The organism is Nocardia bovistercoris (assembly GCF_015674855.1).
GTDB classification, from domain to species: Bacteria; Actinomycetota; Actinomycetes; order Mycobacteriales; family Mycobacteriaceae; genus Nocardia; species Nocardia bovistercoris.
In genome coordinates this window covers 833,013-883,358 of the sequence record NZ_JADMLG010000001.1, presented here as the reverse complement: position 1 = coordinate 883,358, position 50,346 = coordinate 833,013, and the positions used below count along the sequence as shown (strand labels likewise).

The following is a 50,346-nucleotide window of genomic DNA, read 5'->3' as shown; positions in this document are numbered from 1 at the left end:
TTTGGGAAATTCTTGCGTGTTGTGGTGGGGGAAGTGGGGATGTTTCGGTGGGGGTGGGGTGGGGGATTTTGTTGGGGTGATCTTGGTTCGGGGGATTTGTTGGGGGTGCGTGGGGTTTGCTTTGTGGGGGAATCGTCTGATTTGTTGGGGATAAAAGTGAGTTCCGGTCGGTTTGTTTTGGCTGTCGGGGTGGGTTTCGGTGGGGGTAGCTGGGGTTGTGCTGGGGATGGTGGTTCGGGTGGGGACGGTGGTGGTCGTTTGGGTGGGGACGGGGTGTGTGTCAGGTGGGTGAAGGCTCCTGGAACGCGAGAAGCCTCCCGGGGGCGGGAGGCTTCTCTTGGTGGGGGAGCTAGCCGCTCTTGCGGCGGAACTCTCTCTTGTGGGAGGCGGGGGTGTGGGGGCCCGCTGCTTTCGAGGTGCCGTCCAGGTGGTCGTTCTTGCGGGTGGCCTGGGCGTTCTTGCGGTCCAGGGCCTCCTTGAACTTGCGTTTCACTTCGTCGGAGCCGTTGGGGGAATTTCGTGCCTTCGTCATCGACTGCTCCTCGCTTCGCGGCGCGGCTACCGCTCTTGGGGGTGGGGTGTCCGGCCGGACCTATGGATGGGTCGACGCTAGTGGTTCGGGTGGGTGGGTGTCATCGGGTTTTACGGTGCGCGTCGACAGAAGTTGTCATAGGCGTTTGTGCAGGGCGTCGGCGGCGGCGACGAGGTCGGCGGCCCAGCGGGCGCCCGGTCGGCGGCCCATGCGGTCTATGGGGCCGGAGACCGAGACCGCGGCGACCACGGCGCCTGCCGCGTCGCGGACGGGGGCCGAGACGCTGGCCACGCCCGCGGCGCGTTCGGCGGCGCTCTGGGCCCAGCCGCGCTTGCGGACCTCGGCGAGAGCGCGCTCGCCGAAGACGGCGTCGGCGAGAATGGTGCGTTGGAGTTCGGGGTCGGCCCAGGCCAGCAGGACCTTGGCGGCGGAGCCCGCGGTGAGTGGCAGGCGGGAGCCGACGGGGACGGTGTCGCGCAGGCCGACCGGTGGTTCCAACGCGGCGACGCAGACCCGCGCATTTCCGTCACGGCAGTAGAGCTGCACGCTCTCGCCGGTGATCTCGCGCAAGCGGGGCAGGATCGCGCCCGCGGCCTCCTGTAGCGGGTCGGCGGCGCCCGCGGCCAGTTCGGCCAGCGCAGGCCCGGGGCGCCACAGGCCGTTGCCGTCCCTGGCCAGCAGGCGGTGCACTTCCAGGCCGACCGCGAGGCGGTGCGCGGTGGCGCGCGGCAGGCCGGTGCGGGTGCAGAGTTCGTTGAGGCCGCACGGGTGCTCGGCGACGGCGTAGAGGACCGCCACTGCTTTGTCGAGGACGCCTATACCGCTATGCTGTCTCATAGAACGATACTAGCGTCTCGGATGCTGAGAACATCACCGATGAACGTCACCGATGCTCACACTGTCGGTCCGATGGTCGGAACCTTCCGTGCGCACGATCGCCGCACAGGCGAACCGGTGCGCGGAGTGCGAACTCCGGCTCGCGCCGAATCATCCGTGACATCGCATCATCCGTGACATCGCTGTCAATATCGCAGCTCGCGTCGCGCTCACAGCCCCGAGGGGTCGTCGCGGGCCGCCCTTCGAAAGGTGATCGAAAATGGCCGACCGCCCACGCACCCTGGCAGAGAAGGTGTGGGACGAACACGTGGTGGCCCGCGGCGCGGGCGAAGGCGACGCGCGCGAACCCGACCTCATCTACATCGACCTGCACCTCGTGCACGAGGTGACGAGCCCGCAGGCCTTCGACGGCCTGCGCGCCGCGGGCAGACCGGTCCGCAGGCCCGATCTGACCATCGCCACCGAGGACCACAACGTCCCCACCGTCGACATCGACAAGCCGATCGCGGACCCGGTCTCGCGCACCCAGGTGGAGACGCTGCGCCGCAACTGCGCCGAATTCGGCGTGCGGCTGCATCCGATGGGCGATATCGACCAGGGCATCGTGCACGTGGTCGGCCCGCAGCTCGGCCTGACCCAGCCCGGCACCACCGTGGTGTGCGGCGACAGCCACACCTCGACCCACGGCGCGTTCGGCGCGCTCGCCATGGGCATCGGCACCTCCGAGGTCGAACACGTGCTCGCCACCCAGACCTTGTCGCTGCGCCCCTTCAAGACCATGGCGGTGAACATCGACGGCGCGCTGCCCGAAGGCGTCACCGCCAAGGACGTGATCCTCGCGGTGATCGCGCAGATCGGCACGGGGGGCGGTCAGGGCTACGTCCTCGAGTACCGGGGCGATGCCGTGCGCGCCATGTCCATGGAGGCGCGGATGACCATGTGCAACATGTCCATCGAAGCGGGTGCGCGCGCAGGCATGGTGGCGCCGGACGAAACCACCTACGAATTCCTGCGCGACCGCCCGCACGCCCCGACCGGCGCGGACTGGGACGCCGCCGTGGAGGCGTGGGACGCCCTTCGCACCGACGATGGCGCGGTGTTCGACGCCGAGGTCCACATCGACGCGAGCGCGCTGAGCCCGTTCGTCACCTGGGGCACCAACCCCGGTCAGGGCGCCCCGCTCGGCGCCGCGGTGCCCGATCCCGCCGAGATCGCCGACCAGACGGCGCGCGAGTCCGCGGAGAAGGCGCTGCGGTACATGGATTTGACGCCGGGCACGCCGCTGCGCGAGGTCGGCGTCGACACCGTATTCGTCGGGTCGTGCACCAATGGCCGTATCGAGGATTTGCGTGCGGTGGCGAGCATTTTGCAGGGCCGCCGGGTGGCCGACGGGGTCCGAATGCTGGTTGTGCCGGGTTCGATGCGGGTGCGGGCGCAGGCGGAAAAAGAGGGTTTGGGCGAGATTTTCGACGCGGCGGGCGCCGAATGGCGGCAGGCCGGGTGCTCGATGTGCCTGGGAATGAACCCCGATCAGCTTTCCCCGGGGCAGCGCTGCGCATCGACATCGAATCGTAACTTCGAGGGCAGGCAGGGCAAGGGCGGTCGTACCCACCTGGTCTCGCCGCTGGTCGCGGCGGCCACCGCGGTCCGCGGAACGCTGTCCTCGCCTGCGGATCTGGACTGAGCCCGGCCCTGATCCCCGCGTCGCCGACCGCGATACCGGCGCCGGTCGCCGCGCTGATACCTTCACCGAATCGAGGAGAATTCCGATGCAACCCTTCACCCTGCACAAGGGAACCGGCGTCCCGCTGCGGCGTTCCAATGTGGATACCGATCAGATCATCCCCGCCGTCTATCTGAAGCGGGTCACGCGAACCGGATTCGAGGACGGCTTGTTCGCCGCGTGGCGCTCCGATCCCGACTTCATTCTGAACACCGAGCCGTACAAGCACGGCAGCGTCCTGGTCGCGGGGCCGGATTTCGGCACCGGGTCCTCGCGTGAGCACGCCGTTTGGGCGCTGTCGGACTACGGGTTTCGGGTGGTCATCTCCTCGCGCTTCGCCGACATCTTCCGCGGCAATGCCGGTAAGGGCGGCTTGTTGGCCGCGCAGATGTCACAGAACGATGTCGAATTGCTCTGGAAGATGATCGAGGAACAGCCCGGCATCGAATTGGTAGTAGACCTGCAAGCGCGAACCGTGACCGCCGGAACCGTCGTGTTGCCGTTCGATATTGATGACTACACGCGGTGGCGTCTGCTCGAAGGTTTGGACGATATCGGGCTTACGCTGCGGCGCAGCGACGTCATCACGGACTTCGAAAAGGCAAGGCCGAGTTGGAAGCCCACCACCCTCCCCGAGCGTATTTCGCGAGCGTAATCGCCGGATGTCGATAGCGGGACTCCATGGGGTGTGGTAGCTAGACGTGTGCTAAACCACCATGAATTTTGGCGTGGCACATAGACTCTTGCTCAAAGTGGGTTTACCGTGGTACCTAGTCGGTCCGACGACGGGCCATTAGTCTGCGGAGGATTCAATGAACAAGGCGGAACTGATCGACGTTCTGACCGAAAAGTTGGGTACGGACAGGCGCACGGCTACCGCGGCAGTCGAGCATGTGGTCGACACCATCGTGCGCGCGGTGCACAAAGGCCAGAGCGTCACGATCACCGGATTCGGTGTGTTCGAACAGCGTAAGCGTGCCGCCAGGGTGGCACGGAACCCGCGCACCGGCGAAACCGTCAAGGTGAAGCCGACTTCGGTGCCCGCGTTCCGTCCCGGCGCCCAATTCAAGGCCGTCATCGCGGGCAAGCAGAAGCTCGCCGCGACCGGTCCTGCGGTCAAGCGGGGTGTGAATGCCCCTGTGGCGGCTAAGAAGGCCGCCGCGAAGAAGACGGCGGCCAAGAAGACCGCCGCCAAGAAGGCGACCGCAACCAAGGCGCCCGCCAAGACGACGGCGCGTAAGGCCGCGGCCACCGCCCCGGCAAAGACGGCCGCTCGCAAGACGACTGCCACCAAGACGGCGGCCAAGAAGGCGCCCGCGAAGAAGACAACCGCCACCAAGGCCACAGCGGCCAAGACCGCGGCGGCCAAGAAGGCGACGGCGGCCAAGACCACAGCGGCCAAGGCCACCGCCGCCAAGAAGACCCCCGCGAAGAAGACCGCGGCCAAGAAGGCCCCGGCTCGTCGCGCTCGCTGATCCGCGTATCGGCGGTTCGACGCCGCCGGGTGATTCGTCCAAACGCAGCCGAATCACCCGCCGTACCGCGGAGAAACGGCCCCGGAAGCCTCCGGGGCCGTTTCTCGTATCCGCCTGTCGTGCGGCCGGATCAGGCTTTGACGATGTCGGTGGACAGCGACCGCTCCAGATGGTCGGCGGCCACGAGCCGCCCGTCGGCGAACGACAGCACCCACACGCTGCCCTTGCGGTTGCGCGCGGGCGGCAGCGTCAGGCCGTCCTTGCGGGCCCACCACGCCATCAGATCGGGAATCACCTTGCCCTGGCTGCACACAACCCGCACCGAGCCGGAGGCGACGAGGTCGACGGCGCGTTCGCGGGCCTTGTCGGTCTCGGCGGCGTAACCGCCCTCCGACAGCAACGGTTCGATCTCGATCTCGACGCCGAGCGCGCGTGCCAGCGGCCGCACGGTCTGCACGCAGCGCAGCGGATTCGCGGAAAACACCTCGCGCGCCCCGAACGCAAGTAGATTCGGAACCAGCGCCTCGGCGCGGGCCACACCCGCCCGCTCGAGCGGGCGTTCGTCGTCGGGACCGTCGAACCGGTCACGATGCCCGGCCTTCGCGTGCCTGACCACGAGCAGGGTGTCGAGCCGGGCGGGCAGCCGCGAGAATGCCCGCACCACCTGCCGGTCCATCGGATACGACAGCGTGTCCATCACCCGGTCCAGTCGGTGCCAGCTGAGGGCGTCGACCTCGGCATTGGCGTCGAATTCGCCGCCCAGCGCCTCGGCGGCCCAGTAGTCGACCCGTTTGAGCTTGCGGTGCCCGGTCACCGGGTAGGTGACATAGCCGAGGTAGCGGCCGAGCCGACAGCTCAGCCCGGTCTCCTCGCCGACCTCGCGCACCGCGGCCGCGATCGGCGTCTCGCCCGGGTCGAGTTTGCCCTTGGGCAGTGACCAGTCCCGGTATTTCGGCCGGTGCACGACGGCGATCTCGACGGTGCGCGGATCCTCGGCGCACCCGCGCCAGACGAGGGCTCCTGCGGCGTGGATGTTGGCGGTGATTCGGGGGTCGGAGAAATGTCCGGTGGTGTCGAAACCCGTCGTGCCGCTCACCGCTGATCCGGTCTCCGCAGTCGCATGAGGAAGTCCTGGTGATCTCTGACCTCGACGCCCTCGGCGCCCGCCTGTTCCGGCCACGCGGTCCAGCCGCCGTCGGCGTGCAGTTCCCAGCATCGGGTCGCGGGGTGCAGCGCCGAGTCGAAGACGTCGCCGAGTTGAGCGCTCAAGCGCGGATCCTTTACTTGCGCCATGACTTCCACGCGCCGGTCCAGATTCCGGTGCATCATGTCGGCGCTGCCGATCCAGTACTCGTCCTGCGCCTGGAAGTGCAGCACGCGGGAGTGTTCGAGGAAGCGGCCGAGAATGGAACGCACCGTGATGTTGTCGCTCATGCCAGGCACGCCGGGGCGCAGTCCGCAGATGCCGCGCACCACGATCTGCACCGACACGCCCGCCTGGGAAGCGCGGTAGAGGGCGTCGATGACCTGTTCGTCCACGATCGCGTTGGCCTTCAGGCGGATTCGCGCCTGCGTGCCCTGGCGGGCGAGTTCGATCTCGCGCTGGATGCGTTCGATGATGCCCGCGCGCACGCCCTGCGGCGCCACGAGCAGGTTGCGGTAGTTGGCTTTTCGGGAGTACCCGGTGAGCGAGTTGAACAGGTCGGTCAGGTCGGCGCCGATTTCCGGTGCGGCGGTGAGCAATCCGACATCCTCGTAGAGGCGCGCGGTCTTCGGGTTGTAGTTGCCGGTGCCGATGTGGCAGTAGCGGCGGATGGTGGAGCCCTCGCGGCGCACCACGAGGCAGGTCTTGCAGTGGGTCTTGAGGCCGATGAGGCCGTAGACCACGTGCACGCCCGCTTGTTCCAGCGCCCGTGCCCATTTGATGTTGGCCTGCTCGTCGAAACGCGCCTTGATCTCGACCAGCGCCACCACCTGCTTGCCCGCTTCGGCGGCGTCGATGAGGGCGTTGACGATCGGGGAGTCGCCGGAGGTGCGGTAGAGGGTCTGCTTGATCGCGAGTACCTGCGGGTCGGCGGCGGCCTGTTCGATGAAGCGCTGCACGCTCGTGGAGAACGAGTCGTAGGGGTGGTGCACCAGCACGTCGCCCTCGCGCAGCGCCTGGAAGACATTGCGCGGGGTCTCGCGTTCGCCGAAGGCGTGCGGGGTGGCCGGGACGTAGGGGGTGTCCTTCAGGTTCGGCCGGTCGACGCCGTACACCTGCCACAGGCAGGACAGGTCGAGCAGGCCGGGCGCCTGGATCACGTCGCCAGGGTCGACGTCGAGTTCGCGCAGCAGCAGATCGAGCATGTGCTCGGTCATGTCGTCGGAGACCTCGAGCCGCACCGGGGAGCCGAAGCGGCGGCGGGCGAGTTCGCGTTCGAGCGCTTGCAGCAGATCCTCGTCGCGATCCTCGTCGACCTCGAAGTCGGCGTTGCGGGTGATGCGGAAGGAATGGTGTTCGACCACTTCCATGCCGGGGAAAAGGAGATCGAGGTGGGCCGCGATGAGCGCTTCCATCGGAAGGAAGGCCGCGATGGGCGATTCGGCCTCGGTGCGCCGCACGCGCACGAACCGGTCGACGTTGTCGGGCACCTTGACCCTGGCGAAGTGTTCGCCGCCGGTGGCCGCGTCCTTGACCGTCACCGCGAGGTTGAGGCTGAGGCCGCTGATGTAGGGGAAGGGGTGGGCCGGATCCACCGCGAGCGGTGTCAGCACCGGGAAGACCTGGTCCTGGAAGTGCTCCGATAGTCGTCTGCGTTCGTGCTCTTGTAGGTCGGCCCAGTCGATGATCCTGATGCCCTCCGCGGTGAGCGCGGGCTGCACCGAGTCGAGGAACACCCGCGCGTGCCGATCGGCGATCTCCTGCGCGCGGGCGGCGATCAGGGCGAGCTGTTCGGTGGGCGAGCGGCCGTCCGCGGAACGAACCAACAGGCCGGTTTCGGCGCGACGTTTGAGTCCCGCGACCCGAACCATGTAGAACTCGTCGAGGTTGGACGCGAAGATCGCGAGGAATTTCGCGCGCTCCAGCAACGGCAGGGACTCGTCCTCCGCGAGCGCCAGTACCCGCGCATTGAAGTCGAGCCAACTGAGTTCGCGATTGAGGTAGCGATCTTTTGGCAACTGTTGCTCGGCCGTGGCGGCCGATACCGGTGTCACAGCAGGCGGCGGGGTGGGAAGCAGCTGTTGCTGCCTGACAATTTCGGTATCGCTCACATACCGATCATCCCCTACCGGCGGGTCGGATTGCACGCCGACAATGGGATTGGCCTGCTACCCCAACCGGGGGTGGCGACCCGCTAGCACACGCCGCGAACGACCTCGTGAACGGCATCGGACCAACCGATGTCGCGCAGGAGCGCGCCGGTCGTTTCGCCCGTGCCCAATGCTACCGCCCGGTCCAGGTCGGCGGCGGTGTCGACGTCGAGACGCAGGCCAGGCCACGCGCCGGTCAGGTCGACCGCGCCCGCGCCGATGTGGGCGCGCGCGGAACCGGCACCGAACCGCGGTTCGAGTTCGACGGCGGCGCCGCCCGCGAGCAGCGCCGCGGTGCCGGTGCCCGCGTGATCGACCACGAGGGACCGCCGGTCGCGCGGCGCGTCGGCGAGCATGGCCGCCAGCTCCGCCGGACGCAGGGCGGGCAGGTCGGCCTGCAGTGCCAGCAGTTCGACGGGTCCGTGCCTGCGCCGCAGCGTCGCCGCGGCGTCGGCGAGCGCGGCGTTCAGATCCGAGATCGTCGGCTCGGGATGGATGTCGGCGCCGAGCGAGCGCGCGAGTTCGGCGACCGTCGGATCGGGGGTGACCACGGTGACCGAATGGACGGCGTCGACCGCCGCGGCGGCGGTCATGGTGTCGGCGAGCATGGCGAGCACCAGCCGCGCCCGGTATTCGGGGCGTAGCCGGTCGGCCAGTCTGCTCTTGGCCAGATCGAGGTTCTTGACCGCGATCACGGCATGCACGGCGTGCGAGCGCATGTGGCCAATACTTCCACTACCCGCATTTCCCCCGTTCGTAGCCTGCCGGTCACCTGAGTCTTTCGGGGGTATCGGGCTGTACCGACCGTTTCGGATGGCATATTGAGCAGATGACGAGGGCTGCGGTACTTGGTGCGGGGTCATGGGGCACGGCGTTCGCGAAGGTGTTGGCCGACGCGGGCACCGAGGTGACGATCTGGGCGCGGCGCCCCGAGGTCGCCAAGGCGCTGGCCACCGAGCATCGCAACCCGTTCTACCTGCCCGATGTCGCGCTGCCCTCGGTCTCGGCCACCGACGATCACGTCGAAGCGCTCGACGGAGCGGGCATCGTGGTGCTCGCGGTGCCGTCGCAGTCGCTGCGCGGCAACCTCGAGCACTGGAAGGGCGCCATCGGCGCCGCGCTGGCCCGCGACGACGCCAGCCTGCTGAGCCTGGCCAAGGGCATCGAGACCGGGACGCTGCTGCGGATGAGTCAGGTGATCGGCGAGGTCACCGGCGCCGACGAAGGCAATATCGCGGTGCTGTCGGGGCCGAACCTGGCCAAGGAGATCGCGGCCGAACAGCCCGCCGCGACCGTCATCGCGTGTTCGGACGGCGCGCGTGCGGTCGCGCTGCAACAGGCGTGCGCCAACGGCTATTTCCGGCCCTACACCAATACCGACGTGATCGGCTGCGAGATCGGCGGCGCGTGCAAGAACGTGATCGCGCTGGCCTGCGGCATCGCGGCGGGCATGGGTCTCGGCGACAACTCCATCGCCAGCCTCATCACCCGTGGTCTCGCCGAGATCATCAGGCTCGGCGTCGCGCTCGGCGCCGAACCGGTGACGCTGGCGGGTCTGGCGGGCGTAGGCGACCTGGTCGCCACCTGCACTTCGCCGCTGTCGCGCAACCGCTCCTTCGGGCACGTGCTCGGCGCGGGCGGTTCCATGGAGGTCGCCCAGAATGCGACTCATGGGCAGGTCGCCGAAGGTGTGAAGTCCTGCACATCGGTGCGCGCGCTCGCGGCGGCCCATGATGTGGAGATGCCGCTGACCGAGGCGGTGCACCAGGTCTGCCACGAGGGCATGTCGGTGGCCGAGGCGGTCGGCAATCTGCTGGGCAGGCGCATCAAGCCGGAATGAGCACGGGCGCGGGCGCCCTCTCCGAATGCTGGCGCGGGCGCCCTCTCCGAATGCGGCGCGGGCGGCCCCTCCGAATGCGGGGCGCTCGCGGCCCCTCCGAACGCGTGCGCGCGAGTAGCCCCTCCGAACGCGTGCGAGCGGCGCGCGTGACCAACCGAAGGGGGTATTGTGCGCGCGATGCGGGTACGGTTCGGAGCATGACGAACCGGATCAGGGTGGCCGTGGTGTTCGGCGGACGCAGCAACGAGCACGCCGTATCGTGCGTCTCCGCGGGCAGTGTGCTGCGCAACCTCGATCCGGAGAAGTACGAGGCCGTCCCGATCGGCATCACTGCCGAGGGCGGCTGGGTGCTCGGCACCGCCGAGGTCGCCGCACTCGGGTTGCGCGGCAAGGAATTACCCGCGGTCGACGCCACCGGCACCGCGCTCACGCTCACCGCCGACCCGAGTCGGGCCGGCGCGCTGGTCGCGCTCGACGATCCAGGGGCCGCGCTCGGATCGGTCGACGTGGTCTTCCCCGTCCTGCACGGGCCCTTCGGCGAGGACGGCACCCTGCAGGGCATGCTCGAACTCGCGGGCGTCCCGTACGTCGGGCCGGGCGTGCTGGCCAGCGCGGCGGGTATGGACAAGGAATTCACCAAGAAACTGTTCGCGGCCGAAGGCCTGCCGGTCGGCACCCAGGTCGTGCTGCGGCCCGGCGACCACACCCTGACGGCGGCGCAGCGCGAGCGGCTCGGGCTGCCGGTCTTCGTCAAGCCCGCGCGCGCGGGATCCTCCATCGGCATCACCAAGGTCACCGACTGGGCCGCGCTGGACGCGGCGGTCGCCGTGGCGCGCGCCCACGATCCGAAGGTCATCGTCGAGGCGGGCATCGTCGGGCGCGAAGTCGAGTGCGGCGTACTGGAATTCCCGGACGGCCGGGTCGAGGCCAGCGTGGTCGCCGAGATCCGGGTGCCTGGCGGCTTCTACGACTACGACACCAAATACGTCGACGACGTCTGCGAATTCGATGTGCCCGCTGACCTCGACGACGAGACCTCCGAGCAGATCAGGGATCTCGCGGTGCGGGCCTTCCACGCGCTGGACTGCCAGGGCTTGGCGCGCGTCGACTTCTTCGTCACCGAGAACGGCCCGGTGCTCAACGAGATCAACACCATGCCCGGTTTCACCGCCATCTCGATGTACCCGCGCATGTGGGACGCCGTCGGGGTCGACTACGCGAAACTGATCTCGACGCTGATCGAGACGGCCGTGGCGCGCGGCACCGGCCTGCGCTGAGCGGCGCGCCCGCTCAATTCGGCAGCGGGCCCGGATCGAGCGGGCGCTGCGGCAGATTCGCGACGATGGTGTCGGAGACCTCCTGCAAGGGGGTCGGGCCGGAACCGTCGGGCACGGTGAGCGCGATGTAGGTCTCCCGGTCGACGGCGAACCAGGTGCTCGCCGTCGCCGCCGGATCGCGGACCTCGAACCACTGCACGGTGTCCACCAGTTGCAGCGGGGAAGCGCGGTGGAATTCCAGCGGGCGGTCGAGTCCGCAGCGCAGCACGATCGCGTCGCCGCCGTCGGGGCGCTGCCAGGCGCGGGTCGCCGGTGGCGCGGGTTCGACCAACTGGGACTTGGTGTAGTCGCCGAGGTCGCTCGGCAGGGCGGGCAGCAGTGTCGTGCAGGCCGGGCCGGCGGCGGCGGGTGCGGGCACCGGGCCGAGGGCCAGCGGTTCGCGTTCGGTGCGCAGGTCGCGGCCGACGAGCGCGGCGACGACGAGTCCGACGATCAGGACGACCGGGAGTGCGACGGCGGTGGCGATCAGGGCGGGCGGGTAGCTCGAAAGGCGGCTCGCGGGCTCGGCGTCGGCGGATTCGCCCGCATCGGGTTCGGCGTCCGAATCGGCGGCGTCGGTTTCGCCCGCGTCAGATTCGGCATTGCTCTCGCCCTCGGAGCCCGCGCGGTCTGTCGTGGGTTCGTCCTCGGATGTCGCGGCGGCGGAGGACGTGTTCGCGGGGCGGCCGGAATCCTCGGCTGGGGTCGGGTCGGTCGTCTTCGGGTCGCTGTCCGACGTGTCCGCCGCCATTGCCTACCGACCTTCCTTCCGCGTTCCTCGGGCGCGGTGCTACCGGCTCGATGGGCCTGGGCAGCCCCCGACAGGGTACCGTCGACCCGTTTCCGGCCCGCATCGCGCCTCGAGCGCAGACGGGTCTCGACCACGGACGAGGGAGGGATCATCGGCGAGAGCGCGGGGCCGAGGACGGTCGGGGAGTTGGGCGAGTTCGCGCTCATCGACCGCATCAACGCGGGTCGTTCGCAGGTGGCGGCGGTGCTGCTCGGCCCCGGTGACGACGGCGCTCTGGTGGCCGCGCCGGACGGGCGCTTCGTGGTGACCACCGACATGCTGGTGCAGGGTCGGCACTTCCGGCTCGACTGGTCGAGTCCGCGCGATATCGGGCGCAAGGCGATCGCGCAGAACGCGGCGGACGTGGTGGCGATGGGCGCGGCGCCGACCGCGTTCGTGGTGGCGCTCGGCTGCCCGGCGGATACGCCGCTGGAGCTGGTGGACGGTCTCGCGGACGGGTTGTGGGCCGAGGCGGGGCGGGTCGGCGCCTCGGTGGCGGGCGGTGATCTGGTGCGCAGCCGCGATCTCATCGTCTCGGTCACCGCGTTCGGCGATCTCGGTGGTCGGGCGCCGATCACCAGATCCGGTGCACGCGTAGGGGATACGGTCGCGGTGGCGGGACGGCTCGGCTGGTCGGCGGCCGGTCTCGCGGTGCTGGCCGCGGGCGCCGATCGGGAGCGTTACGCCGATGTGGTTGCCGCCCATCGTGTTCCGCGACCGCCGTACGCGGCGGTGCTCGACGCGCAGGTGAGCAGGCCGCACGCGCTCACGGACGTGTCCGACGGGCTGTTGGCGGATCTCGGTCATATCGCCGCGGCGTCGTCGGTGCGGATCGACCTGGATGCCACGGCGCTGCGCGACTCGCGTCTCGAGGCGATCGGAGCGGCGCTGGGGACCGATGCGGCGCAATGGATTCTGGCGGGCGGTGAGGAGCACGCGTTCGCCGCGTGTTGGCGGACAACCGCCGAACTGCCCGGGGGCTGGCGGCCAATCGGACAGGTGTGCGCAGGTCAGGGCGTCACGGTGGACGGCGCGACGCCCTCGGGTGCGCGCGGCTGGGAATCCTTCCATGGGGGAGACTCGGCGAACCGGGACGCGCCGTTATAGGTTGTGCGGTCATGAGCGTGAAACCACTCTCGGAAATCATCGATCCGGGCTGGGCGCGAGCACTCGAGCCGGTCGCCGATCAGATCACCGCCATGGGCGAATTCCTCCGCGCGGAGAATGCCGCGGGCCGCGGCTACCTGCCTGCGGGCGAGAATGTGTTACGCGCCTTCCAGCGTCCCTTCGACGCCGTTCGCGTGCTGATCGTCGGCCAGGACCCGTACCCCACTCCCGGACACGCCATGGGGCTGAGTTTCTCGGTCGCGCCGGATGTTTCGCCGGTGCCGCGCAGCCTCGTCAACATCTTCTCCGAACTCGCGAAGGATCTCGGCCACCCCACACCGTCCAACGGCGACCTGAGCCCGTGGTCGGATCAGGGTGTGCTGCTGCTGAACCGAGTGCTCACCGTGGCGCCCGGTCAACCCGCCTCCCATCGCGGCAAGGGCTGGGAGAAGGTCACCGAGCAGGCCATTCGCGCTCTGGTTGACCGTGACGAACCGCTGGTCGCCATTCTCTGGGGGCGCGACGCCTCGACGCTCAAGCCGACGCTGGCCGCCGCCGAGGTCCCCTACATCGAATCCGCGCATCCCTCGCCGCTGTCGGCCTCGCGCGGCTTCTTCGGATCCCGTCCCTTCTCCCGCGTCAACGAACTGCTCGACGAACTCGGCGCCGAACCTGTCGATTGGCGCCTGCCCTGAATCGCCGGTCGGGTTAGCCTGACCGACACGGATCTCGACCGCTCGGCGTCGCCGGGCACGCACGACCGCATCAGATGAGGAGTTCTTCCATGCACAACCGGACTGTCCGCGGCACTTTGCGCGGCGCAACCGTCACCCTTGCCCTGTGTGCCGCCGCCGTCGCGGGCGGCGCCGCGGGCGCGAGCGCCGCACCGCTGAAACTCGAGCCAGCCGCCGAGACCGCCACCGCTCCCGTGGCCGAAGAGTTCACCTCCACCGGGTCCTCGACCATCTCCTCCGGCGTGAACGCCAAGGTCACCTGCCTGTTCCAGAACACGTTCAGCGGGACCAAGCTGAACTGCTGAAAACGAGGCTCGCGCCGGGCCGGAATTCGAGCTGTGCGATCCTCGAATCGTGAGTAATGCGAACTACTTGCTCGAACCGGCCCGGCTGCGGCTGCGCGGTGCGGGCGGGATCGAACTGGCGGCCGACCATTTCGGCCCCGAGGACGGGCCGCTGGTGGTCTTCCTGCACGGCGGTGGTCAGACCCGCCATTCCTGGAAGCAGACCGGCGCGAAACTGGGCCTCGCGGGCATGCGCGTGGTCACCCTGGACGCCAGGGGACACGGCGACAGCGAGTGGGCGCCCGACGGCGACTACTCGCGTGCGACCATGGTCGCCGACCTCATGGCCGTCTTCGACCAGCTCGGCGTCACCCTGGACGCTCCGGCGGTGGTCGTCGGCGCGAGCATGGGCGGCATGACCGGGCTGGTCGCCACCGCGGGGCCCGGCGGCGACCGTATCGCCGCACTGGTGCTGGTCGACATCGTCACCCGCCCCGAAGCCGAGGGTGTGGAGCGGATCATCGACTTCCTGAGTCGCCACCGCGACGGCTTCGACACCGTCGCCGAGGCGGCCGACGCGGTCGCGGCCTACATGCCGCACCGCCCGCGCCCGAAATCCACAGACGGGCTGCTGCGCAACCTGCGCGAACGCGACGGCCGCTGGTACTGGCACTGGGATCCGGACATGCTTTCCGGCCGGGGCGGCGGCGACCCGGTCCAGATGGCCGAGACGATGGAGGCCGCCGCCCGCGAGCTCACCATTCCGCTGCTGCTGGTGCGCGGCATGCGCTCGGACGTGGTCAGCCCCGAGGGCGCGGCCGCGTTCCTGGAGTTGGTGCCGCACGCCGAACTCGTGGAGATCGGCGGCGCGGCACACACCGCGGCGGGCGACGACAACGACGCGTTCACCGATGCCGTCGCCGACTTCGTGCTCCGCACGAACACTCGATAAAGCGTTCCTCGAGGCGACCCGTCTGCGCAACGTGCCTGCGCACGCAGCGGCAGGCCGAGCGCACTCCGGACGATCGGAGCGGACACCGCGTCCCCGCGGACGCGCCCGGTCAGTTCGTCGCGCTGTAGTCCGGCTTGCGCTTCCCGACGAACGCGTCGACGCCTTCGCGTCCGGTCGGGGTCGACGCGGCGGTGGAGATGGATTCCCGTTCGCTGTCGAGTTGTTCGCTCAATGTCGCGGTGGGCGACTGGTTGAGCAGTTTCTTGATGCTCGCGTACGCCGAGCGCGGTCCGGCGGCGAGTGATTTCGCCAGCGCGTCGGCCTCGGCGCGGACTTCCTCGTCGGCGACGACGCGGCTGAGGATGCCGAGGCGGGCGGCTTCCTCGGCGTCGAGGACGGCGTCGGTGAGCAGGATCTCACGCGCGCGGCCCGCGCCGACGATGCGAGGTAGCGTCCAGGACATGCCGCCGTCGGGGGTGAGTCCGATGCCGGGATAGGCGGGGCGCAGTTTGGTGGAGTTGCCGCCGATCGCGATGTCGGCCGCGCAGACCAGGCTCATGCCCGCGCCCGCGGCCCAGCCCTGGACGGCGGCGATCACCGGCGCGGGACTCGCGGCCAGCGCGCGGACGAACTCGTGCAGGTCGGTGGCGATCTCGTGGATATGGACGGACCGGTCGGCGGCCGCGGCGAAGCCTCGGACATTGCCGCCCGCGCAGAAGTTCGGACCAGAGCCGGTGAGCAGGATCGCGCCGATCTCGTTCTTGCGCGCGCGCAACGCCGCGGTCCCCGCGTTGATGCCGCCGAAGTCCAACGATGTGCCGTTGGCCGCGGTGGCGATAATGATCTGGAGAACGCCGTCTACCTCGGTGACGTAGTCGGTCTGCTGGTCGGTGGAAGTCATGTTCTCGAACCTAGCGCCCGCGCGGACGCTGACCAATGCCCTCCGGCGGACGAATCGGCGGTCTCAGTCGGCGGAGCCCGGGTGCGGCAGCGCGGGACGGACGAGTCGGACCATGGGAACCCGGCTGAAATCCTCGGTCCGTGCGGCGCCGTCGGGTCGGAATCGGTGGCGCCGGTAGAAGGCTCGCGCGCGGGGGTTCTCCGCGAAAACCCACAGCGAGCAGGACGTGGCGGGGCCGATCGCGGCGTCGATGAGGGCGTCGGCGAGGCCGGTTCCGTACCACGGCGCGCGCACGTAGAGCGCGTGGAGTTCGCGCTCGGCGACGGGCGGGGCGTCGTGCGGGTCGCCCGCGCTCGCGAATCCGACGACAGTGTCATCTATCACAGCGACGTGGGTGCCGTGCGGATGGCGCGTGCGGATGCGCTCCCACTGCTCGGCTCTGCGGTCGACGTCGAAAGCGTCGAGGACGTGGCGCGGCACCAGGCTGTCGTACGCCTCGCGCCAGCAGGCGATGTGGCAGCGCGCCAGTCCGGGGACGTGCTCGGCCGCCAGCGGCAGGATTCGCCGGTCAGTGTCCATGGGGCGCGTACGCGCAGTGTCCATGGGGCGCGTACGCGCAGTGTCCATGGGGCGCGTACGCGCAGTGTCCATGGGGCGCGTACGCGCTCTCGGGTACGCGAACGAGCCCCGGCACTCCTGGCGAATGACGGGGCTCGGCGTCGATCTCAGGTGTCGGCCACCGGGCGGCCCGGGGCGCGACGACAGAAGTCCGACTCACCGGGTATATCCACCGATGAGTCGGACCCGAGACGGTCGATCGGACGGACTCAGCCGCGGACGACCTTGCCCGCCTTCAGGCAGGAGGTGCACACGTTCATCCGACGGGTGTTGCCCGGCGCGACCTGCGCGCGGACGGTCTGGATGTTCGGGTTCCAGCGACGGTTGGTGCGCCGGTGCGAGTGCGAGACCGACTTCCCGAAGCCGGGGCCCTTGGCGCAGACGTCGCAGACGGCAGCCATAGTCGCGAACTCCTTCGTGTTCGAGTGGGGACCGCCGCGTGGTGGCGGTCGTCCGAGAAACGATTGCGTGATGTGCCCGCCGAATATCGGCCAGCGCAAACCGGGAGGGCCGCGCGAGGCAACCCTGCAAGGGTAGCCAACTGCGCCCCGATCCACCAAACCGCGATCGTCGAGGACTGTCGAGGACCGCCGCCGGGTGACCGGTACGCGCTCAGCCTACTGGATCGGTGTCGCGGGTCCGATGTCGGGATATCCCGCTAACCTGGCGGGGTCCGATGGGGTTGTCGGTACGTGGGAAGTGAGGTGACGGTGAGCGAGGTGCGGGACTCGATCGACGGTGCGGCATTGCTGCGCTGGGGGTGGATCTGTCTCGCCGGTCTGGAACAGCGGCGCGAGGAGATCAACGCGCTCAACGTCTTCCCGATCGCCGACTCCGACACCGGCACCAACATGCTCGCCACCATGCGTGCGGCCGTGCGCGAAGCGGAGGCAGGCGGCGCACCGAACGCAGGCGGCGCACCGGATATCGAGCGCGCCGACACCGGCGGCGAATTGCTCGCCACCACGCGGGCTGTGTGTGCGGAAGCGGCGAACGGTCCGCAGGAGGTCGAGGAGGCCGAGCGCCCGACGGTGGACGGAGGCAGCCCACCTCGCCTTGCCGCGGCCGATTCTCGCACGGGGGGCGTCCGGGAGCGCCTTGCGCGCCACTCCGACGCGCACCGCGGACTGGAGGAGGCCGCGCTGAGGATCGCGAGCGGTCGTACCGCGCGCGAGATCGCCGCCGCCATGGCGCGTGGCGCCACCCGAGGCGCGCGCGGCAATTCCGGCATCATCCTGTCCCAGGTATTGCGCGGTATCGCCGAGGCCGCCCGGGGTGGGCCGCTCACCGCCGACACGGTGTGCGATGCCTTGTCCACCGCGGCCGCACTGGTGCGCGGTGCGCTCAGTGTCCCGGTCGAGGGCACCATCCTCACCGTCCTCGAATGCGCCGCCGCCAGCGCTGACGCCGTGCGCGGCGGCGATTTGGCGGCGGTGGCGCTCGCGGCGGCCGACGGAGCCGCCAAAGCGCTCGGCGAGACGCCGTCCCAACTCGGGGTGCTGCGCGACGCGGGTGTGGTGGACGCGGGCGCGCGCGGGCTGGTCGTCTTGCTCGACAGTCTTGTTTCGGTCGCGCGCGGCGAGGCGCCCGCGCGCCCGGACTACGTGCGCGGGGCCGCCGTCGCCGCTGGTGCGTCCGCGCCAGGCGATTTCGAAACCGCCACGCCCGAAGCGCATTTCGAAGTCATGTACCTACTCGCCGGCACCGACGAACGCCGCGTGTCCGCATTGCGGGATCAGCTGGGGGCACTGGGTGATTCGGTCGTTGTGGTCGGTGACGGCGCCGAAACCTGGTCGACGCACGTGCATTGCGCGGACGCGGGCGCGGCGATCGAGGCAGGCCTCGCCGCGGGGACGGTGAGCGCCATCAGGATCGAGAGTTTCGCGATCACAGCGGTCGCCCCGGATGACGTAGCCCTCTCGCGAGCCTCGACCGTCCGACACGGTGCGGCTTGCTCGCGCGATGCGGACCGCCCGCTCGGCGCGGGCTCCTCCCACGGCGCAGGCTTGTCGAGCGAGGCGACCGTGCCCGGCCCGGCCTCGGCGCGTGGGGGCGCGGTCACGTGCGCCGAGACAGCCGCTCGTCGCGGCGTGATCTCCCCGCGCGACAGTCTCGGCGGCTTGGCGGGGCGCGGCGCGGCGCGGCGCACGGAGGCGGTGGCGGATCGTGCGGTGCTGGCCGTCGCGGCTGGTGAGGGCGCCGCGGCGTTGTTCGAGGCGGCGGGGGCGGTGGTGCTCGGCGGTGACGATCCGGTGACTTCGGCCGCGCTGCTCACCGCGATACGGCGGATGCCCAATCGCGAGGTCCTGGTGCTGCCCAACGGGGCCTTGCCCGCGCACGAGTTGGTCGCGGTCGGTGTGGCGGCGCGTGACGCGCGGCGTGACGTGTTGATGTTGCCGAGCGGGTCGATGGTGCAGGGGATGGCCGCGCTGGCCGTGCACGATCGGGGCAGGATCGCGGTGGACGACGCGTTCGCGATGTCGGAGGCGGCCGCGGCGACCAGGTGGGGTTCACTGCGCGCGGCCACCGGGCGCGCGCTCACCATGGTCGGCACTTGCGAAGCCGGTGACGGACTCGCCCTGGTCGGCCACGATGTGGTGGTGATCGAACGCGGGGTGCTCGCGGCCGGGCGCACCTTGTTGGATCGGATGCTCGGGCTCGGTGGAGAATTGGTGACCCTGCTCATGGGCGTCGACGCGCCCGCGGAACTCGGCGCGGAACTGGCGGCGCATATCGCGCGCGGCTTTCCCGGTGTCGAGGTCGCCGTGTATTCCGGCGGGCAGCGGGGTGATCTGGTGCAGATCGGGGTGGAATGACCCGGGAGAAGGAATGAGTCATGGCTACGCTCGGTGACCGGCTCGACCACATCCTCGGCGCGAAGGCCGCCGACTCGCTGGCCGAATCCTTCGATATGACAACGGTCGAGGATCTGCTGCGACACTATCCGCTGCGCTACGCCACCCACGGTCAACCGCTGACCGAGGAGGCCCCGGAGGACGGCGCTCACATCACGGTGATCGGCCGGATCACCAAGACCGATCTCAAACCCATGCGCAATCGGCGCGGTTCCCTGCTGAAGGTACTGCTCGACACCGGTTCCGGGCGTCCCGTCGATGTCACCTTCTTCAATGGCGACAAGGTGAAATACGTTGTCAAACAGGGGGTTCGGGCGATGATGTCGGGCACGGTCAGCTACTGGCGGCCCGGCAGCTGGAATCTGTCCCATCCGGGCTATCTGATCCTGCCCGAGACCGAGGACGAATCGGTGAGTTCGTTCACCAAGGTGCGCGGCGGCGGCGATCTGCGCGGCCTGGCCGAGAGCGCGAAAGGCGCGGGCGGCGTGGACGTCTCGTTCATGGAACGCGAGTTCATCCCGGTCTATCCGGCGACCGCGAAGGTGCAGAGCTGGGATCTGCTCGCCTGCGTGCGCCAGGTGCTCGAACAATTGGATCCGATCGATGACCCGCTGCCGGAGCAGACCCGCGCGGAGCGTTCGCTGCTGAAGGTGTCCGACGCGCTGCGGTTGATCCACCTGCCTGAGCACAAATCCGATATCGATCAGGCCAGGGAACGACTGCGTTTCGATGAAGCGCTGGCTTTGCAGTTGGTGCTGGCCGAGCGTCGGCACGAGGTGTCGGGGCGCGCCGCGCGGCCGTGTCCGCCGCGCACCGACGGTATCGGCGCGGCGTTCGAGAAGAAGTTGCCCTTCGAGTTGACCGACGGGCAGCAGCAGGTGATATCGGAGATCTCCGCCGATCTGTCCCTGGCCAAGCCGATGCACCGGTTGCTGCAGGGCGAGGTGGGTTCCGGCAAGACGATCGTTGCCCTGCACGCGATGCTCCAAGTGGTCGATTCTGGACAGCAGTGCGCGCTGCTCGCGCCCACCGAAGTGCTTGCCGCCCAGCATCATCGCTCGCTGCGCGCCATGCTCGGCGAACTCGCGACGGCCGGTGAACTCGGCGCCGCGGACCAAGCGACCAAGATCGTCCTGGTGACCGGCTCGATGTCGGCCGCCGCCAAACGCGCGGCGTTGCTGGACGCGGTGACGGGCGAGGCGGGCATCGTCATCGGCACGCACGCGCTGATCCAGGACGCCGTCGAATTCTTCGATCTCGGCATGGTGATCGTGGACGAACAGCACCGCTTCGGCGTCGAACAGCGTGACGCGTTGCGCGCCAAGGCGAAATCCGGCGCGAACCCACATCTGCTCGTGATGACGGCGACCCCGATTCCGCGCACCATCGCCATGACCACGCTCGGTGACCTGGAGACCTCCACGCTGACCCAGCTGCCGCGCGGACGCTCGCCGATCACATCCAGAGTCGTTCCGCGCAAACAGCATCCGAACTGGGTCGACCGGGCGTGGGAGCGGATCGTCGAGGAGGTCGCCGCGGGCCGCCAAGCATATGTGGTCTGCTCGCGGATCGGCGAGGACGAGGAGAACGACAAGCCAGGCAAGGGGAAGGGCAAGGGGAAAGCCAAGACCGAGGAACGGGAGGCGCCGACGACGCAGGCGGTGCTCGACATGTTCGACGCGCTGCGCGCGGGTCCGCTCGCGGGGGTGCGGGTGGGTCTGCTGCACGGTCGGCTGCCCGCCGAGGAGAAGGATCAGGCGATGCGGGCCTTCAACGACGGCGATATCGACGTGCTGGTCTGCACCACCGTCGTCGAGGTCGGTGTCGACGTGCCCAACGCGACGGTGATGGTGATCGTCGATGCCGACCGGTTCGGCGTCAGCCAGTTGCATCAGCTGCGCGGCCGGATCGGGCGCGGCGCGCATCCCGGGCTGTGTCTGCTCGTCACCGATGCCTCGCCCGGCGGCTCGGCGATGGCCAGGCTCGAGGCCGTCGCCGCGACCACCGACGGTTTCGAACTGGCCGTGCTCGATCTGCGGCAGCGCCGCGAGGGTGACGTGCTCGGGTCGGCGCAGTCCGGCACGGCGCGTTCGCTGCGACTGCTCTCGCTGTTGGACGATCTGGAAACCATTACCGCCGCGCAGGATTTCGCGCGCGCGGTGGTACGCGCGGACCCGGGACTGCGCGAGCATCCCGGACTCGCCGCCATGATGCGCGCCGCCGTCGACGCCGAACGCTTGGAGTACCTGGCGAAGTCCTGAGCGCGCCGGTCAGCGGATGGCGCGCGGATAGGGCAGATCCGTGCTCGTGTGCTCCGAGACCGCGAGCGGGCTGCCGATCTGCGGGAAGGCCCGCTGCGGGCAGGCCGGGCGTTCGCACACCTTGCAGCCCGCGCCGATCTGCACCGCCGTGGTCGGGTCGTCGTATTGCAGGCCGGTGGAATACACCAGCCGATCCGCGTATTCGATGTCGCAGCCGACGCCGATGGCGAAATTCTTCGTCGCCGTGCCGAATCCCTGCGGCGCCGTCATGGAGGTGCGCGCGACCCACAGGTAGCGGCGGCCGTCGGGCATCGCGGCGACCTGGGTGAGTACCCGGCCGGGATGGGCGAACGCCTCGTGCACCACCCACAGCGGGCAGCTGCCGCCCACCCGCGAGAAGTGGAAGGCGGTGGCGGACTGGCGTTTCGAGATGTTGCCCGCCCGGTCGGTGCGGACCAGGAAGAACGGCACCCCGCGCTGGCCCTGGCGCTGCAAGGTACTGAGGCGGTGGCAGATGGTCTCGAAGCCGACCTCGAAACGCAGGCTGAGCAGGTCGATGTCGTAGCGCAGTTCCTCGGCCGAGCGCAGGAACCGGCCGTAGGGCAGCACCAGCGCGCCCGCGAAGTAGTTGGCCAGTCCGACGCGGGCCAGCGTGCGCGATTCCCCGACGAGGGAGGGGGTTTCGTCGAGTACCGCGTCGAGATCGGCGCCGTAGAGCAGGAATCCGAGGGTGGTCGCGATCTGGAAGGCCCGCTGTCCCGGGCGCAGCCTGCGGGCCAGGGTCAGTGTCCGGCTCTCGGCGTCGTAGTGCCGCTTGGGAATCGAGGGATCGGCGCCGTCGCCGCGGACCAGTACGGTGACGCCCGCGCGCTCGTCAGCGATCCTGGCCAGTTGGCGATCCAGTGAGCCGATGCTGAGCCCGCATTCGTCGAACAGTTGCTCGGCGGCCAGATCCAGTGCGGGGATGTGGTTGTGGTGGTCGTAGAAGAAGTCGCGCACGTCCTCGTAGGGCATCGGAACGCCGGGCGCGCCCGCGGGGGCGGCGACCCGCGAGGACAGCAGGTCGAGTTGGTCGGTGGCGGCGCGCAGACGCCGGTGCATCGCGACCAGGATGCGCGCCACCTCGGGCTGTCTGGTCGCCAGTTCCTCCACCTCGGTGAGCGGCGCGCTGTCGCCGCCCGCCGCGTCGACCAGGACTTCGTGCAGGTCGGAGACCAGTCGGGCGTCGGAGTCCGCGGCGAAGAACTGGACGTCGAGGTCGAAGGTCGAGTTCAGTTTCAGCAGCACCGGGATGGTGAGCGGTCGCTGGTCGCGCTCGAGCTGATTGAGATAGCTGGGCGATAGATCGAGGGATTTCGCCAGCGCCGCCTGGGTCATCCGTCGTTCCTCACGTAACCGCCGCAACCGGGCGCCCGCGTACATCTTGCGCACTCGGCGAATACTAGCGCCGCCGCTTTGCAAGCATCGCAGAATGCGTGGTAACTCCTCGCTGAAATCGCTGGACCGGGTATTCGCTCGGGGGCGTGACGTGCGTAGTGTGCGAAGAGCGTGGCAGGAATGCGGCGCGCAGCAGGCAGTGATGTGAGATAGATCATCCTACGCGGGTCCTCCGTGCGGTCCGAGTATTTCGGTCCGGGTGATCCGAAACAGGGATTTGCGGGGAGGACGCGAAGGCTCGGACACGCTGATTCGACGGCGTCGCTCGCGCCGCTGTGCGCCGATGTTTCGAATTCGTTTCGAGCGGGTACCAAATCATCCGGAAAGGTCCGTATCTCTACGCGGCGCAACGGATTCCGGGAGTCCGGGTGAATCGACCATCCGGAAGCCCCCGCCGGGCGCGGGGTGTGCGGTCGGGCGACGGAGGTTCGTGAGGGGATCTCCGCTGCCCGGCCACCCCCGCGCGCACGCCGTACTCGGCCGACTCGATCGTTCCCCCGGCGCGATGCTCCCACTACCGGAAATTCGGTGGAACCGGAAAGCGGAAAGGCGCGTCGAAGAAGGCGAACAGGTGTAGTCGACGTGCGAGGAGGGTGAGAGATGGATCGTTGTTCGGGGCACGCGTCGTGGCGGCGTGGAATCGACCCCAAGGCCCGATTGCGGCCCGCGTTGCGCGCCGGAGAGGCATGCGAGTCCTATCCGTCCGGACGGCGGAAGCGTGGTCGCCCCGAGGCGCGGCCGGAATGAGAGCCGGTGGGGTGAGCACCGAGCGAGGCGTTCTCCGTACGGAATCCGTACGGAGAACCCTCTCTCGGCGCGTTGTCGCAGCGCGCCGTAGGCTCAGATCACCCGGGAGGCGGGCCTACTCGGCCTGCGGTGCGCTCGTCCTCGCCCGCTCAGCGCACCGCGTGCGCGGCGGCGACCATATTGCGCAGCGACGCCTCGACCTCCGCCCGGCCCCTGGTCTTGAGGCCGCAGTCGGGGTTCACCCAGAGCCGCTCGGCCGGAACGGCTTTCAGGGCGGCGCGCAGCGCGGCCGTGATCTCCTCGACGCCTGGCACGCGCGGCGAGTGGATGTCGTAGACGCCGGGGCCGACACCGAGGGCGAATCCGGCGGCGTTCAGGTCGTCGAGCACCTCCATATGGGAGCGGGCGGCCTCGATCGAGGTCACGTCGGCGTCCAGGCCCGCGATGGCGTCGATCACCTCGCCGAATTCCGAATAGCACAGATGGGTGTGGATCTGGGTGGCGTCGGAGACCCCGGAGGTGGCCAGCCGGAACGCGTGCACCGACCACTCGAGGTAGGCGGGCTGGTCGGCGGCGCGCAGCGGCAGCAGTTCGCGCAGCGCGGGCTCGTCCACCTGCACCAGCCTGATGCCCGCCGACTGGAGGTCGACGGTCTCGTCGCGGATCGCCAGCGCCACCTGTGCCGCCGAATCCGCCTGCGGCTGGTCGTCGCGCACGAACGACCAGGCGAGAATGGTCACCGGGCCGGTCAGCATGCCCTTGACAGGTTTGTCGGTCAGCGACTGCGCGTAGGTGATCCAGTCCACCGTCATCGGCGCGCGCCGAGTGACGTCGCCGAACAGGATCGGCGGGCGCACGCAGCGGGTGCCGTAGGACTGCACCCAACCTTCCTCGGTGGCCGCGAACCCGTCGAGCTGTTCGGCGAAATACTGCACCATGTCGTTGCGTTCGGGTTCGCCGTGCACGAGCACATCGATGCCGAGCTGTTCCTGCAACGCGATCACGTCCGCGATCTCCGCGCGCATCCTGGCGTTGTAGGCGGCCTCGTCGATCTCGCCCTTGCGCAATGCCGCCCGCGCGAGCCGGATCGCGGGGGTCTGCGGGTAGGAACCGATCGTCGTGGTCGGCAGGACGGGCAGGCGCAGGCGTTCGGCTTGCAGCACCCTGCGCTCGTCGGCGGGCGCGCGGCGGGTGGCGTCCGGGCCGAGCGCGGCGAGGCGGGCGCGCACCTGCCCGTCGGACAGGCGAGGATCGGCGGCGCGCGAGCGGGCCGCCGCCCTCGCCTCGGCGAGTTCCTCGGCGATGGCTTCGGTGCCCGAGGTCAGCGCCGTCGCCAGCAGGCGCACCTCGGCGACCTTCTCCGCGCCGAAGGCCAGCCAGGTGCGCAGCGCCGGATCGAGTGCGGTCTCGGCGGCCAGCGTGTACGGAACGTGCAGCAGCGAGGCGGAACTCGACACGGCCACCGACGCGGCCGAGCCGAGCAGCGTGCCGAGTGTGCTCAGCGCGCGGTCCAGGTCGGCGCGCCACACGTTGCGGCCGTCGACCACACCGGCGACGAGCAGTTTCGACGCCAGCGCGGTCACGCCCGCCACCTCGGCGAGTTCGCCCGCGTCGGTGAAATCGAGCGCTATGCCGTCCACCGCGGTGCTCGCCAGCGCGGCGAGCGCCGCACCCGGCCGCCCGAAGTAGGTCGCGACCAGGACCGCCGGGCGATCGTCGGATTCGGTGAGTTCGGTGTAGACCGCGCGAACGCGCTCGATCTCCGCGTCGGTGAGATCGGTCACCAGGATCGGCTCGTCGATCTGCACCCAGCTCGCGCCCGCCGCCGCGAGCCGCCGCAGCAGTTCCCGGTACAGCGGGATCAGTTCGGCGAGCCGGTCCAGCGGCGCGCCGCCCTCGGATTTGGCCAGCTTCAGGAAGGTCACCGGGCCGATCACCACCGGACGCGCGGGCACGCCGAGGGCGAGCGCTTCGGCGAGTTGCTCGAGCAGCGTTTCGGGGTGCAGCGAGAACGCGGTGTCCGGGCCGAGTTCCGGCACCAGGTAGTGGTAGTTGGTGTCGAACCACTTGGTCATCTCGAGCGGTTCGACGCTGTCGTCACCGCGCGCGGCGGCGAAGTACCGGTCCAGCGGATCGGTGATGTGCGCCACCCTCTCGGGCAGCGCACCGAACAGTGCCGCGGTGTCGAGCATCTGGTCGTAGTAGGAGAACGTGCCGACCGGTATCGAGTCCAGGCCCGCCGCCAGCAATTGCGCGTACTGCGCCGCGCGCAGGTCGCGGGCGACGGCGCGCAGGTGGTCGGCGTCGTCGCGGCCCGCCCAGTAGGACTCGGTGGCGCGCTTCAGCTCCCGGTTCGGGCCTACTCGCGGCAGCCCGAGAACCGTTGCGGTGAACGGAGTGTGCGGAGAAACAGTCACGTCGGTGCTCCAGTGCTGTGGTGGTCGGCCACCGCCATGCGGGCAGCGAGCACCGGCCGACGCACCGGGCCGCGCGATGGGAGCCCGAGAGGTCGGTACGGATGGTCGCGCGCCCGGTCCACGAGGCGGTGGCCGCCGGATACGGCGTATCCGGCGCAGTGGCAGGTCTTCGGACTCGCGGGCACGGGCCTTCTGGCCGACCCCTGGACGGGGCTCACCTACTGGCCGTCGCTTCCCGTGCGCTCGGCGCACAGTGCTCATGACGGCGGTCGTTCCTGCTCACCGCTGCGGGACAGTCCCGGAATCCCACCGGGTTCCCTCTCATCCGCCCGACGGATGCGCTCCGGGGCGAATTCGACGCCGGGGGCGCGACGTAGGGGCTCCATCTCGTCTGCGCTCGGCGAACCAGCTGCGAGGGCAAGCATACGCGCAACCGCCGCGCGCCGGTGGGCTCGTACGCCCGGCATCCACCTCGCGATCGCGCTGCCGTCATCGCCGGTTAATGCCCAGCGCCGCGCCGGTGGCGCATCCTCGCAGCATGTGACCGTTCGATGAACACAACTTCGCAGCCCTGCTATTTTCTTTGTGAAGATTTCTGCGAAGGCCGCTTCCATGTCGGATGCCGCTGTCGGGGCAGGTACCTTAGGCCAATGTTCTCGAAAGTCTTGGTTGCCAATCGTGGTGAGATCGCAATCCGTGCCTTCCGCGCGGCCTACGAACTGGGGATCGGGACGGTCGCGGTCTTCCCCTACGAGGATCGCAACTCCCCCCATCGGTTGAAGGCGGCGGAGTCCTATCAGATCGGCGTCGAGGGTCACCCGGTACGCGCCTACCTCTCGATCGAGGCGATCATCGCGGCCGCCAAGTCCGCGGGCGCCGACGCGATCTATCCGGGCTACGGGTTCCTGTCGGAGAATCCGGACCTGGCGGCGGCCTGCGCGCGCGAGGGGATCACGTTCATCGGTCCCTCCGCCGAGGTGCTCGAGCTGGCCGGGAACAAGGCCCGCGCCATCGAGGCCGCGCGGGCGGCGGGGCTGCCGGTGCTGAAGTCCAGCGCGCCGTCGTCGGATGTGGCGGAATTGCTGGCCGCCTCGCGGGAGCTGGAGTTCCCGATCTTCGTGAAGGCGGTCGCGGGCGGCGGCGGTCGCGGTATGCGCCGGGTGGCCGAGGCCGGGCAGCTGCGGGAAGCGATCGAGGCGGCCTCGCGGGAGGCGGAGTCCGCGTTCGGCGATCCGACGGTGTTCCTCGAGCAGGCGGTGGTGAATCCGCGTCATATCGAGGTGCAGATCCTGGCGGATCAGCACGGGAATGTGATGCACCTGTTCGAGCGCGATTGTTCGGTGCAGCGTCGGCACCAGAAGGTGATCGAACTCGCGCCCGCGCCGAATCTGGACCCGGCGCTGCGCGACCGCATCTGCGCCGACGCGGTGGCCTTCGCGCGCCGCATCGGTTATTCGTGCGCGGGCACCGTGGAATTCCTGCTGGACGAGCGCGGCAATCACGTGTTCATCGAGATGAATCCGCGTATCCAGGTGGAGCACACGGTGACCGAGGAGATCACCGACGTCGACCTGGTGCAGTCGCAGCTGCGGATCGCGGCGGGGGAGTCGCTGTCGGACCTCGGGCTGAGCCAGGACACGGTGACGATTCGCGGCGCCGCCCTGCAGTGCCGGATCACCACCGAGGACCCCACCAAGGGTTTCCGTCCTGACACCGGCCGGATCACCGGATACCGCACGCCCGGCGGCGCGGGCATCCGCCTCGACGGCGGCGCGAACCTCGGCGCGGAGATCGGCGCGTACTTCGATTCGATGCTGGTGAAGCTCACCTGTCGCGGCCGTGACCTGCACGCGGCGGTGGCGAGGGCCGCGCGCGCGTTGGCCGAGTTCCGCATCCGCGGCGTGTCGACGAACATCCCGTTCCTGCAGGCGGTGCTCGAGGATCCGGATTTCAAGGCGGGCCGGGTCACCACGTCCTTCATCGAGGAACGTCCGCAGCTGCTCACCCTGCGCGAGTCGGCGGACCGCGGCACGAAGATCCTGGAGTACCTGGCGGATGTGACGGTGAACAAGCCGCACGGTCCGCGTCCGACGACGGTGTATCCGCACGACAAGCTGCCCGCGATCGATCTCGGCGCGCCGCCGCCGGACGGTTCGCGGCAGCGGCTGTCGGCGCTGGGGCCGGAAGGTTTCGCGCGGGCGTTGCGTGAGCAGAAGGCCGTCGGTGTGACCGATACGACATTCCGCGACGCACACCAGTCGCTGTTGGCCACGCGGGTGCGGACCAACGGCCTGCTCGGCGTGGCCGGTCACGTGGCGCGACTCACCCCGGAACTGCTCTCGATCGAGGCGTGGGGCGGGGCGACCTACGACGTGGGGCTGCGGTTCCTGTACGAGGACCCGTGGGAGCGGTTGGCGTTGTTGCGTGAGGCGGTGCCCAATATCTGCCTGCAGATGTTGCTGCGCGGCCGGAACACGGTGGGGTACACGCCGTATCCGGAGCGGGTGACGCGCGCGTTCGTGTCCGAGGCCGCCGACACGGGCATCGATATCTTCCGGATCTTCGACGCGCTCAACAACGTGGACCAGATGCGCCCCGCGATCGACGCGGTGCGCGAGACCGGCACCACCATCGCCGAGGTCGCGCTGTCCTACACCGGGGACCTGTCGGATCCGAACGAGACCCTCTACACCCTCGACTACTACCTGAAGCTGGCCGAGCAGATCGTGGACGCGGGCGCGCACGTGCTCGCGATCAAGGACATGGCCGGATTGTTGCGTGCGCCCGCCGCGGCGACGCTGGTGACGGCGTTGCGTCGGAATTTCGATCTGCCGGTGCACGTGCACACCCACGACACTCCCGGCGGCCAGTTGGCGACGTATCTGGCGGCGTGGCAGGCCGGTGCGGACGCGGTGGACGGGGCGAGCGCCGCCATGGCGGGCACCACGAGCCAGCCCGCGCTCTCGGCGATCGTGGCCGCGGCCGCGCACACGGAGTACGACACGGGTCTGAGCCTGTCGAATGTGTGTGACCTCGAGCCGTATTGGGAGGCGCTGCGCAAGGTGTACGCGCCGTTCGAGTCGGGTCTGCCCGCGCCGACGGGCCGGGTGTACACCCACGAGATCCCGGGTGGGCAGCTGTCGAATCTGCGGCAGCAGGCCATCGCGCTCGGCCTCGGCGACCGGTTCGAGGAGGTCGAGGCGAAGTACGCGGCCGCGGACCGGTTGTTGGGTCGGTTGGTGAAGGTGACGCCGTCCTCGAAGGTCGTCGGTGACCTGGCGTTGGCCCTGGTCGGGACCGGTGTCGGAATCGAGGAATTCGCGGCCGACCCCGGTCGCTACGACATTCCGGACTCGGTGATCGGGTTCCTGCGCGGGGAGTTGGGCACCCCGGCCGGTGGTTGGCCCGAGCCCTTCCGCACCAAAGCGCTCGCCGGTCGCACGGGCGCGAAACCGGAAGTGCCGCTGACCGAGGCCGACGAGGCGGGCCTGTCCGGTGACTCGGCGCGGCGTCGGGCGACCCTGAACCGGCTGCTGTTCCCCGGACCCACCGCCGAGTTCCTGGCGCATCGCGAGAAGTACGGCAACACGATTCGGCTCTCGGCCAACCAGTTCTTCTACGGCCTGCGGCACGGGGAGGAGCACCGGGTCGAGTTGGAGAAGGGTGTCACGTTGCTGATCGGGTTGGAGGCGATCTCCGATCCCGACGAGCGCGGCATGCGCACGGTGATGTGCATTCTCAACGGGCAGTTGCGTCCGGTCGCGGTGCGTGACCGGTCGGTGTCCTCGGAGGTGCCCGCCGCGGAGAAGGCCGACAAGACCAATCCGGCCCACGTGGCCGCGCCGTTCGCTGGTGTGGTCACCCTTTCGGTGTCCGAGGGCGACAGCATCGAATCCGGCGCGGTCATCGCCACCATCGAGGCCATGAAGATGGAGGCCGCCATCACCGCGCCGCGCGCGGGCACCGTCACCCGGATCGCGATCGGCGCGGTCCAGCAGGTCGAGGGCGGTGACCTGCTCATCGAGATCGCGGTGGGCGACCCCAAGACCGCGACGCTGTCCTCCGAATGACCCGAATCGTCGCGGGTGCGGCGGGCGGGCGGCGGCTGCGGGTGCCGCCCGCGGGCACGAGGCCGACCTCGGACCGGGTGCGCGAGGCGCTGTTCAGCGCACTCGACGCGCGCCTCGAGTTCACGGGCGTTCGCGTGCTCGACCTCTACGCGGGGTCGGGCGCGCTGGGCCTCGAGGCGCTCTCGCGCGGCGCGTCGGCGGCGCTGCTCGTCGAATCCGATCGCAAGGCGGCGGCGGTGGTGCGCGCCAACATCACCGAACTCGGGCTGCCGGGCGCGCGGCTGCGGGTCGGGCTGGTCGCGGCGGTGCTCGACCAGGGCGGCGAGTCACCGTTCGATCTGGTGTTCGCCGATCCGCCCTACGATCTCGACGCCGCCCGCGTCACCGCCGACCTGGAGCTGCTGGCGCGCCGCGGCTGGCTGGCCGATGACGCGGTCGTGGTCGTGGAGCGATCCACGCGCTCACCCGAAACCGACTGGCCCGCGGAGTATGTGGCGTCCAAGCCGCGCCGATACGGCGAGACCCGCCTCGAGTTCGCCGATTACACTCCCGATTCCCGACCGCCGGAATCTGTCGGTGGGGGGCGCTAGCGTGTGCGCGTGAACCGCACCGATCGGTTGTACGCAATCGTCGAGGAGTTGCGGGCCGTCGCCCCGCGTCTGCGCACCGCGCGTGAACTCGCGCAGCGCTACGGGGTGAGTGTCCGCACCATCGAACGCGATATCGCCGCGCTCCAGCAGGCCGCCATTCCCATCTACGCCGATGTCGGCAGGCGCGGCGGGTATGCGCTGGAGAAGAGCATGTCGCTGCCGCCGCTGAACTTCACGCCCGCCGAGGCCGTCGCGCTCGCCGTCGCGCTGGACAACAGTCGCGGCACGCCGTTCGAGGAGGCGGGGCAGAGCGCGCTGCGCAAGATCCTGGCCGCCATGTCGGATCGTAACGCCGCGGCGGCGCGCGATCTGGCGGCCCGCATCCACCGCATCGACCAGCCGGATGTGCCGCGCGCCCAACGGATTCCCGAGGTGATCGAGCGGGCCATCCAGATCGGGCGGGTATTGCGCGTCGACTACCGGGACCGATTCGACGCGGGCAGTGTCCGCGAGGTGGAGCCGACGGCGCTGATGAACGGCGCCAACGGCTGGTACCTGGTGGCCTGGTGCCGTCTGCGCGGCGACACCCGCTGTTTCCGGCTCGATCGCATCCGCGCGGTCGCGATCACCGACACGCCCGTCGCCCTGCGTCCGGTGCACGATCTGCCGCGCCCGCCGGACCGGGTGCTGCGCTCGGTGTCGCTGTGAGTGGTCGCGGACCGGAATTCGGATCGGGTCGAAAACACCGACAGGGGGTTGTCGCCGCGGCGGGTGATCGTGGTCGGGCAACACCGTGAACCACGAGAATTCCGGAGGACAATCCATGACGACACCGGCGATCAACACCGTGAGCTGGTTCCAGATCGGCAGCGACAAGCCCGACGAGGTCGCGAAATTCTACGGCGGGTTGTTCGGCTGGACCTTCGCCCCCGACCCGAACAGCGACGGTTACGACCTGATCAACTACGCGGGCGCCGACGGGGCGAGCGGCGGCATCGCGCACGTCCCCGCGGCCTCGGCCAATCACGCCACCTTCTTCGTGCTGGTCGGCGATGTCGCGGCCACGGTGGCCGCGTCCGAGAAGCTGGGCGGCACGGTGCTGGTACCGCCGACCACGAGCAAGGACGGTTTGGTCTTCGCGCACATCCTCGATACCTCGGGCAACAACTTCGGCGTCTTCACCCCGGCGCCGTAGGAACGCGCCCTCCGCGAAGTCCAGCCGCGCGACGGCAGATAGCCCACCCCGTGATGCGGTCGACCGATATTCGCGACGGTGCCGTGCGGCCGCGGTGGGTTGTCGTGCGGCGGCCGTCGATTCATCGCACGGCTGCGGTGAGTCTGCCGTGTCGTGTGGGTCGCCCGGCCATGCGACGGCGGTGGGTCCGTCCTGCGGCAGCAGTAGATCCGCGGTCGGTTGGCGGCGATGAACTGGGAATTCGCCGGGACGTCGGCGGCGCGCCGTCGTGCGGTGGGCTCGATCGCGGCGTCGGGATGCCTGTTACCGTCGGGCCATGGCAGGAGCACTGTGCCCCGGATCCTTCGATCCGGTGACCAACGGGCATATCGATGTATTCGCGAGGGCGGCGGCACAATTCGACGAGGTCGTGGTGACCGTCATGATCAACCCCAAGAAGCAGGGGATGTTCGACGTCGAGGAGCGCATGGAGATGTTGCGCGAGGCGACGTCGCATCTGCCGAACGTGCGCGTGGAGTCCTGGCAGGGATTGCTGGTGGATTTCGCGCGCACGCAGGGCATCGGGGCCATCATCAAGGGTCTGCGGGATGCGGGCGACTTCGGCTACGAACTGCAGATGGCTCAGATGAACAAGAAGTTGTCGGGTGTCGACACCTTCTTCATCGCGACCAATCCGTCGTTCAGCTATCTGTCGAGCTCGTTGGTGAAGGAAGTCGCCTCCTACGGCGGTGACGTCACCGACATGCTGCCGCCCTCGGTGCACAAGCGTCTGCTGTCCAGGCTGGCCGAACGCAAGGCGTAGCCCGAACACGAGGCCATGAACCCGAAGGCTTCGACACGACTCGGCCCCGGTCTCCGTGGCGGATTCCAGGGGAACCCGCCCGTACGGAGCCGGGGCCGAGTCGTCATGCCGATGTCAGACGGGTGCCGATCTCGATGTCGTGCCGATCTCGGGGGCACGCTGGTCTCAGCGTTGTCCCGATGTCGAGGACTCGGAGGTCAGAAAACCAGTCCGCGCAGGGCGAGGAAGCGCATGAGCCCCACCGCCGCGGTGATGGCGAGTACGGCCGCTGCCTGCGTGGCGTCGCCGAGCCCGGGCGCCCAGACCGCCAGCGCGGCGAGTCCGGCCGTGCTGATGCCGAGACCGACCAGCGCCAGACCGCCGCCCTCCCACTGCGCGGTGAACCAGCCGACCCGGTCCGCGGCGTGGAAGGTGAGCTGGCGGTGCAACTCGTTGGCGATGACGGTGCTGACCACCGAGCCGACGACATTGGCCATCAGCGGGCCGACGCCGTGCATGGCGAAGAACAGCAGGACATAGGCGATATTGCTGGAGCCGCCGACGAGCGCGAAGCGGATCAGCTGGGCGAGGGCGCGGTCACCGCGCAGGAATCCGAGCAGCTTGCCGAACAGTCCGGCGAGGCCGAGCAACTGGGCGGCGGAGATGCGTACGACAGGGTACGGTCCCGCCCAGGGGGTGTAGATACCGGCGGGCAACACGGGGGTCCGAGGTGCTTCCAGAACGGTCATGCGCTATCCGATCCAACATGTGCCTACGGTGGGAACAACTGCGATGGGTCATCGCATTCCTTCGATGAAGGGGTCGATCCGGCCGTCGGCCTCCTCTCGTTCCCACGGTTCCTCTCCGTGCCTGGAACTCGCTTATGAGGATCTTGTAATGATCCCCGTCGCGCAACAGCTTAGCATGAAGCGGAGGCCGTCTCTCCACTTGATTTTCTGTGGCGTGGCAGACACCGGGTGACGACACACCGGAGGGTGACTCGGCATGCGCGGTGATGCCGGGCACACTGGGCAGCGGCGGAAAGTTTCGCCGACATCTGTACGAGAGCGGGGTAGTGAGCATGTATCGCGTATTCGAAGCGCTCGACGAACTGGTGGCCATCGTCGAGGAGGCGCGTGGCATCCCGCCGACCCGCAGCTGCATCGTGCCCCGCGGTGACGTGCTCGAACTGCTCGACGACGTGCGCGACGCGCTACCCGGCGAACTCGACGACGCCCAGGACGTCCTCGACCACCGCGACAAGATCGTCACCGACGCCCGCACCGCCGCCGAGGCCACCGTCACCGGAGCCAACGACCAGGCCGAGCGGACGGTCGGCGAATCGCGCGCCGAGGCCGACCGCATCCTCGCCGAGGCCAAGGCGCACGCCGACCGCATGGTGGCCGAGGCCGCCGCGCACGCCGACAACCTGGTCAATTCGGCGCAGGCCGAGGCCGATCGCGTGGTGTCCGACGGCAATCTCGAATACGAGGAGCTCACCGCGCGCGCACGGGCCGAGGCCGATCGGGTGATCGAGGCGGGCAAGGCGTCCTTCGAGCGTTCGGTCGCCGACGGGCAGGCCGAACAGATGAGGTTGGTCACCCAGACCGAGGTTGTGCGCGCCGCGCACACCGAGTCGGCGCGGCTCATCGACGCCGCGCAGGCCGAGTCCGACCGGTTGCGCGAGGAATGCGACCACTACGTCGATTCCACTCTCGCCGACTTCGAGGAGACGCTGGCGAGCACGCTGCGCACCGTCGGGCGGGGTCGGCACCAGTTGCGCTCGGGCGCGGGCGCGCCCGATTACGCGGCCGACTACCGCCGCTGACCTGCGCCCGGAGCCGCCGCGAGCGTTTTGGCTCCGCGCCTGCTCTCGCGTACTGTGGTGTGGTTTCCCATTCCCTTTCGATCGTGAGTGAGTCCGTGATGTCCGCCGGTTCCGGTTCCACATCGCGTCCGCGCACGGCTTCGCGCCGTCGGCCGGACGCGGCTTTCGTGCTGGATGTCCGCAGCCTCGGTCGCCGTCCCGGCACCATGAAGGAGTTGCGCAGGGCGGTCCCGACGGCCGAGCGGATGGGTCTGGAGATGATCGCGGTGCCCTCGGGCGCCGAGTTCGATCTCGACCTGCGCCTGCAAGCGGTGTCGGAGGGTGTCCTCGTCACGGGCACCGCCACCGCGCCGACCTCGGGTGAGTGTTCGCGGTGCCTCGAGTCGTTCACCGGCACGGTGGAACTCTCGATCACCGAACTGTTCGCGTATCCGGACAGCGCCACCGAGCAGACCACCGAGGAGGACGAGGTCTACCGCCTGGTCGACGACCAGATCGACCTCGAACCGGTGGTCATCGACCAGCTCGGTCTGGAATTCCCGCTGCAGCCGCTGTGCACGCCGGACTGCCCCGGTCTGTGCGCGGAATGCGGCGTCAGGATGGCGATTGCGGGTTCGGATCACGGGCATGAGATACTTGATCCTCGCTGGGCCGGGCTGGCGAAATTCGCCACCGGATCGCCCGGCAACGGCGGCCCCAGTGCGGGCGACGCCGACCAGAACCACCAGTAGCCAGAACCAGTAGCCGCCGCGGCAGAACGACGCCGAGGTGCGCGAGGACAGAGGAGAGTAAGTCGTGGCCGTTCCCAAGCGCCGGATGTCCCGTTCCAACACCAGGTCGCGGCGCAGCCAGTGGAAGGCCACCGCGCCGACCCTGATCACCTGCCCGAACCGCGCCTGCGGCGAGAAGACCCTGCCGCATATCGCGTGCCCGTCCTGCGGCACCTACAAGGGCCGCCAGGTCACCTCCGCTGTCTGACGGTCCGAGATCCGCTATCGACGTGACCCTCAGCAAGGATGTCGCCGGCTCGACCGGTGAGCACACGAGCCTACTCGAGGCGCTCGGCGTCGCCGTCGGGCCGGAGCTGCTGCGCCTGGCGCTGACGCACCGGTCCTACGCCTACGAGAACGGCGGCCTGCCGACCAACGAGCGCCTGGAATTCCTCGGCGACTCGGTACTCGGCCTGAGCATCACCGAGCGGCTCTACCACGAGCATCCCGACAAGTCCGAGGGCGAGTTGGCGAAGCTGCGGGCGAGCGTGGTCAACATGCACGCGCTCGCCGAGGTCGCGCGCGGTCTCGGCGAGGGCGGTCTCGGCGTGCACCTGCTTCTCGGCAAGGGTGAGGAACTCACCGGCGGCCGCGACAAGCCGAGCATCCTCGCCGACGGCATGGAGTCGCTGCTCGGCGCGGTGCATCTCGAGCACGGCATCGAAGTCGCGCGCGAGGTGGTGCTGCGGCTGTTCGCGGATCTGCTGGAGCGCGGCCCGAGGATGGGCGCGGGCCTGGACTTCAAGACCAGCCTCCAGGAACTCACGGCCGAACGCGGTATCGGCGTGCCCACCTACGAGATCACCTCGACCGGGCCCGATCACGACAAGGAATTCACCGCGACCACGGTGATCGGCGGAGCGCCGTACGGAAAGGGCGTCGGTCGCTCGAAGAAGGAAGCCGAACAGAAGGCGGCGGGCGCGGCCTATCGTGCGTTGACGGCCGACGCCTGAGGTGCCCGAACTTCCCGAAGTCGAGGTGGTACGGCGCGGGCTGGCCGAACACGTGGTCGGCCGCACCGTGGAGTCGGTGACGATCACCCATCCGCGTTCGGTGCGCCGCCACCTCGAGGGCGCCACCGATCTCGCGGCCCGGCTGACCGGCCGCCGGGTGGAGTCGGCGCACCGCCGCGGCAAATTCCTGTGGCTGACCTTCGACGAGCCCGATACCGCGCTCGTCGTGCATCTCGGGATGAGCGGTCAGATGCTGGTACAGCCCGCCGCCGCCCCGGTGGAGAAGCACGCCCACATCCGCGCCGCGCTGCACGACGGCGCGGAACTGCGATTCGTCGATCAGCGCACCTTCGGCGGGTGGGCGTTGGCCCAGCTGGTCGAGGTGGCGGGTGCGCTGGTGCCCGAGCCGGTCGCGCACATCGCCCGCGACCCGCTCGATCCGCTGTTCGACGCCGAGGCAGCCGTGTCGGCGCTGCGGGCCAGGCAGTCCGAGATCAAGCGCGTCCTGCTCGATCAGACGGTGGTCTCCGGTATCGGCAACATCTACGCCGACGAGGCGCTGTGGCGGTCGGGCCTGCACGGCAACCGGCCCGCATCCGGGGCGAGCAGACCTGCGCTGCGCGCGCTGCTGACCGACGTGCGCGCGGTGATGGGTGAAGCGCTCGACGCGGGCGGCACCTCGTTCGACGCGCTGTATGTGAACGTCAACGGGCGATCCGGCTATTTCGAGCGGTCGCTCGCGGTCTACGGGCGCGAGGACGAGCCGTGTCGGCGCTGCGGCGCGCCCATCGTGCGTGAGCGGTTCATGAACCGATCTTCCTACTCGTGTCCGCGCTGTCAGCGTAAGCCCCGGCAACGCTGAGCCGAGCGAGCTACCGTTTCCTTAGGCGGTCGGTAATCCGGTCCGGCCGTTCGAGGAAGGACTTATGCGCAAGCTCACCTACTACGTCGCCTCGACGATCGACGGTTTCATCGCCACCGAGGACGGGTCGGTCGATTTCTTCCCCGTCGGCGGCGATCACGGTCCGGCGATCACCGCGCAATTTCCGGAGACCCTGCCGACCGAGGTCAGACAGGCGCGCGGGATCACCAAACGCAACGCGAGCTTCGACACCGTGCTGATGGGCCGCAAGACCCACGATTTCGGGGTCAAAACCGGCACGTCGAGTCCGTACGCGCATCTGCGGCAGTACGTGGTGTCGACGACATTGCCGGACAATCCCGACCCGGCGGTCGAGTTGATTCCCGGTGACCCGCTCCCGAAGGTGCGCGCGCTCAAGCGGGAGTCCGGGCTCGGGATCTGGCTGTGCGGCGGCGGCGAGCTGGCGCACACGCTGCTGCCGGAGATCGATCAGATCTTCCTGAAGCTGTATCCGATCGTGCTCGGCAACGGCACACCGCTGTTCGGCACCGGGCTGTTCGGCGCCGGGGCGCGGCTGCCCGACGCCGCGCGTTTCCGGGTGATCACGAGCCGGATCTTCGAGGACGGCGTGGCCTTCCTGAAATACAGCCGGATTCGATAGTGGTCGAGCGGGATCCGACCGCGGCGCCGGATCCGGCGGGAGCGCCGGGTCCGGTCGAGGCGTTGCGCGAGATCGGATTCTGGCTGGAACGCGCTCGCGCGCAGACCCATCGGGTCAAGGCGTACCGGCGGGCGGCCGATATCGTGGCGCGGCTGCCGGAGCGTGAGCGGGAGCGGCGCCGCGCCACCCGAGGTTGGCAGGAACTCGCGGGCATCGGCCCGAAGACGGCCGCCGTGATCGACCAGGCCTGTTCCGGTGCGGTGCCGGACTATCTGGTCGAGCTGCGCGGGCAGGCGCAACCGATCGGGCCGGAAGGCAAACCGGTGCGCGCCGCGTTGCGCGGGGATCTGCACACGCATTCGGACTGGTCCGACGGCGGCAGCCCGATCGAGGAGATGATGGCCGTCGCCGCCGCCCTCGGACACGAATACTGTGCGCTGACCGACCATTCGCCGCGGTTGACCGTCGCCAACGGGCTGTCCGCGGACCGGCTGCTGCGCCAACTCGACGTGGTGGCCGAACTGAACGAACGCGTGGCGCCGTTCCGCGTCCTGACCGGCATCGAGGTCGACATCCTCGACGACGGCACCCTCGATCAGCGCTCCGACCTGCTGGAACGGCTCGACATCGTGGTGGCGAGCGTGCATTCCGGGCTGCGCGCCGACGCCGAGGCGATGACCAAGCGGATGGTGTACGCGGTGGCCGACCCGAATGTGGATGTGCTCGGACACTGCACGGGCCGCCTGGTCGAGGGCAATCGGGGCACCCGCCCGGAATCGGCCTTCGACGCCGAGGTGGTCTTCGAGGCGTGCAGGCGATTCGGTACCGCCGTCGAGGTGAACAGCCGTCCCGAACGCCGGGATCCGCCGTCGCGGCTGATTCGTCTCGCCGTGGAAATGGGCTGTGTCTTCGCCATCGACACCGACGCGCACGCGCCGGGCCAATTGGACTGGCAGGGTTACGGATGCGAGCGGGCGCACGCCAATGGCATTGCGCCGGAACGAGTCGTGAACACCTGGCCGCTGGACCGATTGCTGGAGTGGACTCGCGCCATCGAGGCCGGTTGATCACACGTGAACACCCACTGAACATTCGTCCCCGCATCGGGTCGGCCGGAGTCGCGGGCCCAGAATGGTTGACACGCGCGGCGACTCGAATCGCCGCGCTCAATTCAGGGGAGGGCACGAGCCGGTGGGCGATATTCCGGTCGACACAATTCTGGCGCTTGTCGGTATCGCGATACCGATCGCCGCATTCCTGTGGGAATTCGTTTTCGTCGGGCGACATCGTCTCGGCTATCGCGTGCAGATGGATACGCCGGTCACCGGTGAGGTGGAGGCGGTATTTCCCGGTGTGCTGAGCCAATTGCGGGCCAACGACGCCGAATTGCGTGACCTGTCCATCGTTCTGGTGCGCATCGAGAACAGCGGCACCTCGACGATCGACGAATCGGACTATCTCGTGCCGGTTCCCGGGGTCGGACTGCATCTGCGCTTTCCGCAGCGGCGGGTGGTCGGCATGGCGGTGACCGAGCTCAGCGATCAGGATCTGGTGGATCGTCTCGGCCCGCTGTCCGGGATCAGCGTGCGACAGGACACCGGTGGTCGGATCGGGGTCATCGACCTGCCGAAGGTGCCGTTGAATCGCGGCGACCACTACAAGGTGCTGGCCATCCTGCAACGGTCCGAGGGATCGGGGGAGTATCCGGACCCGGAGTTGGTCGGCGCGATCCGGCGCGGACACGTCACCGAGACGAAGAGTCGTACCGGGGTCTCGCGCGTGATCTTCGCGCTCATCGCCTTCCTGGTCGCGGTCATCGTGGTGCAATTCGTGGTGGCCGCGGTCGAGCCGTCGCCGAATCCGCTGGATTGCGCGTCGGGCAAACTCACCGTGGTGGGTTCATCGGCGTTCGAATCGGTGCTCGAGAAGGCCGCGGAACAGTACAGCGAGCGCTGCGCGGGGGCGCGCATCACCTCCGAATTCTCCAGCACCGAAGCCGGACTCGACCGGGTGACCGCCGCGGGGCCGAATCCTGAGCTGCTCACGATCAGCGACGGACCGATGGGCAAGGCGTATCCCACACTGGTGCCGAGGCCGCTTGCGCTGTCGCTGTTCGCGGTGATCGTGAACAAGGATCTCGGGGTCGCCGATCTGAGTCCGGCGCAGATCAGCGGTCTGTTCCGGGGGGAGATCACGAACTGGAGCCAGGTCGGGGGACCGAATCTGCCGGTGGTGCTGGTCAATCGGCGGCCGGGTTCGGGTACCCGCAATATCTTCGAGAGCAGGTTGATGCCCGGCGGCCAGCCCGTGCGCGAGCATCAGAGTTGTATCGCCATCAGGAATACGCGGCAGACCTACTGCGAGGCCGACGCGACCAAGGAGATGCACAAAGCGGTCGCCGACCTGCCCGGCGCCATCGGCTACAGCGAATACGCGGCGGCGGTCGGGGCCGAAGTTCGGATCGTGACCATCGGCGGCGTCGCCGCGAGTCGGGAGCGGGCCATCGCCGAGGAGTATCCGCTGTGGGGCGTCGAGTATGCCTACAGCAACGGTGATCTGCCCGCGGGGTCGCTCGGCGCGAGTTTCCTGCATTATCTGACCGACAATGTCGGCGCGGAAGTGTTGCGGGCATTCGGCAACGAACCGTGCGGCAGTACCCTGCTGCCTCCGGATCGTTGTTTGAAGTGAGGTGACCGCTCGGTGACGCCGGCTGCTCGTTTCGATGCCGGTGGCGAGGTGGGCGGGTCAACCTTGGAACGGGAAGCGTCGGTCGAGTTCGAGATTGAGGGCGACCACGTCGACCGCGGGTTCGCCGAGGAAGCCGAGCGGTCGTCCGGCGGTGTGCGCATGCACCAGCGCGCGCACCTGTTCCGGTGTGATACCGCGCGCATCGGCGACCCGGCGCACCTGGATGTCGGCGTAGCGGGGCGAGATGTGCGGGTCGAGTCCGCTGCCGCTCGCGGTGACGGCGTCGGCGGGTACCGCGGGATCGGTCGGCGCGTCGCCCGGAATCGGGACGATCCTGCCCTCCGGGTACCCGCCGGGGTTCTCCGCGCAGCGCACCGGGACGCCGCGATAGCTCGCGAGGAACGGCACGGGATGTTCGGCGCACCGTTCGTTGACGCTGTAGACCGCGATCGGGCGGGTGACCTCACCGTCGGCGTCGCGCGGGCCGAGTACCGACAGGACGGCGCCGAGGCCATCCGGGGTGCAGAAGGGGCGGCGGCCGTCGACACCCTCGCGGTCGGCGATCTGCTTGCTCCTGGTGCAGACGGTGCTCAGCAGGCTCGGTTTCGTCGTCGCGCTCCCGGCGACGGTGGTGTCGATGATGTCCTCGGGGCCGAGGTTGGACGCCGAGGTGGACAGCGGGTCGTACCCGTCACCGGCTGCCGATGGCCTGCTCTGGAAGTACTGCCTCAGCGCGTGACCTTCCGCATCGATGAAGGGCTGCCCGATCAGGCTGCTGCCGACCACCTTCCCGTCGACCTCGAGCAGTGACCCGTCCGCCTTGTCACTGAGGCCGGGGAGCCTGCCAACCGCGAAAACGGCGACGGGATAGACGATTCCGGTGATGAGGGTCAGCACGAGCAGGGCGCGCAAGGCCGCCAGATGCTGTCGGGCCCATGTGGACGTGCGCATATCAGGACATCCCAGGAAGGAGGTGGACGACGAGGTCGATGATCTTGATGCCGAGGAACGGCGCGACGATGCCGCCGAGACCGTAGATCGTGAGGTTGCGGGTCAGCAGCGCCGAGGCGTTGTCGGGCCGGTAGCGCACCCCGCGCAGCGACAGCGGGATGAGCGCGACGATCACCAGCGCGTTGAACACCACCGCCGACAGGATCGCGGACTGCGGGCTCGCCAGTCGCATCACATTGAGCAGGTCGAGCCCGGGGAACAGGCTCACGAACAGCGCGGGAATGATCGCGAAGTATTTGGCGATGTCGTTGGCGATGGAGAAGGTGGTCAGCGCGCCCCGGGTGATGAGCAGCTGTTTGCCGATCGCCACGATCTCGATCAGCTTGGTCGGATCCGAGTCGAGGTCGACCATGTTGCCCGCTTCCTTGGCCGCCGCGGTGCCGGAGTTCATGGCCACGCCGACGTCGGCCTGCGCCAGCGCCGGTGCGTCGTTGGTGCCGTCGCCGGTCATCGCGACCAGGCGTCCGCCCGCCTGTTCCCGTTTGATGAGGTCGAGTTTGTCCTGCGGGGTCGCTTCGGAGAGGAAGTCGTCCACGCCCGCCTCCTCGGCGATCGCCGCGGCGGTCAACGGATTGTCGCCGGTGATCATCACCGTGCGGATGCCCATGCGTCGCATCTCGTCGAAGCGTTCTCGCATGCCCTGCTTCACCACATCCTTCAGGTGGATGACGCCGAGCACGCGTGCGTGATCGCCGACGGCCTCGCCGACGACCAGCGGGGTGCCGCCCGAAGCGGCTATGCCGTCCACGATCGCGTCGAGCCGATCCGGCGCCGAACCGCCTTGCGTGCGAACCCATTCGGTGACCGCGCTCGCCGCCCCCTTGCGCAGCAGGCGACCGTCGGGGTAGTCGACGCCCGACATGCGGGTCTGTGCGCTGAACGGCACCGGGTGCGCGCCGGTCGGCGCGCCGGGAGCTCCCGCGCCCGCGGGCCGTTGGGCGATGGCGACGATGGAACGACCCTCGGGCGTCTCGTCCGCGAGACTGGAAAGTCTTGCCGCGTCGATCAATTCGTCGTCGGTGATCCCGGGCACCGGCACGAACTCCGAAGCCCGGCGGTTGCCGAGGGTGATGGTGCCGGTCTTGTCGAGCAGCAAGGTGTTCACATCGCCCGCGGCCTCGACCGCGCGCCCCGACATGGCCAGCACATTGCGCCGCACCAACCGGTCCATGCCCGCGATGCCGATCGCCGAGAGCAGCGCGCCGATCGTGGTCGGGATCAGGCACACCAGCAGCGCCACCATCACGATGCCGGTCACGCCGTGCGCGTCGAGCGCCGGACTGTCCGGCACGCCGGGATTGTTCGACTTGGCGAAGATCGCCATCGGCTGCAGGGTGACCACCGCGAAGACGAAGATGACGGTCAGCGCCGCGAGCAGGATGTTCAGCGCGATCTCGTTCGGGGTCTTCTGCCGGTTCGCGCCCTCGACCAGCGCGATCATCCGGTCGATGAAGCTCGCGCCCGGTTCCTGGGTGATGCGCACCACGATGCGGTCCGAGAGCACGGTGGTGCCGCCGGTCACCGCCGAACGGTCGCCGCCGGATTCCCTGATGACCGGGGCGGATTCGCCGGTGATGGCGGATTCGTCCACCGCGGCGATGCCCTCGACGACATCGCCGTCGCCGGGGACGAGCTCGCCCGCTTCCACGATGACGTGATCGCCGCGGCGCAGTTCGGGCGCGAGCACTCGCTCCTCGACCACACGGGCGCCGGGCGACCAGTCCGTCAGTCGGCGTGCGACGGTGTCGGTTCTGGCCTTACGCAGTGTCTCGGCCTGCGCCTTGCCGCGTCCCTCGGCGACCGCCTCGGCCAGGTTCGCGAACAGGACGGTCAGCCACAGCCAAGTCACGACCGACCACGCGAAGAAGGTGGGATCGGCGACGGCGAGGACGGTCGACCACGCCGCGCCGACCTCGACCACAAGCATCACCGGATTGCGCCACAGGACGCGCGGATCGAGTTTGCGCAACGCCTCGGGCAGGCAGGTCAGCAGCATCGCGGGGTCGAGCGCCCCGCGTGCCACGTCGCGTCCGCGCGGTTCGGTACTCGCAGCTATGACGGCGGTTGACATGTCAGTGGATTCCTTCGGCGAGCGGCCCGAGCGCGAGCGCGGGCAGGAAGGTGAGTGCGACCAGGATCACCGCGACGCCCACGACCATGCCGACGAACTGCGGCCGGTGCGTGGGCAGGGTGCCTGCCGAGGTGGGGGTGTAGCCCTGCCGCGCCAGCGCGCCCGCGAGCGCGAGCACGAAGATCAGCGGCAGGAAACGGCCGAAGACCATGGCCAACCCGAGCGCGGTGTTGAACCATTCGGTATTGCCGGTCAGCCCCGCGAACGCGGAGCCGTTGTTGTTGGCGGCGGAGGTGAACGCGTAGAGCACTTCCGAGAGTCCGTGCGGTCCGCTGTTGAGCATGCTCGCGCGTTGGCCGGGCATCGCCATCGACACCGCGGTGCCGACCAACACGATCAGCGGGGTGACCAGGAAATACGCCGCGGCGAGCTTGATTTCGCGCGGCGTGATCTTCTTGCCGAGGTATTCCGGCGTCCGCCCCACCATCAGTCCCGCAACGAAGACCGTGATGATCGCGACCACGAGCATGCCGTACAGCCCGGAACCCGTTCCGCCGGGAGCGATCTCGCCGAGCTGCATATTGAACAGGGTCATCGCGCCGCCGAGGCTGGTGTACGAGTCGTGGAACGAGTCGACGGCGCCGGTGGAGGTCAGGGTGGTCGCCGCCGCGAAGGTCGCCGAATTCGCCACGCCGAAACGCTGTTCGACGCCTTCCATGGACGCGCCGACCGCGCTGGGAACGGTGCCGTGGTGCTGGAGCTGGAACAGGTTGGTGAGCGTCACGCTGACCAACGCGATGGCGCCCATGACCGCGACGATCGCGTACCCCTGTTTTCGGCTGCCGACCATGCGCCCGAAGGTGCGCGGCAGCGAGAAGGCGATCACCAGCAGCAGGAAGATCTGCACCCAGTTCGTCCACGCGGTCGGATTCTCGAACGGGTGCGCGGAGTTGGCGTTGTAGAAGCCGCCGCCGTTGGTGCCGAGCAGCTTGACGGCCTCCTGGCTCGCCACCGGACCGCCGGTGATCGTCTCGGCTCCGCCGCCGACAGTCTGCGCGAGCTGCTCGTTGAGCTGGAAGTTCTGGATCACGCCGCCCGCGATCAGCACGATCGCGAACACGAACGCGATCGGCAACAGGATGCGCACGGTGCCGCGCACCAGGTCCACCCAGAAATTGCCGAGCTCACCGGTGTGGCGGCGGACGAATCCGCGCACCAGCGCCACCGCCACCGCCATACCGACCGCCGCTGACACGAAATTCTGCACCGCCAGCCCCGCCATCTGCACCAGATGCCCCTGGGTTGATTCCCCGGAGTAGTTCTGCCAGTTGGTGTTCGTGACGAAACTGACCGCCGTGTTCCACGCCAGATCGGCCGTCATCTCGGTGCCCGGCTCCGACAACCGCAACGGCAGATGTCCCTGCGCGAGCTGGAAGAAGAACAGGAACAGCACGCCGACCGCCGAGAACGCCAGCACACTGCGCGCGTACACCGGCCAGGTCATCTCCACCTCGGGCCGCGCCCCGACGAGTCGATAGATCACCCGCTCCGCCCGCGTGTGCCGCTCACCGGTGTAGACGCGAAACATGTAGTCGCCCAACGGAACATGCACGAGAGCGAGCGCGAGAACCAACGAAGCGACGAACGCGACCGCCGCCGAAGTCGTATCCACCTAGAACCTCTCGGGAAACAGCAGCGCCGCGACCATGAACACCGCGACGAGCACGGCCAACCCCAGCCCGACCAGATTCGCGATCACAGCCGCTCCACCCCCCGAACCACCAACCCGAGCAGCGCGAACACCACCACGCTCACCCCCGCGAACACCACAACAGCCATCCCGGAATTCCCTCTCTCGCACCCACCCACCGGAGCGCGCCATCCCGAGTGAACTCCCCCGACCCCCAACCCGCCCCGCCCCTGACAACTCCTTAGCGCCCCGCACCTCGCCCTTGACGCTGCTTTGACACCAGGCCGATGGCTACCCAGTTGTCGGGGGAGGGCCGGCCTATTGTTCGGCCCAGAATTGGTCGAGCCGCGCCACGGCCTGCGCCTTGGTCATATGTTCGATCTCTTCCGGAGACAGCCGCACCAGCCGTATCAGTTTCTCGACTACGCCGAGTGGAATGGGTTCCTTGTCCGGGATCGTGACGGCACCCGACGTGCGTGCAGGCCGCTTCTTGTCATTGACGCATGACCAGAACTGCTCTTCGCTGACCTCGAGCTGTTCTTTGAGGATGTGACGCCACATACTGGCGCCGTAGTCGGTGTTGTCCACCGGACGGGAGATGCGAGTGCGTAGTACCCGGCCGTCCGTCAGCGACAATTCCCACGTGCGGTGATGACCGACCACACCTCCTGTCGCATTGCGCAGGAGTTTCCATTCGTCGTTGCAGCAGAACATTTCGTGGGTCTTCTTGCTGCCGGGCGCATACCGATTCACCGTTCGGCCGCCGTCAGCCACTCCCTCAGCTGTTCATCGGTGGATAGTTCCACGAACTGTACGAAGTCGACCTTGTCACGGTGATTGACTGCCGCGTGCAGATGGTCCTGCCAGTCGGCCGCGTACTCGCGCATCGCTTCGATGAGTGCCGCGATGGCGGTATCGAAGTCCGATTCCTCCACCGCGAGAGGCAGCCCCGGCAGGTAAGCGACCCATCGCCCGTCCTCGCGGACAACCTGAGCCTCGTGCGGCTCGATGATGTGCGCCAACAACAACCGCAGGCGCCCGACCTGCACCAACGCCGAATCCTTCCCTTTGCGGGAAACGACGGCGAGGTTGCCCTCCTCCGCGGCGGTGAGCATTTGACTGAAGTTGTTCCGAGCGTTGTGCATGGAGTCATACCGTGTGACCGAGGTGATACTGTCCACGATCGTCATCCGCGCCTCCAGCGTGCTGATGCGTACATGATGTACATGATGTACATGCGAGTCGAGGCGCGCCAAGTAAGACACACGGCGGAGACGCGGGTTATCCGCCGACGTAGTCGGCGAGGTGTTGGCCGGTGAGGGTGGAGCGGTCGGTGACCAGGTCGGTGGGGGTGCCTTCGAAGACGATCCGGCCGCCGTCGTGGCCCGCGCCGGGGCCGAGGTCGATGATCCAGTCGGCGTGGGCCATGACGGCTTGGTGGTGTTCGATCACGATGACGGACTTGCCGGAGTCGACCAGGCGGTCGAGGAGGGCGAGGAGTTGTTCGACGTCAGCGAGGTGCAGGCCGGTGGTCGGTTCGTCGAGGACGTAGATGCCGCCCTTCTCGGCCATGTGGGTGGCCAGTTTGAGGCGTTGGCGTTCGCCGCCGGACAAGGTGGTCAGGGGCTGGCCGAGGGTGAGGTAGCCGAGGCCGACGTCGGCGAGTCTGCCGAGGATGGTGTGCGCGGCGGGGGTGTTGGCTTCGCCGTCGCCGAAGAATTCGCGTGCCTCGTCCACCGACATCGCGAGCACTTCGCTGATATCGCGTCCGCCAAGGTGGTATTCGAGTACCGCCGCCTGGAATCGCTTGCCCTCGCACACTTCGCACGGGGTGGCGACGCCCGCCATCATCGCGAGGTCGGTGTAGATGACGCCCGCGCCGTTGCAGCCGGGGCACGCGCCTTCGGAATTCGCGCTGAACAGTGCGGGTTTGACGCCGTTGACCTTCGCGAACGCCTTGCGGATCGGGTCGAGCAGACCGGTGTAGGTGGCGGGATTGCTGCGGCGGGAACCGCGGATCGGGCTCTGGTCCACCGATACCACGCCCGCGTCGTCGTGGATGGACCCGTGCACCAGCGAACTCTTGCCCGAACCCGCGACACCGGTCACCACGACGAGCACCCCGAGCGGGATGTCGACGTCGACGTCGCGCAGATTGTGGGTGGACGCGCCGCGGATCTCGAGCGCGCCGGTGGATTCGCGCACCGAGTCCTTGAGTTTCGCGCGGTCGTCGAGGTGGCGGCCGGTGACGGTGTCGCTGGCCCGCAGTCCGTCGACGGTGCCTTCGTAGCAGACGGTGCCGCCGCCCGAACCCGCGCCGGGACCGAGGTCGACCACGTGTTCGGCGATCACGATCGTCTCCGGTTTGTGCTCGACCACCAGCACCGTGTTGCCCTTGTCACGCAGACGGAGCAGCAGGTCGTTCATGCGCTGGATGTCGTGCGGGTGCAGCCCGGCGGTGGGTTCGTCGAAGACGTAGGTGATGTCGGTGAGCGCGGATCCGAGATGGCGGATCATCTTGACGCGCTGCGCCTCACCGCCGGACAGCGTCCCCGACGGCCGTTCCAGCGACAGGTAACCGAGCCCGATCTCCACGAACGAGTCGAGGGTATGGGCGAGCGCGGTGAGCAGCGGCGCCACCGACGGTTCCCGCAGTCCGCGCACCCACTGCGCGAGGTCGCTGATCTGCATCGCGCAGGCCTTGGCGATATTGATGCCCGCGATCTTCGACGACCGCGCTTCCGGCGCGAGTCGGGTGCCCTCGCATTCGGGACAGGTGGTGAAGGTGACCGCGCGTTCCACGAAGGCGCGGATATGCGGCTGCAGCGCGTCGGGGTCCTTGGACAGGAACGACTTCTGCACCTTCGGGATCAAGCCTTCGTAGGTGAGGTTGACTCCGTCGACCTTGACTTTGGTCGGCTCCCGGTAGAGGAAGTCCTGCATTTCCTTCTTGGTGTATTTGCTGATGGGCTTGTTCGGGTCGACGAATCCGGATTCGGCGTACACGCGCACCGTCCAGAAGCTGTCGGATTTCCAGCCGGGAATGGTGAAGGCGCCCTCGGCCAGGGATTTGGAGTCGTCGTAGAGCTGGGTGAGGTCGATATCGGAGACATTGCCCCGGCCCTCGCAGCGCACGCACATGCCGCCGAGCCGGTTGAAGGTCGCCTTCTCGGCCTTGGTCTTGCCCGCTCCGCGCTGCACGGTGATCGCGCCGCTGGCCTTGACCGACGGCACGTTGAAGGCGAACGCCGACGGCGGGCCGATATGCGGAGCGCCGATCCGGCTGAACAGGATGCGCAGCATCGCGTTGGCGTCGGTGGCGGTGCCGACGGTGGAGCGCGGGTCGGCGCCCATGCGCTGCTGGTCGACGATGATCGCGGTGGTGAGCCCGTCGAGGACGTCGACCTCGGGACGCGCCAGCGAAGGCATGAAACCCTGCACGAAACTGCTGTAGGTCTCGTTGATGAGCCGCTGCGATTCCGCCGCGATGGTGCCGAACACCAGGGAGCTCTTCCCGGATCCCGACACGCCCGTGAACACGGTCAGCCTGCGTTTGGGCAGTTCGACGCTGACGTCTTTCAGGTTGTTCACGCGCGCCCCGACCACGCGGATCAGGTCGTGGCTGTCGGCGATCCGCGGCGCGGGCTTCGCGGCGCTCTTCCTGGTCGACGTGCTCATCGGTATCTCCCTCTGCTCGGGCGGGTCGGCGCTGCGGTGTTCGTTCGGTCGGCGTGTTCGTTCGGTCGGCGGCGCCGCTGTGTTCGTTAGGTCGGCGCCGCCGCAGTGGTCGTTAGGTCGGCGCCGCCGCAGTGTTCGTTCGGCTCGATCCGACCGGTGTCGAGCGAGATGTGAACGGTGGCGGCGCGGCGGCCGCCACCGTGGTCGGGCGCGGACTCCATCACCTGCCGTCCGCGCTGAACCGTGTCAGCCCTGTTGTTGGATGCGGATCAGGTTGCCCGCCGGGTCGCGTACCGCGAAGTCGCGCACCCCGTACGGCTGGTCGGTCGGTTCCTGGACGATATCGGTGTCGGCGGCCTGGACCTTCTCGAATACGCCGTCCAGATCCTTGGTTGCCAGCAGGATGCCGCCGTAGGTGCCCTTGGCCATCATCTCCACGATGGTCTTGCGCTCGTCGTCGGTGATGCCAGGGTCGACGGCGGGCGGGTGCAGGACGATGGAGGTGGCGGGCTGGTCGGGCGGTCCGACGGTGATCCAGCGCAACCCTTCGTACCCGACGTCTTTGCGTACCTCGAAGCCGAGGGTGTCGCGGTAGAAGGCGAGCGCCGCGTCGGGATCGTTGTGGGCGAGGAAACTCGAATGGATGGTGATGTTCATGATGGTCAGGCTAATTGCGGCTCGGTAACCACCGCTTCTCGATTCCTGATCGGTCTGGTCACCTGTTTCGACACGCACGACGGAATGCCCTCGGTGCCGAGTTCGGCGCTGCGGCGGTACGCGCTCGGCGGCATCCCGACCAGTTCGGCGAAACGCGTGCTGAATGTGCCGAGCGACTGGCAGCCCACCGCGAAGCACGCCTCGGTGACGCTCACGTCGCCGCGCCGCAGCAATGCCATCGCCCGCTCGATGCGCCGCGTCATCAGATACGAGTACGGCGACTCCCCGTAGGCGAGTTTGAACTGGCGGCTCAGGTGCCCCGCCGACATGTGCGCGTCCCGCGCGAGCCGCTCCACGTCGAGTGGTCGCGCGTATTCGCGATCGATCCGGTCGCGGACCCGGCGCAGCCGGGCCAGGTCACGCAGATGATCCTCGGTGCCGGGTTTGCTGGTCACCCGTACGATCGTGCCACGTGCGATCGGCCCGTGCCCAGCGGATGCCTTTCCGTCTTCGAGACATCGACGAGGGTAGAAGGTGAGGTGTCCGCGGAGTTCGGCGAGCGCATTCGACGCCGCGGCCCGTCGACCCGATCGACCGAACCGCTAGCGCGGCACGGCGATGAGCATGCGCAGGGCCTCGCGAACCATTTCGGGGAACGCGCCGAGCACATCGGCGGTCTGCTCCTCCGGCGTGCCTCGGGTGTGGGCGGCTACGGAGAATC

General features: G+C 68.8%; 45 protein-coding genes and 1 riboswitch (1 of these 46 cut by a window edge). Of the genes, 24 read left to right on the top strand and 21 right to left on the bottom strand.

The genetic code is table 11. From position 1 onward, the window contains the following. Window positions 1-349 precede the first annotated feature (349 nt). Entirely contained in the window at window positions 350-532 is a 183-nt protein-coding gene (locus IT779_RS04030) for a DUF5302 domain-containing protein (RefSeq protein ID WP_196147703.1), read from the bottom strand. 135 nt (window positions 533-667) lie between these two features. Beyond that, on the bottom strand, window positions 668-1,369 hold the full coding sequence (locus IT779_RS04025; RefSeq protein ID WP_196147702.1) for an IclR family transcriptional regulator: 702 nt from the start codon (window positions 1,367-1,369) through the stop codon (window positions 668-670). Between the two features lie 259 nt (window positions 1,370-1,628). Here IT779_RS04025 and leuC point away from each other — a divergent pair, with 259 nt between their 5' ends. The 3 genes from leuC to IT779_RS04010 all read left to right on the top strand — a co-directional run bounded on the left by leuC (window position 1,629) and on the right by IT779_RS04010 (window position 4,567). Then, window positions 1,629-3,053 (top strand): 3-isopropylmalate dehydratase large subunit, encoded by a 1,425-nt coding sequence (leuC, locus tag IT779_RS04020; protein ID WP_196147701.1) that lies wholly within the window; start codon window positions 1,629-1,631, stop codon window positions 3,051-3,053. Between the two features lie 85 nt (window positions 3,054-3,138). Next, window positions 3,139-3,747, top strand: coding sequence for a 3-isopropylmalate dehydratase small subunit (gene leuD / locus IT779_RS04015; RefSeq protein WP_196147700.1), 609 nt, complete (start codon window positions 3,139-3,141; stop codon window positions 3,745-3,747). Between the two features lie 157 nt (window positions 3,748-3,904). Further along, entirely contained in the window at window positions 3,905-4,567 is a 663-nt protein-coding gene (locus IT779_RS04010; RefSeq protein ID WP_196147699.1) for an HU family DNA-binding protein, read from the top strand. Between the two features lie 130 nt (window positions 4,568-4,697). Here IT779_RS04010 and IT779_RS04005 read toward each other — a convergent pair whose 3' ends face one another. From IT779_RS04005 to cofC, 3 genes are all read right to left on the bottom strand, one after another. Further along, window positions 4,698-5,663: an NUDIX hydrolase gene (locus IT779_RS04005; RefSeq protein WP_196147826.1), complete on the bottom strand. Its 966-nt coding sequence runs from the start codon at window positions 5,661-5,663 to the stop codon at window positions 4,698-4,700. Then, window positions 5,660-7,822, bottom strand: a complete 2,163-nt coding sequence (locus IT779_RS04000) for an RNA degradosome polyphosphate kinase (RefSeq protein WP_196147698.1) — start codon at window positions 7,820-7,822, stop codon at window positions 5,660-5,662. Before IT779_RS04000 ends, IT779_RS04005 begins: the two co-directional genes overlap by 4 nt. Window positions 7,823-7,905: 83 nt before the next feature. After that, window positions 7,906-8,580 (bottom strand): 2-phospho-L-lactate guanylyltransferase, encoded by a 675-nt coding sequence (cofC, locus tag IT779_RS03995; protein ID WP_196147697.1) that lies wholly within the window; start codon window positions 8,578-8,580, stop codon window positions 7,906-7,908. Window positions 8,581-8,690: 110 nt separating this feature from the next. Here cofC and IT779_RS03990 point away from each other — a divergent pair, with 110 nt between their 5' ends. Both IT779_RS03990 and IT779_RS03985 read left to right on the top strand, forming a co-directional pair. Further along, window positions 8,691-9,701, top strand: a complete 1,011-nt coding sequence (locus tag IT779_RS03990) for an NAD(P)H-dependent glycerol-3-phosphate dehydrogenase (RefSeq protein WP_196147696.1) — start codon at window positions 8,691-8,693, stop codon at window positions 9,699-9,701. A 197-nt stretch (window positions 9,702-9,898) separates the two neighbouring features. Next, window positions 9,899-10,978: a D-alanine--D-alanine ligase family protein gene (locus tag IT779_RS03985; protein WP_196147695.1), complete on the top strand. Its 1,080-nt coding sequence runs from the start codon at window positions 9,899-9,901 to the stop codon at window positions 10,976-10,978. 13 nt (window positions 10,979-10,991) lie between these two features. On the opposite strand, the gene IT779_RS03980 is transcribed toward IT779_RS03985, so the two are convergent. Further along, complete coding sequence (locus IT779_RS03980; protein ID WP_196147694.1) at window positions 10,992-11,768, bottom strand: DUF3515 domain-containing protein; 777 nt, start codon at window positions 11,766-11,768, stop codon at window positions 10,992-10,994. A gap of 147 nt (window positions 11,769-11,915) precedes the next feature. On the opposite strand from IT779_RS03980, the gene IT779_RS03975 reads away from it, so the two are divergent. The 4 genes from IT779_RS03975 to IT779_RS03960 all read left to right on the top strand — a co-directional run bounded on the left by IT779_RS03975 (window position 11,916) and on the right by IT779_RS03960 (window position 14,884). After that, window positions 11,916-12,914 (top strand): thiamine-phosphate kinase, encoded by a 999-nt coding sequence (locus IT779_RS03975; RefSeq protein WP_196147825.1) that lies wholly within the window; start codon window positions 11,916-11,918, stop codon window positions 12,912-12,914. An 11-nt stretch (window positions 12,915-12,925) separates the two neighbouring features. Further along, the gene (locus IT779_RS03970) at window positions 12,926-13,609 is read left to right on the top strand and encodes a uracil-DNA glycosylase (RefSeq protein WP_196147693.1); all 684 of its coding nucleotides are present in this window, start codon (window positions 12,926-12,928) and stop codon (window positions 13,607-13,609) included. An 89-nt stretch (window positions 13,610-13,698) separates the two neighbouring features. Further along, complete coding sequence (locus tag IT779_RS03965; RefSeq protein ID WP_196147692.1) at window positions 13,699-13,953, top strand: hypothetical protein; 255 nt, start codon at window positions 13,699-13,701, stop codon at window positions 13,951-13,953. A 49-nt stretch (window positions 13,954-14,002) separates the two neighbouring features. Next, entirely contained in the window at window positions 14,003-14,884 is an 882-nt protein-coding gene (locus tag IT779_RS03960; RefSeq protein WP_196147691.1) for an alpha/beta fold hydrolase, read from the top strand. A 109-nt stretch (window positions 14,885-14,993) separates the two neighbouring features. Here IT779_RS03960 and IT779_RS03955 read toward each other — a convergent pair whose 3' ends face one another. The 3 genes from IT779_RS03955 to rpmB all read right to left on the bottom strand — a co-directional run bounded on the left by IT779_RS03955 (window position 14,994) and on the right by rpmB (window position 16,804). Then, window positions 14,994-15,785, bottom strand: coding sequence for an enoyl-CoA hydratase/isomerase family protein (locus tag IT779_RS03955; RefSeq protein WP_196147690.1), 792 nt, complete (start codon window positions 15,783-15,785; stop codon window positions 14,994-14,996). A 63-nt stretch (window positions 15,786-15,848) separates the two neighbouring features. Then, window positions 15,849-16,364 carry a GNAT family N-acetyltransferase gene (locus IT779_RS03950; protein ID WP_196147689.1) on the bottom strand — a complete coding sequence of 172 codons (516 nt, stop codon included), beginning with the start codon at window positions 16,362-16,364 and terminating at the stop codon, window positions 15,849-15,851. A 248-nt stretch (window positions 16,365-16,612) separates the two neighbouring features. After that, the gene (gene rpmB / locus IT779_RS03945; RefSeq protein WP_011210730.1) at window positions 16,613-16,804 is read right to left on the bottom strand and encodes a 50S ribosomal protein L28; all 192 of its coding nucleotides are present in this window, start codon (window positions 16,802-16,804) and stop codon (window positions 16,613-16,615) included. Window positions 16,805-17,113: 309 nt separating this feature from the next. On the opposite strand from rpmB, the gene IT779_RS03940 reads away from it, so the two are divergent. After that, entirely contained in the window at window positions 17,114-19,219 is a 2,106-nt protein-coding gene (locus IT779_RS03940; protein ID WP_332838636.1) for a DAK2 domain-containing protein, read from the top strand. Window positions 19,220-19,239: 20 nt separating this feature from the next. Next, window positions 19,240-21,519, top strand: a complete 2,280-nt coding sequence (gene recG / locus IT779_RS03935; RefSeq protein ID WP_196147687.1) for an ATP-dependent DNA helicase RecG — start codon at window positions 19,240-19,242, stop codon at window positions 21,517-21,519. A 9-nt stretch (window positions 21,520-21,528) separates the two neighbouring features. Here recG and IT779_RS03930 read toward each other — a convergent pair whose 3' ends face one another. Continuing rightward, window positions 21,529-22,950: a short-chain fatty acyl-CoA regulator family protein gene (locus IT779_RS03930; RefSeq protein WP_196147686.1), complete on the bottom strand. Its 1,422-nt coding sequence runs from the start codon at window positions 22,948-22,950 to the stop codon at window positions 21,529-21,531. Window positions 22,951-23,852: 902 nt separating this feature from the next. After that, a complete protein-coding gene (gene metE / locus IT779_RS03925; RefSeq protein ID WP_196147685.1) occupies window positions 23,853-26,120 on the bottom strand; it encodes a 5-methyltetrahydropteroyltriglutamate--homocysteine S-methyltransferase in 2,268 nt (755 codons plus the stop codon). A gap of 143 nt (window positions 26,121-26,263) precedes the next feature. Beyond that, window positions 26,264-26,475, bottom strand: a riboswitch (cobalamin riboswitch). A gap of 295 nt (window positions 26,476-26,770) precedes the next feature. On the opposite strand from metE, the gene IT779_RS03920 reads away from it, so the two are divergent. The 5 genes from IT779_RS03920 (at window position 26,771) to coaD (ending at window position 32,777) form a co-directional block, all read left to right on the top strand. Further along, the gene (locus IT779_RS03920; protein ID WP_196147824.1) at window positions 26,771-30,190 is read left to right on the top strand and encodes a pyruvate carboxylase; all 3,420 of its coding nucleotides are present in this window, start codon (window positions 26,771-26,773) and stop codon (window positions 30,188-30,190) included. Continuing rightward, the gene (gene rsmD / locus IT779_RS03915; protein WP_196147684.1) at window positions 30,187-30,780 is read left to right on the top strand and encodes a 16S rRNA (guanine(966)-N(2))-methyltransferase RsmD; all 594 of its coding nucleotides are present in this window, start codon (window positions 30,187-30,189) and stop codon (window positions 30,778-30,780) included. The genes IT779_RS03920 and rsmD overlap by 4 nt, the downstream gene beginning before the upstream one ends. Window positions 30,781-30,789: 9 nt before the next feature. After that, the gene (locus IT779_RS03910; RefSeq protein ID WP_196147683.1) at window positions 30,790-31,488 is read left to right on the top strand and encodes a helix-turn-helix transcriptional regulator; all 699 of its coding nucleotides are present in this window, start codon (window positions 30,790-30,792) and stop codon (window positions 31,486-31,488) included. 115 nt (window positions 31,489-31,603) lie between these two features. Beyond that, window positions 31,604-31,975 carry a VOC family protein gene (locus IT779_RS03905; RefSeq protein ID WP_196147682.1) on the top strand — a complete coding sequence of 124 codons (372 nt, stop codon included), beginning with the start codon at window positions 31,604-31,606 and terminating at the stop codon, window positions 31,973-31,975. A gap of 316 nt (window positions 31,976-32,291) precedes the next feature. After that, on the top strand, window positions 32,292-32,777 hold the full coding sequence (coaD, locus tag IT779_RS03900) for a pantetheine-phosphate adenylyltransferase (protein ID WP_196147681.1): 486 nt from the start codon (window positions 32,292-32,294) through the stop codon (window positions 32,775-32,777). Between the two features lie 197 nt (window positions 32,778-32,974). Here the strand turns inward: coaD and IT779_RS03895 are convergent, their stop codons facing one another. After that, window positions 32,975-33,505, bottom strand: a complete 531-nt coding sequence (locus tag IT779_RS03895) for a GtrA family protein (protein WP_196147680.1) — start codon at window positions 33,503-33,505, stop codon at window positions 32,975-32,977. A gap of 332 nt (window positions 33,506-33,837) precedes the next feature. Here IT779_RS03895 and IT779_RS03890 point away from each other — a divergent pair, with 332 nt between their 5' ends. The 8 genes from IT779_RS03890 to IT779_RS03855 all read left to right on the top strand — a co-directional run bounded on the left by IT779_RS03890 (window position 33,838) and on the right by IT779_RS03855 (window position 40,518). Further along, a complete protein-coding gene (locus tag IT779_RS03890; RefSeq protein WP_196147823.1) occupies window positions 33,838-34,584 on the top strand; it encodes a DivIVA domain-containing protein in 747 nt (248 codons plus the stop codon). Between the two features lie 98 nt (window positions 34,585-34,682). After that, window positions 34,683-35,315 carry a YceD family protein gene (locus tag IT779_RS03885; RefSeq protein ID WP_196147822.1) on the top strand — a complete coding sequence of 211 codons (633 nt, stop codon included), beginning with the start codon at window positions 34,683-34,685 and terminating at the stop codon, window positions 35,313-35,315. Window positions 35,316-35,379: 64 nt separating this feature from the next. Then, a complete protein-coding gene (gene rpmF, locus IT779_RS03880) occupies window positions 35,380-35,562 on the top strand; it encodes a 50S ribosomal protein L32 (RefSeq protein WP_109529679.1) in 183 nt (60 codons plus the stop codon). A 22-nt stretch (window positions 35,563-35,584) separates the two neighbouring features. Further along, complete coding sequence (gene rnc, locus IT779_RS03875) at window positions 35,585-36,307, top strand: ribonuclease III (protein ID WP_196147679.1); 723 nt, start codon at window positions 35,585-35,587, stop codon at window positions 36,305-36,307. A gap of 1 nt (window position 36,308) precedes the next feature. After that, complete coding sequence (gene mutM / locus IT779_RS03870; RefSeq protein ID WP_196147678.1) at window positions 36,309-37,169, top strand: bifunctional DNA-formamidopyrimidine glycosylase/DNA-(apurinic or apyrimidinic site) lyase; 861 nt, start codon at window positions 36,309-36,311, stop codon at window positions 37,167-37,169. Window positions 37,170-37,233: 64 nt separating this feature from the next. After that, on the top strand, window positions 37,234-37,830 hold the full coding sequence (locus tag IT779_RS03865; protein ID WP_196147677.1) for a dihydrofolate reductase family protein: 597 nt from the start codon (window positions 37,234-37,236) through the stop codon (window positions 37,828-37,830). Continuing rightward, window positions 37,830-38,897 carry a PHP domain-containing protein gene (locus IT779_RS03860; RefSeq protein WP_196147676.1) on the top strand — a complete coding sequence of 356 codons (1,068 nt, stop codon included), beginning with the start codon at window positions 37,830-37,832 and terminating at the stop codon, window positions 38,895-38,897. Before IT779_RS03865 ends, IT779_RS03860 begins: the two co-directional genes overlap by 1 nt. Window positions 38,898-39,021: 124 nt before the next feature. Next, window positions 39,022-40,518 (top strand): PstS family phosphate ABC transporter substrate-binding protein, encoded by a 1,497-nt coding sequence (locus tag IT779_RS03855; RefSeq protein ID WP_196147675.1) that lies wholly within the window; start codon window positions 39,022-39,024, stop codon window positions 40,516-40,518. Between the two features lie 57 nt (window positions 40,519-40,575). Here the strand turns inward: IT779_RS03855 and IT779_RS03850 are convergent, their stop codons facing one another. The 9 genes from IT779_RS03850 to IT779_RS03810 all read right to left on the bottom strand — a co-directional run. Next, window positions 40,576-41,469, bottom strand: coding sequence for a potassium-transporting ATPase subunit C (locus tag IT779_RS03850; RefSeq protein WP_196147674.1), 894 nt, complete (start codon window positions 41,467-41,469; stop codon window positions 40,576-40,578). A gap of 1 nt (window position 41,470) precedes the next feature. Then, a complete protein-coding gene (kdpB, locus tag IT779_RS03845; protein ID WP_196147673.1) occupies window positions 41,471-43,600 on the bottom strand; it encodes a potassium-transporting ATPase subunit KdpB in 2,130 nt (709 codons plus the stop codon). A 1-nt stretch (window position 43,601) separates the two neighbouring features. Continuing rightward, window positions 43,602-45,272, bottom strand: a complete 1,671-nt coding sequence (gene kdpA / locus IT779_RS03840; protein ID WP_196147672.1) for a potassium-transporting ATPase subunit KdpA — start codon at window positions 45,270-45,272, stop codon at window positions 43,602-43,604. 336 nt (window positions 45,273-45,608) lie between these two features. Beyond that, window positions 45,609-46,064: a cytotoxic translational repressor of toxin-antitoxin stability system gene (locus IT779_RS03835; protein ID WP_332838635.1), complete on the bottom strand. Its 456-nt coding sequence runs from the start codon at window positions 46,062-46,064 to the stop codon at window positions 45,609-45,611. Next, the gene (locus IT779_RS03830; RefSeq protein WP_198428062.1) at window positions 46,040-46,480 is read right to left on the bottom strand and encodes a prevent-host-death protein; all 441 of its coding nucleotides are present in this window, start codon (window positions 46,478-46,480) and stop codon (window positions 46,040-46,042) included. The genes IT779_RS03835 and IT779_RS03830 overlap by 25 nt, the downstream gene beginning before the upstream one ends. 91 nt (window positions 46,481-46,571) lie before the next feature. Continuing rightward, the gene (locus tag IT779_RS03825) at window positions 46,572-48,968 is read right to left on the bottom strand and encodes an ATP-binding cassette domain-containing protein (RefSeq protein ID WP_196147671.1); all 2,397 of its coding nucleotides are present in this window, start codon (window positions 48,966-48,968) and stop codon (window positions 46,572-46,574) included. A 246-nt stretch (window positions 48,969-49,214) separates the two neighbouring features. After that, the gene (locus IT779_RS03820) at window positions 49,215-49,625 is read right to left on the bottom strand and encodes a VOC family protein (protein WP_196147670.1); all 411 of its coding nucleotides are present in this window, start codon (window positions 49,623-49,625) and stop codon (window positions 49,215-49,217) included. A 5-nt stretch (window positions 49,626-49,630) separates the two neighbouring features. Further along, window positions 49,631-50,080: a helix-turn-helix transcriptional regulator gene (locus IT779_RS03815; RefSeq protein ID WP_196147669.1), complete on the bottom strand. Its 450-nt coding sequence runs from the start codon at window positions 50,078-50,080 to the stop codon at window positions 49,631-49,633. A 147-nt stretch (window positions 50,081-50,227) separates the two neighbouring features. Next, a protein-coding gene (locus tag IT779_RS03810) for a hypothetical protein (RefSeq protein ID WP_198428061.1) crosses the window boundary here: on the bottom strand, window positions 50,228-50,346 show its end. Its footprint extends 616 nt past the window's final position; only the last 119 of its 735 coding nucleotides appear in the window; its start codon lies beyond the right edge, outside the window — the gene reads right to left on this strand; its stop codon occupies window positions 50,228-50,230.

What these genes read in the sequence shown, in the direction of transcription:
- IT779_RS03985 (WP_196147695.1), top strand. Translation starts at nt 9,899, where the DNA reads ATGACGAACCGGATCAGGGTGGCCGTGGTGTTCGGCGGACGCAGCAAC.
- IT779_RS04025 (WP_196147702.1), bottom strand. Translation starts at nt 1,369, where the DNA reads ATGAGACAGCATAGCGGTATAGGCGTCCTCGACAAAGCAGTGGCGGTC.
- IT779_RS03920 (WP_196147824.1), top strand. Translation starts at nt 26,771, where the DNA reads ATGTTCTCGAAAGTCTTGGTTGCCAATCGTGGTGAGATCGCAATCCGT.
- IT779_RS03950 (WP_196147689.1), bottom strand. Translation starts at nt 16,364, where the DNA reads ATGGACACTGACCGGCGAATCCTGCCGCTGGCGGCCGAGCACGTCCCC.
- IT779_RS04010 (WP_196147699.1), top strand. Translation starts at nt 3,905, where the DNA reads ATGAACAAGGCGGAACTGATCGACGTTCTGACCGAAAAGTTGGGTACG.
- leuD (WP_196147700.1), top strand. Translation starts at nt 3,139, where the DNA reads ATGCAACCCTTCACCCTGCACAAGGGAACCGGCGTCCCGCTGCGGCGT.
- IT779_RS03980 (WP_196147694.1), bottom strand. Translation starts at nt 11,768, where the DNA reads ATGGCGGCGGACACGTCGGACAGCGACCCGAAGACGACCGACCCGACC.
- IT779_RS03955 (WP_196147690.1), bottom strand. Translation starts at nt 15,785, where the DNA reads ATGACTTCCACCGACCAGCAGACCGACTACGTCACCGAGGTAGACGGC.
- rpmB (WP_011210730.1), bottom strand. Translation starts at nt 16,804, where the DNA reads ATGGCTGCCGTCTGCGACGTCTGCGCCAAGGGCCCCGGCTTCGGGAAG.
- IT779_RS03830 (WP_198428062.1), bottom strand. Translation starts at nt 46,480, where the DNA reads ATGACGATCGTGGACAGTATCACCTCGGTCACACGGTATGACTCCATG.
- IT779_RS03890 (WP_196147823.1), top strand. Translation starts at nt 33,838, where the DNA reads ATGTATCGCGTATTCGAAGCGCTCGACGAACTGGTGGCCATCGTCGAG.
- IT779_RS03850 (WP_196147674.1), bottom strand. Translation starts at nt 41,469, where the DNA reads ATGCGCACGTCCACATGGGCCCGACAGCATCTGGCGGCCTTGCGCGCC.
- IT779_RS03990 (WP_196147696.1), top strand. Translation starts at nt 8,691, where the DNA reads ATGACGAGGGCTGCGGTACTTGGTGCGGGGTCATGGGGCACGGCGTTC.
- leuC (WP_196147701.1), top strand. Translation starts at nt 1,629, where the DNA reads ATGGCCGACCGCCCACGCACCCTGGCAGAGAAGGTGTGGGACGAACAC.
- IT779_RS03865 (WP_196147677.1), top strand. Translation starts at nt 37,234, where the DNA reads ATGCGCAAGCTCACCTACTACGTCGCCTCGACGATCGACGGTTTCATC.
- IT779_RS03965 (WP_196147692.1), top strand. Translation starts at nt 13,699, where the DNA reads ATGCACAACCGGACTGTCCGCGGCACTTTGCGCGGCGCAACCGTCACC.
- rsmD (WP_196147684.1), top strand. Translation starts at nt 30,187, where the DNA reads ATGACCCGAATCGTCGCGGGTGCGGCGGGCGGGCGGCGGCTGCGGGTG.
- IT779_RS03895 (WP_196147680.1), bottom strand. Translation starts at nt 33,505, where the DNA reads ATGACCGTTCTGGAAGCACCTCGGACCCCCGTGTTGCCCGCCGGTATC.
- IT779_RS04030 (WP_196147703.1), bottom strand. Translation starts at nt 532, where the DNA reads ATGACGAAGGCACGAAATTCCCCCAACGGCTCCGACGAAGTGAAACGC.
- cofC (WP_196147697.1), bottom strand. Translation starts at nt 8,580, where the DNA reads ATGCGCTCGCACGCCGTGCATGCCGTGATCGCGGTCAAGAACCTCGAT.
- IT779_RS03905 (WP_196147682.1), top strand. Translation starts at nt 31,604, where the DNA reads ATGACGACACCGGCGATCAACACCGTGAGCTGGTTCCAGATCGGCAGC.
- kdpB (WP_196147673.1), bottom strand. Translation starts at nt 43,600, where the DNA reads ATGTCAACCGCCGTCATAGCTGCGAGTACCGAACCGCGCGGACGCGAC.
- recG (WP_196147687.1), top strand. Translation starts at nt 19,240, where the DNA reads ATGGCTACGCTCGGTGACCGGCTCGACCACATCCTCGGCGCGAAGGCC.
- IT779_RS03885 (WP_196147822.1), top strand. Translation starts at nt 34,683, where the DNA reads ATGTCCGCCGGTTCCGGTTCCACATCGCGTCCGCGCACGGCTTCGCGC.
- IT779_RS03970 (WP_196147693.1), top strand. Translation starts at nt 12,926, where the DNA reads ATGAGCGTGAAACCACTCTCGGAAATCATCGATCCGGGCTGGGCGCGA.
- IT779_RS03820 (WP_196147670.1), bottom strand. Translation starts at nt 49,625, where the DNA reads ATGAACATCACCATCCATTCGAGTTTCCTCGCCCACAACGATCCCGAC.
- coaD (WP_196147681.1), top strand. Translation starts at nt 32,292, where the DNA reads ATGGCAGGAGCACTGTGCCCCGGATCCTTCGATCCGGTGACCAACGGG.
- IT779_RS03825 (WP_196147671.1), bottom strand. Translation starts at nt 48,968, where the DNA reads ATGAGCACGTCGACCAGGAAGAGCGCCGCGAAGCCCGCGCCGCGGATC.